The organism is Proteiniphilum propionicum, assembly GCF_022267555.1.
Taxonomy (GTDB): domain Bacteria; phylum Bacteroidota; class Bacteroidia; order Bacteroidales; family Dysgonomonadaceae; genus Proteiniphilum; species Proteiniphilum propionicum.
Genome location: NZ_CP073586.1, coordinates 3062684 through 3120354 on the forward strand (window position 1 = coordinate 3062684; position 57671 = coordinate 3120354).

Below are 57671 nucleotides of genomic sequence, written 5' to 3' on the forward strand. Positions count from 1 at the left end.
AATATTGAACTAAAACCCAAATTATTGGTTATAGATAGTATCGCATTGATTTTTTACAATATGCCGTACATCACTATCCGTGTAGTCTGCAGCAAGGGTACTTATATCAGGGCACTGGCCAGAGATATTGGAGAAGCTTTGAACTCAGGTGCTCACCTTACAGGGCTTGTACGCACGAGGGTAGGAGAGATTACGTTGGATAAATGTTTGAAAATGGACGAATTGGACCATTTTATAGACGAGAATGTCCAGCAATAAGATGATATTTAGATTGACTATAAAATATAATTGATACAGGATTTATTTAACTTATGAAACTTTCGCAATTCAAATTTAATTTGCCGGAAGAACTCATTGCGAAATACCCTTCTTTTCATCGCGATGAAGCCCGGCTGATGGTAGTACACAGAAAATCGGATAAACTGGAGCATGTAGTTTTCAAAGATGTTCTTGACTATTTTAATGAAAAAGATTTTTTTATCTTTAACGACACTAAGGTTTTTCCTGCAAGACTGTTTGGTAACAAAGAAAAAACAGGTGCAAAGATTGAGGTTTTTTTATTGAGAGAACTTAATCCCGATCAGCACTTGTGGGATGTGCTGGTAAATCCGGCACGAAAAATAAGAATCGGAAACAAACTCTATTTTGGAGAAAACGAAGAGCTTGTTGCTGAGGTGATTGATAATACAACATCGCGTGGACGCACACTGCGATTTCTTTATGACGGGCCATACGATGAGTTTAAATGCCAGCTGTTTGCAATTGGGGAAACACCAATACCTGAATATCTGGAGCGAAATGCTGTTCCCGAAGATATGGAAAGGTACCAGAACATATTTGCCAGAAACGAGGGGGCTGTTGTTGCTCCTGCAGCCGGGCTGCATTTCAGTCGCGAGCTGATGAAGAGGATGGAGATAAAGGATATTGAGTTCGGTTTCCTCACTCTACATAACGGTCTGGGGGCATATCGCATGATTGATGTGGAGGACCTCACTAAACATAAGATGGAATCGGAACAGATGATCATTTCAGAAGAGTTGTGCAGTAGAGTAAACAAGGCAAAGGATGAAGAGAGAAGCATTTGTGCAGTAGGCACATCTGTACTACGCGCTGTGGAAACCACTGTAAGCACCGACGGGCATTTGAAGCCAAGGAGCGGTTGGACAAATAAGTTTATTTTTCCTCCTTACGACTTCACACTAACAAACAGCCTTATCACCAACTTTCACCTGCCATACTCCACGCTGCTAATGATGGCTTGCGCATTTGGAGGCTACGAAAAAATAATGGAAGCATATGAGGTGGCAATTGAAGAAAAATATCAATTTGGCGCATATGGTGATGCCATGCTGATAATAGATTAACTATACATATTGCAATAGTTGGAGCAGGTATGGAATACTCTCTTTTTTTAGCCCTAGGCTCAAACCTTGGTGATAAACAAAAAAATATTGAGGATGCTTATCAAAAAATTGAAGAGCGGATTGGAAGAATATGTTCCTTCTCCGCTCTTTATATTACAACACCAGTTGATTTTCAGTCGGAGAACAATTTCATCAACTGTGTATGCGAAGTGGCAACATCTTTAGAGATTGATAGTGTATTCTCAATAACACGGGAGATTGAAATAGAAATAGGTAGAACTGCAAAAAGCAGTAATTGCAGATATGTCGACCGTTTGATTGATATAGACCTGATTCTTGCAGGAGATTTGGTTATTAATACTCCCGGCCTGGTAGTTCCTCACCCAAGGTTTCATACACGCAGCTTCGTTCTCGAACCGCTATGTGAAATAGCCCCAGAAGTAATCCATCCGGTATTGGGAAAAACAATACAACAGCTGAAAAATGATTTGAAACTCCTTTAGTCTGATATTCTCTAGAAAATAGTTTTTTAATGGTTACAGTGTTAATAGATGAGTCTCCTCCGATAAGTCTTTTTTCTTGAAAATTTCACAAGATAAACATTGATTTTCAATAAGTTACAAACAGATAAAATTGGGTTTTGAGGTTTTCGGAGAGGACTCATTGATAAATCAAAAAAAAATTAGCATATTTGTAAAGTATAATAATATAAGAAGATTTGATTATGGCAATCTTCGGAAAAAGCTATGATTATTTTTTAGGCTATGCGCTTAGTGGAGGAGGAGCCAAGGGTTTCGCCCACCTGGGGGCGTTGCAGGTACTTGAAAAATGCGGATTAAAGCCAGATGTAATTTCAGGTACAAGTGCAGGAGCTCTCGCAGGTGTTTTTTATGCCGATGGCTTTCATCCCGAAGAGATATCCGAACTTTTTAAAAAGAAAGAGTTCAGGGAGTTTGTCGAATTCACTTTACCCAAGACTGGTTTTTTTAAAAGTACCGGTTTGCACAACTTCCTTAAAAAAAATCTCAGGGCCAAACGATTTGAAGAGTTACAGATGCCGTTCTATGTTGTAGCTACAGACTGGGACAGGGCCTGTACGGTTACTTTCTCAAACGGAGATAATCTGATAGACGCAGTGGTGGCTTCCTGTTCCATTCCAGTTATCTTTCATCCTCAGATAATTAACGATGTTTCTTATGTAGATGGAGGATTGCTAAAAAATTTCCCTGTCTCTGTCATCCGAAAAAAATGTAAATATGTTATAGGTGTGAATGTGTCATTAATGATTCCTCCGGCCGGAAAAAACAACATCCGCACTATGCTGGAACGAACATTCAATTTGATGTCAAACTCCAATACCGTTTTCGATAAAACCTACTGTGATATACTCATTGAGACAAAAGGACTTGAAAAATTCTCCATGTTCGACCTTCATAATCAGAAAACCATAATTGAGCATGGATATAATTTTGCCGCTATGAAGATGAGCGAAAAAGAGTCGTGGCAGGTTGTTAAAAAGTGCCATAGGCATTATGAACTGACCGAAAAGGTACGGGCCCAGATTAAACGCTTAAGACTGGCAAAGCGTGATAACTCCCCTAATAAACAAGATTTATGAAGCTGACATAAATAATAGAGTTTTGCTCAGTTACAAGATTGCAGACTGTAATTAAACCATAAAGCAAAAACAGAGTATCTGAAAACAAACGCTGAGAAATAAAATCTGTTCCGTTTGATATATCATATCGTAAATATTAACCATTTGTATGCAAAATAATAAACTGTTTATTTATCAATTACTACCAAGGCTTTTCGGAAACAGTTTTTCCGAAAACAAACACAACGGATCAATTGAAGAGAACGGATGCGGAAAATTCAATGATATCACGGACAAGGTGTTAAGGCAGATCGGGGAGAACGGATATACGCATGTGTGGTATATTGGTGTGCTGGCACATGCATCAGTTACCGATTATACAGCTTTCGGCATTCCTGAAGAGTACCCGGGGATCATTAAGGGAAAAGCAGGATCGCCATATGCTGTTCGTGACTACTACGATGTAGATCCAGATCTGGCGGTTGACATTCACAACAGAATGGATGAGTTTGAAAACCTTATTAAACGCACTCACAAAGCAGGACTAAAGGTAATTATCGACAATGTTCCCAATCATGTGGCAAGGAACTACCGGTCTGTCAGCAAACCGGATAATGTAAGAGATTTCGGGCAGGATGACAATACATCCATTGCATTCTCTTCGAAAAACAATTTTTATTATATTCCCGGGCAATTGCTGGAGATACAGCTTTCGCACGTAAAAAAGGCAGAGTGTGAATACCTTGAGTATCCTGCTAAAGCGACTGGCAACGACTGTTTCAACAGTAAACCTACTCATTACGACTGGTACGATACGGTAAAACTAAATTACGGTATAGACTACCCTGGAGGAGGTACTTCTCATTTTAATCCTGTTCCGGATACATGGATTAAGATGAGAGACATATTTATATTTTGGGCAAAAAAGAAGGTTGACGGCTTCCGTTGCGATATGGCAGAGATGGTACCACTGGAGTTTTGGCAGTGGCTTATTCCACAGGTTAAAGCAAAATTCAAAGAAATTATCTTTCTTGCCGAGATTTATAATCCTTCAGCATACCGAGGTTTTCTGGGCAACAACATTTTCGATTACCTGTACGACAAAGTAGGTTTATACGACGTATTGCGTGACGTTGCATGCGGTTACAGGCCCTCATCAGATATAACATTTGCATTAAACAATGTGGGTGATATCCAGCATAAGATGCTTAACTTCATGGAAAATCATGATGAACAACGAATTGCTTCCGATTACTTCCTGAAAAAGGGTGAAAAAGGTAAAGCCGCAATGATTGTTACGTGCACAATAAATACTAACCCGGTTATGATTCATGCAGGGCAAGAATTTGGTGAAAGGGGAATGGATGAAGAGGGTTTCAGCGGGAAAAACGGACGTACTACTATTTTCGATTATTGGTCGGTGGATACAATACGACGGTGGAACAACAACGGAAAGTGGAACGATGAACAACTCTGCAAGGAAGAAAAGGAGCTTCGTGATTTCTACACCGGGCTCATAAGGATATGTAATAAGGAAACGGCCCTTTCCGAAGGCCTATTCTATGATCTGATGCCGTACAATTATGACAATCTGGAATTCGACTCTACCCGGTTATTCGCATTTTTACGAGGTGACGGGAAAGATCTGCTCCTTATTGCAACAAATTTTGATAATGAACCGAAAGAGTGCACTGTAAATATTCCACCACATGCACTGTCGTTTTTTGGGATTGATAACACCGGAAACGGTAAAATCACTCCCCTGTTGAACAAAGCGAGCGAAGTAATAACATTTTCTTCGGTTTTCTCTTTAAAAATGAGACTTGAAAATAACTCTGGAGAAATATACCGAATTTCTTTTGATTAAATTATTCTTTATTGAAGTTAGTTTTTGTAATTTTGTCGAAACTTTCACATTTTTCCGAAGATAAAAGTTGTATAAAACCTATATATTTAGTTCTTAGAAAATTATAAAACATGCAGGAGAGACCATTTAAAATCTTTTCGGGAAGTAAATCACGTTACTTCGCTGAGAAGGTTTGTAACAGTTTGGGTTGCCCGTTGGGTAACATGATAATTGAACATTTTGCCGATGGTGAGTTTGCCGTTTCATACGAAGAATCAATTCGCGGCAAGCAGGTATTTCTTATCCAATCTACCTTTCCGAATTCTGATAACCTCATGGAGTTGCTGCTGATGATTGACGCTGCAAAACGTGCATCAGCTAAATCCATTGTGGCAGTAATTCCTTACTTTGGATGGGCAAGGCAGGACAGAAAAGACAAACCACGTGTAAGCATAGGCGCAAAGCTTATTGCCGATATGCTGGCAGCAGCGGGAATTAACCGTCTGATAACAATGGATCTGCATGCTGACCAGATCCAGGGATTTTTTAATGTGCCTGTAGATCACCTATACGCTTCAGGTGTATTCGTGGAGTATATAAAGCAGCTTGACTTAAGAAATATGGTTATTGCGACACCTGATGTGGGCGGTACCAAACGCGCCAGCGCTTACTCAAAGTTTCTCGGCTGTCCAATGGTGATTTGTTACAAGATCAGGAAGAAAGCCAATGAGATATCTGATATGCAGATTATTGGTGATGTGCGCGGAATGGATGTCCTGCTTATAGATGATATTGTAGATACCGCGGGGACCATTACAAAAGCAGCCGATCTTATTATGGATAACGGTGCCAGTTCCGTGAGGGCTATTGCCAGCCATGCTGTAATGTCAGATCCGGCATCTTCGCGGATTGATAAGTCGAAACTTAAAGAATTAATATTTACAGACAGTATCCCATACCCCCGTAAATCAGATAAAGTAAAGATCCTTTCAGTAGCAGATATGTTTGCAAATTCCATTATTCGCGTATGCAATAACGAGTCCATAAGTTCCCTTTATGTGGTTTAACCAACATTTGTTTCACGAACTGTACCGATATAATAATAAAGTAGGTTACCGGAATTGATTGTAGAGGGGGAGTAAGTTTGAAGCGAAAATGGCCTGTTAAAGAATAGAAAAAGAGAGGTACGGATCAATAAAAAAACAGCTGAATTTCAGCTGTTTTTTTATTGCTTAAAACAATGAACAATCTTTCTTTATGGCTTGGAGCAGCCCTTCACAGGCATCCTCCAGTAAATCCAGCACCAGTTCAAATCCTGAAGACCCACCGTAATATGGATCCGGAATATGATCATAATAACTGTACTGCAAAGAGTAATTGGCCATCATGTGAATTTTGTTGACCTGTTCGCTGGTTGAAGCCATCGACTTCACATTATTGTAGTTGCTATCATCCATTACAATGATATAATCGAAATCATCGAGATCAGATTTTCTGAATTTCCGTGCACGACTGCAGAAATCGTACCCCCTTTTCTCGCCATGTGAACGCATGCGTTCATCGGGGAGCTCTTCTTCATGCCATCCAGATGTACCCGCAGAATCAACCTCTATTATATCCTGAAGATCATTTTTTTCCACAATCCTGCGCATGATGCCTTCGGCGGCAGGTGAGCGGCAGATATTTCCAAGACATACGAAAAGTAGCCGGATTTTTTTCATCTTCTCTATTTTGGGATCCATATGCTCTATGTAGATTTCAATTCTAACCTTAACAATTTACGCAAAGATAGTAGAAATTAAAATGACTGCAAAAAATTATATTCCTGAAAATCATAGAGGTTTGAATAATACAGGCTTGGGCATTATGAATATTTAATTAACTTTGCAAATTCATGATTTTAACACGAAAAAACAAGTTTATTGATGGAAAATGGTTTTAATGAACATAACCGTCCGGTAGCGCGTGATATCTCTATAGCTTTGTCTGAAAAAAAAGTAAATTCGGAGATCAAAAAAAACAGAATTACACGTGGCCTGTATATTGCGGGGGGTACTCTTTCCCTTGTATTGGCTACCCTGGGCATTGTTGTGCCAGGGCTCCCGGTTACTCCGCTGGCATTATTGGCGGCTTTCCTATATGCCAAAAGTTCCGAGAAACTATACAACCGGCTTATAGATAATAAAATATTGGGCCCAAGGATAAAAAATTACCAGCGCAGGAAAGGGATAACCCGCAAAGGAAAGTTAGGTGTAATTGCCTTTATGTCTATTATGGTATCGTTCTCCTCTTTTGTTGTGGTAAGCGGAGGAGCGCTCAGGTGGGTGATTCTGTCCCTTGGAGTAACCGGCAGCATTGTTGTCTGGTTTTTTGTCCCAACAGCAAAAAATGATCGGGCAGTCACAAGCAATGACAATAAATACAAATCAGCATCTTAAGTAGGCAAAATAGTATTTTACAACTTTTTTCGACAGCAGCTCAATATTCAGCATGTCTGATGCCACGGATATATCTTTCACCATACCGTTTTTATAGAGTATATCAATACTATCGTCTTTTTCGCTGTACATATCTGTAGTAACGATGTCTGACGAGATGAAATAAGAAGCTTCGTGAAGAGTGAGGCCATACTTTTTCATGTATGATTTCAGATAATTGCCAACTTTCTCTTCTCCTGCTTTTTCATCAGTTATTTCAATCTTGAAGAGCCTCCGGTTTACCATTCCGTCGCTTAATATCGATAGCACAGTGTCAGGATGTGAAGTCCACACTTTCAGCGCCGACCATATATCATTATCATCGAGGTCGACAAATTGGCGGAGTGCTTCGCCGTTATTTTCAAAATCGGCAATTGTGGTCTCATTTGACAAAAAATAGGAGAGGGCAGGGGAGGCAAAAAGATGTTCGCCGTTCATAGAGAGCTCCTTGGCACGCCTGAGCGTGTTAATCATCATTTTCTCTGCAGCCACGGCCGTTTTATGCAGATATACCTGCCAGTACATGAGCCTGCGTGACATAAGGAAGTTCTCAATGGAATAGATCCCCTTTGATTCAACAACAAGCTCATCATCCTTCACATCAAGCATCTTTATTATACGCGCCGAACCAATATTACCTTCAACCACACCGGTAAAAAAACTGTCGCGGCGAAGATAGTCAAGCCTATCCACATCTAATTGACTGCTAACCAACTGGTAAAGGAAGCGTTTTGGGTAGCTGTCGGTAAAAATATCGATTGCCACCTGCAATTCTCCTCTCCATTGCCTGTTCATCTGATGCATAAGCTGTAAAGAGATGGCCTCATGATGAATAGTGGTGACAAGTGTATTTTCCAGTACATGCGAAAATGGACCATGCCCGATATCATGCATCAGGATTGCAGCCAATGCACCGTTATATTCATCGGGCGATATTTCATGCCCTTTCTCTTTCAGAGTTTTAAGTGCTTCGTCCATAAGGAACATAGCCCCTATTGAATGATGAAAGCGTGTATGTTGTGCTCCCGGATAAACAAATGGTGCAAGTCCCAATTGACGGATACGGTTCAGCCTCTGCAGATAAGGATGTTGAATTATATCATATACAAAATCGTTCGGTATATTTATAAAGCCGAAAACCGGATCGTTAATTATTTTTCGTTTTTTCACTGCCTTACCTTGTCTTCTGATCTTACAAATATTTCTCCAGCATCTTCATCATCTGCTGCCGGAGTTTCATTGCCTCTTCACCTGCTGCACGGGCAAAGTCTTCACCGTTATCAGCATATATTATTCCCCGTGAAGAGTTCACGAGCAAGCCACAGGTTCTGTTCATGCCGTAACTGCACACCTCTTCAAGTGATCCCCCCTGAGCGCCTATGCCGGGAACCAGCAGGAAATGTGTTGGAACAATTTTTCTGACATCTTCAAACAGTTTTCCTTGAGTGGCACCCACCACATACATCATCTGTTCATCAGTAGCCCATCGTTTTGAAATACGCAAAACTTTCTCGAACAAGCGTTCCCCGTTTTCATCTTTTGTTAGCTGAAAATCTAGTGAACCCCTGTTGCTGGTAAGAGCCAGTAGAACGACCCACCGTTCGGGATACAAAAGAAACGGGATTACACTGTCTTCACCCATGTATGGTGCCACTGTTACCGCATCTAATTTTATTTTATCGAAAAATGAGCGGGCATACATCTCGCTTGTATTACCAATGTCTCCACGTTTGGCATCAGCAATAATAAACATTTCCGGGTACCTCTGTTTAATATATTCGACTGTTTTCTCGAAGGAAAGCCATCCACTTACACCTTCGCTCTCATAGAAAGCAAGATTGGGCTTATAAGCAACGCAATATGCCGCTGTGGCATCAATAATTGCTTTATTGAAGTCATATATGGGATCTTCCGAATCGAGCACATGTTCCGGAATCTTTTTGATATCTGTATCCAACCCCACACAAAGGAAAGATTGCTTTTTCTTTATCTGCTCAAAAAGCTGTTGTTTATTCATTTTTTTTTTTTGAAACGTCTATTAATATATTACATTTCAGCCTCTTTCATTCTTTCTGCGTTTTCGCTCACCATCAGCTTATCGATAACATCTTGAATATCACCATCCATAAATGCAGAAAGATTGTACACAGTGTAGTTAATACGGTGATCTGTTATGCGACCCTGGGGATAATTGTAAGTACGTATTTTTGCGGAACGGTCTCCTGTGGAAACCATGGTTTTACGACGCGAAGCTATATCGCCCTGTCGTTTTGTAAGTTCAATATCGTAAAGCTTTGTACGAAGCATTTGCATGGCAATCTCCCGATTTTTAAGCTGTGAACGAGCCTGTTGACATACCACTACAATACCTGTAGGCTTATGGGTAAGTTGCACTTTAGTCTCCACTTTATTCACATTTTGGCCGCCAGCACCGCTGGAGCGGGCGGTATGAAAATCGATATCGGCCGGATTTAGATCCACATCGAACTCTTCAGCTTCAGGTAGCACAGCTACCGTAGCAGCTGAAGTATGAACACGGCCCTGCGTCTCCGTTTGAGGTATACGCTGTACCCTGTGTACGCCCGACTCATATTTTAATGTTCCGTATACGTCAGTACCACTGACAGTAAATATAATCTCTTTAAAACCTCCTGCTGTACCTTCCGTAAAGCTAACCAGCTCAGTGGTCCACCCCTTGCTTTCGCAATATTTGAGGTACATCTTATAGAGATCGCCGGCAAATATAGCTGCTTCGTCGCCGCCCGTACCACCACGAATCTCCATAACTACATTCTTGGCATCTTCGGGGTTTGAAGGAATAAGCAACAGTTTAATTTTCTCTTCCAGCAGAGGCAATTTTTCCGTATTGATTGATAGCTCATCGCTGGCCAATTGCCTCAAATCGCTATCAGATTCATTTTCGAGAATTTTTTTTGCTTCTGCCACGCTGTCCAAAGCTGCTTTATATTCATTTCTAACACCAATAATTTTTTGCAGGTCGCTATACTCTTTGTTCAGCTTAACATAACGATCCATCTCGGCAATGACTGACGGATCGGTAATGAGTGTAGCCACCTCTTCGAAGCGGGTTACAAGATGTTGTAATTTATCGAGTAATGAGTTTTCAGACATAAAAAATCCAATCTTATTTTTATAAAAATCTGACAGGCCCTGTTTTTGATCTGATATTTAGTTATGTTTATGTATCGGCGGTATAAATGTGAAAATGAAATTATGAGTAAATAAAGCGGCCTGATTCGCTTTCTATAATCAGTTCCCTCACATCCGACTTTTCAACATATCCTACAATTTGTGCATCCACATTGAACGAGCGTGAGATGTCGATTACCTGTTGTGCATATGCTTCGGATAAATAAATCTCCATACGATGTCCCATGTTAAATACTTTATACATCTCTTCCCAGCAGGTTCCCGATTGACTCTGAATAAGCCGGAAAAGGGGAGGGACAGTGAAAAGATTATTCTTTACAACTCTAAGCCTGTCACCCAGAAAATGCATGATTTTTGTCTGTGCACCACCTGAACAGTGGATCATTCCATGGATATTAGGGTTTATCTCTTTGATTATCAATGATATAATTGGCGAATAGGTGCGGGTAGGGGATAGGACCAGTTTTCCGGCGTCAATTCCCAGATCTTCAATCTGATCTGTCAGTTTCATCTTGCCAGAATAGATAAGATCTTCAGGGATAGAGGCATCATAGCTCTCAGGATACTTTTGTGCCAGATAGTTGGCAAAAACATCGTGCCGGGCCGATGTTAGCCCGTTGCTTCCCATACCTCCGTTGTATTCCTGTTCATATGAAGCTTTCCCGGATGATGACAGCCCAACAATAACATCACCGGCCTGAATATTATTGTTGTCTATTACATCGGAACGTTTCATGCGGCAGGTAACCGTACTGTCTACAATAATTGTACGCACCAGATCGCCTACATCGGCCGTTTCACCACCTGTGGGATAAATATGAACCCCCATGCCGGAAAGCTCTTCGCATAGCTCATTGGTCCCGTTTATAATGGCTGAAATCACTTCACCGGGAATTAAATTTTTGTTGCGTCCAATGGTCGAAGAGGCCAGGATGTTATCGGTAGCACCTACGCAAAGAAGATCGTCCACATTCATAATCAATGCATCCTGAGCTATTCCTTTCCATACGGAAATATCACCGGTCTCACGCCAGTAAATATATGCAAGTGACGATTTTGTTCCGGCACCATCGGCATGCATGATATTGCAGTATTGCGGGTCGTTGCCCAGGATATCGGGAATAATTTTACAGAATGCTTTTGGGAAAATTCCCTTGTCGATGTTTTTTATGGCGTTGTGCACATCTTCCTTCGATGCAGATACACCTCGCTGATTGTATCGTTGATTGATTGTCATAAATTATATGTTTCATATGCCGGCGTCAAATGATAAGTTATATATAACGGGCAAATTAAATTAAAACTTTTTTTTTTTCTTTTCTAATGGCTGAAATTGCCGATCATTTGATCTCAAGTGCAAAAGTAATAAAAAAGTATGAATTCAGGGTAATGATACATAATTCAGCATTTAACTTCATATTTAATTTTTCCTATAATTACTATTATGTTTAATCGTCTTATGAAACAATAATCATTTTCTCCTTTTTTCTCTCGCGGTTGAAGCCCTTTTTTCATTACTTCCCTTTTAGTTGTTCGTCCTCTTTTTTATTTCCATTCCGGTTGAATATCAAATGTTTCTTTCTCTTCCGGTTTTGTGCTTACTTTATTCGTTTTTTTGGAAAATTAAAATCAGGAAGAAATAAAAACATAAATCAAACAGAATTTTAACATTGTATGCTGTATGCTATTGACAATTATTTTTTTATTTTACGACTATTTTTTTATTTTACGACGATAAAAAGTCTTGTTTCCTTCAAAATTTCTGATTAAACATTTTTTGTGCATTTTAAATTGGCAATTACAAGTAGTGACTAAAACGAGAGCAGGAAGAAAACCAAGTGGTTTTCTTCCTGCTCTTAATAATGTTAAATGTTATTTGAAAGGTACCTCAAAAAAATTGATTATGAATATTTTGAATCAATTTGAACCATTATTGAGATTCAATTGACTTTCTATGACTTTCAATTCTGCTGATTTATCAACACCCATTACGCTTAAATTATAATAGACATTTCTAAGTAACAAAAGAATTCCATTGACTTCACTATCAGTAGCATTCCTTTCTTTTAATAGTCCATCTAATTTTTCCAGCAGAGGAAGTGATTTTTGATACAACTCAACAGTTATTTTATCGTTTTCTACTTGTTGTTGCCTATTTGTCAACATTGCTGTTTTCTCCTTGATGTCCTGTGCCTGGAGAATATAATTTCTGGCAAGATTTTCAAGGGCTCTTTCGCAATTGGGATCCTGAGCAAGAGCTTTGTTGTATTCAACCTCTGCTCCGTCGTAATTACCCTTTTCAGCCAATAAAGCACCTTTCACACTATTCAGGTCGCATGCGTTAGACGGATCGTTTTTGATAGCCTGGTCCAGGTATTGCATAGCTTTTTCAGAGTCACCCTGGCGAATAAATATATTTACCAGGTTTGGAACAAAATATTTACTCTTGGGGAATTTTTCAGCTCCATCATACAGGGCTTTAATGTAACTAACCGAATCTCCAATATTTAAATATTCGCTAGCCATCAATTCATATATGTCACTTTCCTTATAAGCACTGTTTTCAATGAAAGGCTCCTTGGCTGCACGTTCCAGCATAGCCAATGCTCTTTTGTGATCTTCTGCCTGTATAGCCGTGATTATTGCATAGTATTTGATTGTCTGGTAGGTGCTGTCGAGCACAAATGCATCTTTCTGATCTTCATACATTGGTAATGTTGGAATGTCCCAATATATCTGGAAAAAATCGGTTGATTTCTTGTAATCCTTTTGCTCGTTGTAAAATACACCTCCATTGATATAAAACTGATGGTTGGCACGAAGAATTCCGGCAATATCTTTGCGGTATTTATTCTTGACTTTGCCTTTATTATCCGGGAGTTGTCCCAGGGAATCAGCCTTCAAATAAGGCTTATATGACTCCAATAATCCATCGTACATCACCTTATCTTTAGATTTCTGACCCAGCATTGTTTTGGTTCTTTCGTTATCGAAAGCTTTGTTGCCTATGTCGCCCATTATCTTCCACGTCTCTGCATCAAGGGCAGTTTCGTCGTTTGTTGACGCCTGTTTGATCAATGTCCTTGCCTCATTCAGATCGTCGCGGCCTAATGCTCTCTTTGCATCTTTAAGTGCCGATTTCTGAGCAAAAATGCCACCTGCAGAAAAAACGGCTACCACTGTTAGGAATAGGATCTTTCTCATTTCATTCATATTTTTTGTGATTAAACTAAATTCTTTATCAGATTTTGATTGTTTTATCTTTTTTGACTAAAATGTACCAAAAAGTTTAAATTGGATTATATTATTCTACACTGTCCGATTCCTGCAGATCATCATCAGGCTCCGTAGATTTATTGTTTATCTCATCATCTGAATCTTCAGAGTTTACCTTACAAACCGAAGCAATCTGATCATTTCTTTTATCCAAATTAATAAGGCGCACACCCTGTGTAGCTCTTCCCATTGTGCGAATATCGGAAATTTTCAGACGTATCGTTATGCCTGATTTGTTAATTATCATTAAATCATTTTCATCGGTCACACTCTTGATTGCCACCAGTTTACCTGTTTTATCTGTAATGTTCAGTGTTTTAACACCTTTACCTCCTCTGCGTGTGATACGATATACAGGTTCACCATCCTCGTCATTGAGGTAAGTTCTCTTTCCATATCCCTGTTCCGATACCACAAGAATGGTATTTTCGGAATCGGGAGCCATACAGATCATTCCAATCACACAGTCTTCCCCATCTTCATCAAGAGTCATACCTCTGACTCCCGTCGCAGTACGTCCCATCGGCCTTACATCATCTTCACTGAAGCGGATGGCCCGACCATTCCTGTTTGCCAGGATCACGTGTTTGCTGCCGTCGGTCAAACGAACAGATATAACCTGATCGTCATCCCTTATGGTTATAGCGTTTACACCATTCTGTCTGGGACGGGAATAGGCTTCTAACAGAGTCTTTTTAACCACACCCTGCTGGGTGCAGAATATAAGATAATGTGAATTGATGTAATCTTCATCCGAAAGGGTCTCCACACGAACAAATGCGGTAACTGTGTCATCAGAATCGATATTCAGCAAGTTTTGAATTGCCCGTCCCTTAGAAATTTTGGTACCTTCGGGAATTTCAAATACACGCAACCAGTAACATTTCCCTTTCTGTGTAAAAAAGAGCATATAGTTGTGATTGGTAGCCGGATAGATATATTCCACGAAATCCTCTTCCCTGGTATCGGACCCCCTGGCCCCTACTCCACCCCTGTTTTGAGTATGGAAATCTGTAAGAGGAGTACGTTTGATGTATCCCATATGCGAGATAGTAATCACCATCTCTTCGTCTGCATAGAAATCCTCAGGGTTCATCTCTTCCGATGCAAAGATAATCTCTGAACGGCGTTCATCACCATATTTATTTCGGATCTCTATCAGTTCATCCTTGATAACCTGCATACAAAGCTCCTCATTGCTCAGTATCTCATTCAGATAGGTGATCAGTTTCTGTATCTCATTATATTCGGCATGCAGCTTATCCTGTTCCAGCCCGGTTAGCTGTCTTAAACGCATTTCCACGATGGCACGGGACTGAATCTCACTAAGTTCAAATCGCTCCATCAATCGCTGAATGGCTTCCTGCGGAGTGGAAGAACTCCGGATGATGGCAATAACCTCGTCAATATTGTCTGAGGCGATAATCAATCCTTCAAGAATATGAGCCCTCTCCTCAGCTTTGCGCAGATCATACTTGGTACGCCTGATCACCACCTCGTGACGATGTTCCACAAAGAGTTCAATCATCCGTTTAAGTGATAGTAGTTCGGGGCGTCCATTTACCAGCGCTATATTATTTACACTGAAAGAGGACTGGAGTGCAGTCATTTTATATAACTTGTTAAGCACTACATTGGCGTTACCGTCTCTTTTTATATCTACCACTATGCGCATACCGTCCCTGTCGGACTCATCATTGATATTGGAAATGCCATCAATTTTCTTGTCTGACACCAGATCGGCAATATTCCTTATCAGGTCGGCTTTATTCACCAGATAGGGTATTTCGTATATGATGATTCTATCGTGTGTCTTACCCGATTCAATCTCGGCTTTACCACGCATAACGATGCGCCCCCTGCCAGTTTCAAAAGCCTCCTCAACACCTTTGTATCCGTAAATATAGGCTCCGGTAGGAAAATCGGGAGCTTTAATATAATGCATCAATCCTTTGGTATCGATATCATTGTCGTCGATATATGCAATTATACCGTTTATACACTCCGTTAGGTTGTGAGGTGCAATATTGGTTGCCATACCCACGGCAATACCTGATGAACCGTTAATTAGAAGGTTGGGGATTCGTGTGGGGAGAACAGTAGGTTCCAGTAATGTATCGTCAAAGTTAAGTTTAAAATCGACAGTCTCCTTGTCGATATCCCTTAGCATCTCTTCAGCCAGCTTATTAAGCCGTGCCTCGGTGTAACGCATGGCAGCGGGGCTGTCTCCGTCAACACTTCCCATGTTTCCCTGTCCATCCACCAGGGTGTAGCGCATGCTCCAATCCTGAGCCAGGCGCACCATGGCGTTATACACTGATGAGTCGCCATGGGGATGGAATTTACCCAGAACTTCGCCGACAATCCTCGCGGATTTTTTATGTGGCTTATCTGATGTGTTTCCAAGTTCAGACATACCGTAAAGGATACGCCTGTGGACCGGTTTGAATCCGTCACGCACATCGGGAAGAGCACGTGAAACGATCACTGACATCGAATAATCGATGTATGACGATTTCATTTCATCTTCGATATTAATCTTGATGATTCTGTCTTGCTGATCAATCATATTAAAAAGTGATTTTTCTCTTCAAAAAATATTCTCTATGTAGTTTATTTACAGGTAAATAATGTTTTATTATTACTCACATTTTGACTACACTAAGGTACTGCTTTTCTTTGAATTTCACAAAAAAACAGGGAGATAATTTCTCCCTGTCTAAATGTTTTAAAGGCTTTGCATTCAGTCCTCTTATCTGCCGTGGCAGTTTTTGTATTTCTTGCCGCTGCCACATGGACAGAGATCGTTACGGCCGACTTTTTTTTCTACCCTGATAGGTTCGAGTTTCTGCTTGCGCTGCTGTTGCGGTGAACCGTTGCCATTGCCATCTCCATCCCCGCCAGGTATTCCTCTTCCTGATTCATCCTTCTGCGTGCGGTATTTGCTGTAATCGGTTTTCTGTTCGGGAGCAGCCCTTCTTACACTTCCTGGATCCTGTATTGGAATCTGCCCGCGCATTAGAATAGAGACCGCCTTGGAGTTGATATCGTTTACCATTGAATTAAAGAGGTTGAACGATTCCAGTTTGTAGATCAACAGCGGGTCTTTCTGTTCGTAACTTGCATTTTGTACGGAGTGGCGCAGTTCGTCCATCTCGCGGAGGTGCTCCTTCCAGTCTTCATCGATAGTAAGAAGCAATATCGATTTTTCAAACGCTTTTACAAGTGCCTTCGAACCCGATTCATAGGCCTCCTTCAAATTGCATCCGATATTATATACTCTTTTGCCGTCGGTTATAGGAATCAGAATATTCTCATACATTGCACCTTGATTTTCATAAACCTGCTTTATAACAGGCTGAGCAATCTCGGCAAGCCGTTCCGTTTTGCGCTTGAATGTTTCAAAAGCTTTGTCTGTTACCGCTTCCAGAATTTCATCGTCCTTCATCTTTTTCATATCTTCCTCTTTGAAAGGAATTTCGAGTGCCATTACACGAAGAAGGTCGAGCTTCATATTAGTGTAATCATCTTCATTTAGCTCAACAATATTTCTGGCAGTATCAGAAATCATGTTGGCCACGTCATTATCGATACGTTCACCCATAAGAGCGTGACGGCGGCGTTTGTAGATAACCTCGCGCTGCGAATTCATAACATCGTCATATTCGAGCAAACGCTTGCGAATTCCGAAGTTATTCTCTTCAACCTTTTTCTGAGCACGCTCTACCGATTTGCTCAACATACTGTGTTCCAGAACATCCCCCTCTTTGAACCCCATTCGGTCCATCAGTCCTGCAATTTTTTCGGTAGCGAACAAGCGCATCAGGTCATCTTCAAGAGATACGAAGAATACTGATGATCCCGGGTCTCCCTGACGTCCGGCGCGCCCTCGCAACTGCCGGTCTACACGTCGCGACTCATGCCGTTCCGTACCAATTATAGCCAAACCTCCTGCATCTCTTACAGCAGGTGTCAGCTTGATATCGGTACCACGCCCGGCCATGTTGGTAGCAATAGTTACCACTCCACTCTGGCCGGCATTGGCCACAATTTCGGCTTCTCGCTGGTGAAGCTTGGCATTCAGCACATTATGTTTGATCTTACGTAGTGTGAGCATTCGGCTTAGCAGCTCGGAGATCTCCACTGATGTAGTACCCACCAGTACCGGGCGTCCTTTTGAGATAAGGCTTTCTATCTCTTCTATAACAGCGGTATATTTTTCGCGTTTTGTCTTATATATGCGATCGTTCTGATCGTCACGAACAATAGGTTTGTTGGTAGGTATCACCACCACATCAAGTTTGTAGATATCCCAGAACTCGCCTGCTTCGGTCTCAGCTGTTCCAGTCATACCTGCAAGCTTACTATACATCCTGAAAAAATTCTGCAGTGTAATGGTCGCAAAAGTCTGTGTGGCCGCCTCCACCTTCACCCTCTCTTTTGCCTCAATAGCCTGATGCAGGCCGTCGGAGTAACGGCGTCCCTCCATCACGCGTCCGGTCTGCTCATCCACTATCTTAACTTTGTTGTCGATCACCACATACTCATCGTCACGATCGAACAGTGTATAAGCCTTCAATAACTGGTTAACAGTATGTACGCGTTCCGACTTAATGGCGTAGTTCTGGAGAAGTTCGTCCTTTTTGGCTGCTTTCTCTTCATCGTTTAGCGATGCATTTTCCAGATCAGACAGCTGAGACGCAATATCGGGCAGGATAAAGAAATGCGGATCGTCAGATTTCCCGGTCAGCATATCTATACCTTTATCTGTCAGCTCAATACTGTTCATTTTCTCATCAATAACAAAATAAAGCGGATCAGTAACGATATGCATATTACGCATCTGTTCCTGCATGTAGAATGCTTCGGTTTTAAGCATTGCAGCTTTTACTCCCTGTTCACTGAGATACTTGATAAGAGGTTTGTATTTAGGCATCCCTTTATATGAACGGAAAAGCAGAAGAGTCCCTTCCTCCTGTTCCTTCTGATCAGATGATGCCATCAATGTTTTGGCTTCGGCAAGCAGGCGTGTTGTAAGCTCCCGTTGTGCTTTCACAATCAATTCAACACGCGGGCGAAACTGATCAAAAAGCTGATCATCACCTTTGGGGACAGGTCCGGAAATGATTAACGGTGTACGGGCGTCATCAATCAGCACCGAGTCAACCTCGTCCACTATCGCGTAGTTGTGTTTGCGCTGTACAAGGTCCTTCGGAGAGATAGCCATATTGTCGCGAAGATAATCGAACCCGAACTCGTTGTTTGTACCGAATGTGACATCTGCCTCGTAAGCTTTGCGCCGAGCGTCGGAATTGGGTTCATGCTTGTCGATGCAATCAACAGACAACCCGTGGAACATGTACATTGGCCCCATCCATTCAGAGTCACGCTTGGAGAGATAGTCGTTCACGGTAACCACATGTACCCCCTCATGGGTTAATGCGTTAAGAAATACCGGAAGAGTAGCCACTAGCGTTTTACCTTCTCCCGTTGCCATCTCTGCAATTTTCCCCTGGTGAAGTACTACACCTCCAAAAAGCTGCACATCGTAGTGAATCATGTCCCAGGTGATCTCGTTTCCACCGGCAATCCAGTGATTCTGATAAATAGCCTTATCACCTTCAACACGTACAAAGTCGTGTGCAGCAGCCAGGTCACGGTCGAAATCGGTAGCAGTAACCACTATCTCCCCGTTCTGTGTAAAACGGCGGGCTGTATCTTTCATGACAGAGAAGGCCAAAGGCAATACTTCACTTAAGATCTTTTCATATTTCTCAGTGATCTCCTTTTCCAACTTGTCTATCTGGTTCCAGACAGCTTCACGTTCATCCAGCTCTATCTCTTCCATGCCGGCTTTCAGGTTATCTATCTGGGCTTTCTCTTCGGAAACATATTCTTGAATACGTTTCTCCAGCTCTTTGGTCTTTGCACGAAGTTCATCGTTAGAGAGGCTCTCTACTTCTAAATAGGCTTCTTTAATTTTTGTTACAACCGGATTGATTTCGTTCAGGTCGCGTTGTGCTTTATTACCAAATATTTTTGATATAATATCGTTGAATCCCATAGTTTTATTATTGTGAGGCAGGGCCGTTTTATTTTATATGTAATGGTTGTTGGTTTTTGTCTCCTGTATCTTTTCCTTTTACTAAATACTGAAAACCTATATCTGCCCTGGACTCCTGTTATATTTTCATTAACTTTTAAAGCTGTGCTTTCTAAAATAACTCTTCCAAAATTTCACCTTTTGCAGCGTTGGGAGCGCGGATTCGTAACCTGTATGCCACGCTGGGTGCAATCTCAGTCGCTTCTATAGTTCTATTAATCCTTTGTGGTTTGATGTCGCTCCCGAAAAAAATTACCGGAGATATTACGGCATTATTTCGCACTCGCTCTTTAATTGGTTTTTGAGGCTCAATAACCCTCCATCCGGACTGCAATTCAATGAACAGATCCCCGGAAATGCCATTGTAGTATCCATTCCTGTGATACTGCACATTTTGATTATATGCTCCATGCAACATCTGATATGAAGTAATCACATCCTGAACTCCAGCCGATTGCACTAAAAATTCAGCTGCTTTCTGCTGAAACTCCCTCAAGTCGATCTTCTTGTCTTCAATCAGTTTTCTATCGAAGAACAGTTCTCTGTTATAATATTTTTTAATCCACTGTTCCCTTCCATACAACGCCATCAGGTACATATTAAGAAGTGCCACGCTTCTATCGGGATAAAAATCCCCCCCGGATGTAACCACGCCTTCTGGTATTATCTCCTGTTCATTGAAATATCCGGTAGACACCACAAAGACCAGAGTGTTTTTAAGTCCCACGGAGGAATCGATGGCTTCAAGCAGCCTTTCCAGCTCTTGGTCGAGGCGGTGATAGGTATCCTGCAGTTCGATTGAGTAATTTTTATCAAGTGAATTTTCATAGTTACCAGCGTAAAAGGTAACAGCCAGAAAGTCCGGATTCATTCTCTTGCCCAGAGATCCTGACTCAATCACTTTTATTGCCATATCGTTCACTTCCCTGTTTACGTATGGCGACTGCTTAAACAGGCGTATATTATCTTTTTTATCGACTCCGAAATAGTGCTGAAAATTTGTCCTGTTTTTGGTATATGGAAATGCATTGTAATGCGAGATATCGATTGCCGGGCGCCATGTAATGCCTCCTATGGTATTGCTGAGCGACTGAGCACTTCGGTTGTGCTGATCAACGACAGGTTGCCTGTTATTGTAAAACGTGCTTGTAGCCCATTTTCCTGTAATATCCTCAATCCAGTATGCTCCATTGGCTGCATGTCCCCCCGAAGCCATTGCCTGTGAGGCATCAGGAGCAAAGGCAAAAATATCGGACTGTCCTCCTGAAGCTATTTTCAGTTCATCAGCTATTGTTGAGACCTTTATCGGAAGCGGGGACATTTTATCGGTTGTAAAATTCCCCAGATAGTTATTATCAAAAAATGATGATATTTCGCTGTTCGTCGCCGTGGAATATTTTTTTTCACCTGTTATACCGTGATTAGATGGATTGGCACCGGTATAAATTGTGGTAATGGCAGATGCTTTGTCGAGATTAGGGAAATCATAATATATATTGCTGTAAACAAGGCCATTATTCAGCAGCCTTTGAAACCCCTTGTTGCCAAATGTCTTTTTAAAAATTTCCAGGTAATCGCCACGAAGCTGGTCGATAGTTATTCCCACAACCAGTTTAGGAACATCGCCCGAAGGATTTTGTGCAAATAGTGCCGTTATTGAAAAAAAAGCTACTAAAGAAGATAATACTTTGATCATTGATGAATATTGGCCGTTTATCGTTTTTATAGTCCCCACCCCGCTTTAAGTTCCCTGCTTGATGAAAACCGCTTGTCTTTTAATATTTTTTTTCTCCGCATAAACAGATGCGTACCCGATCTGAACCACAAACTCATTGAAAATGGTATTGTTGCTACCGGTAGATGTTGCGGTATAAATAGCCACAACAAAAGAAAAACTGTTAAGAGTGCAAAGTTAATAAAATGATAGATATAAACAGTCCTGTTTGCCGATTTTGCCCAAAATAAAATGGCTGCAGCAAGAGCAAATATATTTAGCCAGACAAAATTCCAGTTAGGACTGGTAGCTGGATGTTCTGAAAAAAAGATTGTAACGCTCAGAACCAATCCACCCAATCCGGCGATACCGAAAATTGCAGTATCATAAATTTTGGGGATCTTGGTTATATTGAGCTTTGTAATCTGTATCAGACTGACTGATATGGTTAGGAAGAGAATTGCGAATGCCACTACAATCGGAGAATATAAGCTCTCTTCGCTTATTTTATTTATCTCATTATTATTATATAACAGAATTTTTGTGTTTTTCACCAAAGGATAGTCAGATGTATCGTTTTTAAGAATCAGCGCCTCCTCAAATGAGTTCTTAAGATAGGCTGGAATAAACATTTTTTCCCTAACGCCTATTGTTACATCTGCATCGCTGCCAATGATCAGGTCTATCCCGAATTTCAACCATGGGTATTTTTCCAGAGATTCATGTACCAGGTCCCTAAACGACTGGTTTTGAGATGCGGGCTGATATTTAATTTTTCCGTCAGTGAATTTTTCTACCATGTCGCGCGGACGTGTAGCACAATTATCGTAAAAATAGTTATATCGGTACCCCCTGTTTTGAGGTAGTGCATTAATGTACAGTGCATCATACAGCTGTCGCTTTTCCTCTGCAGAGAGGTTCAACTCCTGTTCAACCACCTCCTGCCCCCTGTATTCATACTCGAAAAGAAAATCCTCAAAAGTTGTAAACCCAAGTATATAATCTGTCCTGCCAAGTACAAAATTGTAAATAAAATTAGGCTGAGACGAATCAAAAAATCCATAATTGTATACAGCATTAACACCTGTGGAATCGTCACTCACCCGCAAGGCGGTATGTCCAAAAAGAGCATAAACAGCGCCATTCCACTCCGATGCAGTAAGCATGCTTATTTTCGCACTGTCAGATAATTGAACCTGGGCTTTTACAGGTAATGCAAACAAGACTGTAAGGAATGCCAGGATTGAGAATATTTTTCTGTTCATACGTAAAAAACTATTGATTTTCAATTAAGTCAGGTATTCGCCTGTTATGGCATTGCTTAAGCAAAATTAGCTTTGCTCATTCAGCTGAAAGCGAATGGTACGGACATAGTGTATGGAAGTTGTATATTCCTCTTACTTCAACATTGTGAGTCTTTAAAAGGAATAATTGTAAACCTTTAAACAACAAAAATAGTCAAAAATGGGCTTAATCAATGCATTTTCATGAATAATCGTTCTGCATGGAGATTTATTAACCTCTTTTCAGAAGCAATGATCTGGTATTTTTTTAAGAATAGTTGCTTATCTTTCGCCTGTTTCATCTTACTGATACCCCTTAAAAACATCAATATGTCTCAAATTTAGCTGTATGGGACAGTAATGCATGCACAACTTAGATTACTTATATGTTCGTGGTTATGAGTATTTAATATGATTTACAAAGCAATAAGCATAATTATCTGATTATATGACAATTAACTAACAGCCTGGCAAACTGTCACATAAGAATATAAACGAAAAAAGGCGACCTGTAAAGATCGCCTTTCTTTATATCATACCGCTTTACGGTTCTTATTTTTTCTTATTACGGTTTCCGTAACGGTTCATAAACTTATCTACGCGTCCGGCCGTATCTACAAGTTTTTGTTTTCCAGTATAGAATGGATGCGATGAACTGGTAATTTCAAGCTTTACCAATGGATAAGTAACACCATCTATTTCAATAGTTTCCCTTGCATTAACGGTGGAACGTGAAATAAAAACCTCATCGTTCGACATATCTTTGAAAACTACAGGGCGATAATTTCCTGGATGAATATCTTTTTTCATTATATCTTGTTTTATTATTTCAAATTCAGTCCGCAAAGATATAATATTCCATCTATAAAAAAAAATATATAACATTATTTTTTCATTTTCAGAAAGATTGTCGTTTATTTGCAATATATTTCATTGTAGTTTAATATGTACATTACCTCATGGTAAAAACAACTATAAAAACAGATAAATATGAAGGTTGAAATTATTACCATCGGAGATGAAATTCTTATCGGCCAGATCATGGATACCAACGCCGCATGGATGGGCAGGGAGCTTACCAAGCAAGGTTTTGAAATAGCTGCCATCTCTTCCGTAGGCGATCAGTACAAAGATATTACAAGGGCGATAGATATCGGTTTTGAACGTGCAGAGATACTGCTGCTCACAGGTGGTGTAGGACCAACAGCCGACGATATTACCAAGCATACACTGTGCACCTATTTCCATACAGCCCTGGTGTTTAACGATGAGGTAATGCAAAACATAGAATCCATTTTTTTAAAAAGGAATCTCCCGTTAAATCAACTCACCCGAAAACAGGCGTATGTACCTGCAAACAGCAGGGTTATAATGAACAGTGCAGGAACAGCACCAGTACTCTGGTTCGAAAAGGAGTCAAAAGTGCTTGTATCCATGCCTGGTGTTCCTTTTGAGATGAAAACAGCAATGACAGACAGTATCATTCCAATGTTACGTGAACAATTTCAGGTGAAAGAGTATCTGCGCCGTTCATATATTGTTTCGGAAATCACCGAATCGGCACTGGCTACCCGTCTTGCTGAGTTTGAGAACCGACTGTCTAAAGGCATTTCACTGGCATATCTGCCCTATGCAGGATTTATCCGGCTGCGGTTATCTGCCTGGGGCGAGGAGCATAAGCCTGAAATGAAACAGCAAGGCCGAAAACTTAAAAGGCTGCTCGGAAAGAACTTTATAGCAGAAAGCGAAAAGATGCCAGAAGAGTTGCTTGGTGATAAACTACGAAAGAAACACCTGACTGTTTCTACGGCAGAAAGCTGTACCGGTGGTTTTATTGCACACAAGATAACATTATTCCCGGGCGCTTCACTCTGTTATAAAGGAAGTATCGTCTCCTACGACATCCAGATAAAAGAAGAGATACTGAATGTAGGCTCAAAGACGATAGACGAATACGGGGTGGTAAGCCGTGAAGTGGTGGAGCTAATGGCATTGAATGTAGCGGGACTGATGAAAACCAGCTGTAGTATCGCTGTTTCGGGTGTCATGGGTCCCGATGGCGGAACCAAAGATAAACCAGTAGGGACTGTTTGGGTAGGCACCACTTACAACAGTGTGATTAACTCCTGCGAATACCATGTTGGAAACTGCCGGGAAGAAAACATTGAGCGTACGGCCAATCTGGCAATCCTCCAGCTGCTAAAGATGATTGAGAGGAAAAAGTAAATTACCTTATCATATCAAACCCACAGTATGGGACCAATACCTCTGGTATGCATATTCCATCGGGTGTCTGGTTGTTTTCGAGCAATGCAGCCACTATGCGGGGAAGAGCAAGGGCGCTACCGTTGAGGGTATGACAAAGTTGTGTTTTGCGGCCCTCGTCACGATAACGGCACTTAAGACGGTTTGCCTGGTAGCTTTCGAAATTAGATACAGAGCTCACCTCAAGCCATCTTTCCTGTGCGGCAGAAAAGACTTCAAAGTCGAAAGTCAATGCCGATGTAAAGCTTGTATCACCCCCGCACAGACGTAATATACGCCACGGAAGGCCCAGCTTTTCAACTAGAGTCTGTACGTAAGCTACCATTTCGTTGAGCCGCACATAAGAATTCTCAGGTTTTTCAATACATACAATCTCAACCTTGTCGAACTGATGCAAACGGTTCAGTCCGCGTACATCTTTCCCGTAAGAACCTGCCTCACGCCTGAAACAAGCAGAATATGCGGTGTTTTTTACAGGAAGGTCTTTCTCTTCAAGTATTACATCGCGGTAGATATTGGTGACCGGAACTTCGGCAGTGGGAATCAGGTAAAGGTCGTCAAGGCCAACATGATACATCTGCCCCTCTTTATCGGGCAGCTGGCCGGTTCCAAACCCTGAATCGCTGTTTACCACATATGGTGGCTGCACTTCAAGAAATCCGGCATCACGAGCAGAATCAAGAAAAAAATTTATCAGTGAACGTTGTAGTCTCGCACCCTTACCTTTATATACAGGAAATCCGGCACCGGTTATCTTTACACCAAGCTCAAAATCAATAATATCATACTTTTTAGCCAGCTCCCAGTGCGGAAGAGCACCCTGAGGCAATGTGGGCAACTCTCCTCCACTACGCTCAATAACATTATCTTCTGCTCCTTTTCCTTCGGGTACCGAGTCATGTGGCAGGTTTGGTATCGTAACCAGCAAATCAGAAATTTTCGCTTCGGTATCTTTCAACGTTACATCGAGTCCTGCGGAAGATTCTTTCAATAGTCCCACTCTATCGCGGGCAGCATTTGCCTCATCTTTTTTCCCTTCTTTTATTAACATTCCGATAGATTTGGAAATACTTCTAATCTCGCTTAAAACAGAGTCAAGCGATGTCTGGGTATTTCGTCGCAGTTCATCCAGGCTAATAATTTGATCAATAATCTCTTTTGCATCGAAGTGCTTTTTCGACAGGCGCCTTACTACCTCTTCCGGGTTCGAATTGATTGTTTTGAGTGTCAGCATAAAATATTCAGACAGTTTTTTAATATTGCAAAGGTACAAAAAATAGATGCAAGAAAACTGCCGGATTCAAAATTAATTCAGCAAATTAAACAGAATTTAAAAAAGTTGAAAGTGAAGGGTCTCACGTAATTCCCTCTCTCTTTGTTTCTTGTGCTTGTAATAACGTGATATGTAAAAAGCAACTCCTGCAAAAGCCCCCACAATCAAAATGTCTTTAAATGTACTACTTTTCATTTGTTTAATATTTTAATCTATGATTAATTCATAACGGTTTACATGTAACTAAGTTTAATTTACACCATAATTTAATTCCATTTGCATCTGCTATCATTAAGCGCGTCATGTACAACTCACTCTAATCTATCAGATGGAAAATTGTAAAAAACGCTGCGTAAGATCAAAGGAAAATTGATTTTCCACATAAAAAAAGATGTCAGCACCCCCTATATTCCACCATAAAAGCATTTATACTCCTCTCGGTGATCCTGAAACGGTTGTCGGAACGTTCACCCACAATCCATACTATATCATCGCCTGAAAGCAATACCCAAACATCCTCCTTATCCGGCAGGCTAAATTTACGATCGGTAAAATAGTCGCTCAACTTCTTTTTCCCCTTCATTCCAAAGGGAACAAACCAATCACCCTGCCTCCACCGCCTTAGCTTAAGAGGAAACTTCAGTTTGTCGGCATCGGCATAAAGATAATTGCTGCTTTTGTCTATTTCAACAGGCATGGTTTTTCTGTGGAAAGCCAGGCAGACAGGATCGGTTATCTCCTCAGTATCATCAGAGATTAAATAAGATTCCCTTCTTGCCAAACCGTCTTCAAGGGAGCCGATAAGAAAACTGTTGCGATCCTTTACCACACGGTACCCTTCACTATAAAAAACTTTCCCGGGATTACTATCCATACTCTGGAGTATATTTTCAATTACGGTTGTATTGAAACCCAGAGGAGATAATATCTCATATAATACTGATTGCGGTGATGCTGTTTGCCGAAGCTGCCTGATATCTATTTTGTTATTATTGCAGACACTCTTAATTATTTTATGGATGTATTCGGAATACACTTTCTCTGCTTCCGAGATATTCCGGGAGGTACGGTTGATTGCTTCACAAACGGAAGGATTCAACTCTTTCAGTAGCGGAATAATATTTATCCTGATATAATTGCGCAAATAGAAATCTTCATTGTTGGTACTGTCGGTTACATAGGGTATGCCACGATTTGTTATATACTCTTCAATCTCTGCACGTGTAACACACAGCAGAGGGCGTACCACGTTTTTATTCTTTGAAGCAATGCCGGTCAGCCCTCTTATGCCGGAGCCACGGATAAGGTTCAACAGAACCGTCTCTACAGAGTCGTCCTTATGGTGAGCAACGGCAACAGCATAAGCGCCGTACTGTTTTCTGACTTTCTCAAACCAGCTGTAACGCAATTCACGTGCAGCCATTTCAATGGAGATCTTTTTGGCGGCAGCATAATGCGCTGTATCGAAGTCGACAGATGTAAACTGGATATCAGAATCACTGCACCATTTTTTTACAAAAGCGGCATCCCGGTCCGACTCATCACCCCTGAGATGGAAATTGCAATGGGCAGCTACGCAATTATACCCCAAAAGAGTGAGAATATCAAGCAGAGCCATAGAATCCATTCCTCCACTGAGTCCGACAACGACGCGGGCCCATGGAGAGAGTAATTTTTCATTATCTATATATCTGCGAACTGTTATAACCATTTTTCTGTAAACCTCTTTATTTAAACAAAAGTACAAATTTAACCTTTACTCTATGCCCTCTTCGGATAAATCTTTTACATAAAACAGGTATAAATAGCAATAAAAAGTGTATTTTTGTGCTACTAAATGATTTATAAGATTCAACAAGATAATGATAGAGAAAATTAAAACTCTCCTTTCTGAAATTGAGCAATTAAAGGCTTCTGACGCCAACGAGCTGGAAACTGCACGCATAAGGTACCTTAGTAAAAAAGGTATTATCTCAACTCTTATGGACGATTTCCGTTCAGTACCGGCCGATCAGAAGCGTGAAATGGGCATGCGCCTTAACGAATTAAAACAGAAAGCAACCGAAAAAATTCAATCATTAAAAGAGCAGTTCGAAACTGCCGGATCTACCAATGCCTGCATAGATCTTTCACGAACAGCTTATCCTGTTCCCTTGGGAACCCGGCACCCGATATCAATCGTAAAAGAGGAGATAAACGACATCTTCAAAAGGCTCGGATTCTCAATAGCCGAAGGGCCTGAGGTGGAAGACGACTGGCATGTGTTTTCATCTCTGAACTTTGCAGATGATCATCCCGCACGTGATATGCAGGACACATTTTTTGTACAGAATGATCCACAGATAGTGTTGCGTACGCATACATCTTCTGTACAGACACGCGTTATGGAAAAAGCGCAACCGCCAATCCGCATCATCTGTCCAGGACGTGTTTACAGAAACGAAGCTATCTCTTACCGTGCCCACTGCTTTTTCCACCAGGTGGAGGCTCTCTATGTAGATAAAGATGTTTCATTTGCCGATTTAAAACAAGTGCTTCTTTTCTTTTCCAAAGAGATGTTTGGTGAAGATACCAGAATAAGGCTACGCCCTTCATACTTTCCTTTTACCGAGCCCAGTGCCGAGATGGATATATCGTGCAACATATGTGGAGGAAAAGGGTGCCCGTTCTGTAAACATACGGGATGGGTTGAGATTCTCGGATGCGGGATGGTAGATCCCAACGTGCTTGATAATTGTGGTATCGACAGCAAAATCTACTCCGGATATGCTCTTGGAATGGGTATTGAGCGCATAACGAACCTCAAATACCAGGTTAAAGATCTTAGAATGTTCTCTGAGAACGACGTGCGTTTTCTTGAACAGTTTCAGCCAGCTTACTGAAAAGTGAATTTAACTAACAACTGAATTTTTGCGATAAGAGAGCAAAAAAACTTGTTTAAACTTTTCCGATTATAGCAAATTTGTTAATCTAAAAAGTAAATTTGAAAACAACTGACAAATGATGAGAGTAAAATATTTTATCCTTCCTGTTTTGATTCTGGCGTTTTCAAGTGCAAACGCTCAGAAAACGATACGGGTAAACGCTATAAAGGCCAATAACTACGGAGTAATCTATTCACTTCCCAAAACATCGTTCGAGATTACATTGCTGGTGAAGAAGACTACCTCGCAGCGGGGTGAATTCTACCCATACGCTCAGCGTTACCTGGGTGCGGAAAAGCCACTGACCGAAAACAGCGTTACATACACGCTTGAAAATATTTCAGTAACAAACAGAGGTATACCAGACAAAACTAACTCGTTTATGGTGGAGTTCCGGGCAAAAACTTCTGAACCTTTTGTCTATCTGAGGGAAGATGGTGTAATTGTGACCGTTAATTCCGACCCTGAGCCTGTTTCCATACAGGTGATAGAGATTCCGGAAGGTGAAACAGTAATCGTGAACCCACGAAGATTCCTTTCACAGGAGACGTTGATGGCAGGCTCCACTGCAAGGCAGGCAGAGCTTGTGGCAAGACAGATTTTCGATCTGCGCCGAAGCAGGACCGATATACTTACCGGCGAGGCGGAAAATATGCCACCCGACGGTAATGCCTATAAAATGGTGATGGACGAGATAGACATGCAGGAAAAAGCATTGACACAGCTTTTTACAGGAACTGTAAACACCGAATTCTTTACAAAAAGTTACACTATTGTTCCTGAAGAGAAGAATATTGACAGGATGGTGATTACCCGTTTTTCAGAAAAACTGGGACCTATTGATGCCGGCAACCTCGCCGGGGAACCTGTTTTCCTGTCGTTAAAAAACAAAACACCGAAGGTGGATATGCAGCTTTCCGAACGCGAACGTCAACGTCTTGAGAGTAAACTAAGCGAAGGATTAGTCTATAATGTTCCGGGCAAGGCCGATCTAACCATTGAGTTCAGAAACAGAATACTCAAAAACGCTGAGGTAGACGTTGTGCAATACGGATCTCAGGATGTGCTCACAAAAAAGATGTTTGAAAATATGAAACAACCGGTCAAAGTGTTGTTTTATCCCGAATTGGGGGCAATAAAACAAATTATCCAGTAAAAAAAACAAACATCATACCCTATACCGTGGGAACTTCAGCCTTTATTGCAGACAGCTGTTGATTTTCAGGTTTCAGGCTTATTTTAAAAATTATCGTTATGAAACGGGCATGTAAACTATTTGCAAATAAGAATATGATTAAGAGCTTCTTCACGGCCATTTCCATTCTCATTGGACTGGGAACACTGACCTCGTGTTTTGATAAGAGAAGTGGAAAATCGGCTAAGATTGAGTACGACAGTATTGTTGTAAGGCAAAATATTCCTCTTTTAAATGATAACGATACTACCCTTCCATATGCCGATGTAAAGGTCTCTTTTACCTATCCTTCAAAATTCAGAGATGCAGAGAGCCTGACAAGGTTACAGCAAATTTTTCAGGGTACTTTTTTCGGTGGAATAGAATATGACAGCCTCACTCCTAAAGAGGCTATGAAGAGGTATATAGACGATTATACGGCCAGATATAAAGCTCTTTCCAACATCTATTACGAAGATAAGGCTCGCCTTGAAGGAAAAATGCCTGTATGGTACTGGTATATGATGTATAACAGCAACAGGATCCTGTTTCAGAATGATGCGTTGTTGAGCTATGCGGTTGAGTATAGTGATTACGAGGGCGGAGCCCACGGTTCATACCGTATTCTATACACTAATATAGATCTTAACGAACTTGTCACGCTGTCTGAAGAAGATTTGTTTGTCCCCGATTATTACAAATCACTTACAGATAAAATACTTAGTTGTTTAATGATCCAAAACAACGTTGATGTACCTGATTCACTTCTGATGAAAGGGTTCTTCACCATTGAGGATATTGTTCCCAACAACAACTTCTGGCTCGATGAAATAGGGATTCATTACTCTTATAACCAGTATGAGATTGCTCCATATTCAATGGGAGTAATTGATGTAACCGTACCCTATTCTTATATTTCGGATATTTTGTTGCCCGATGGCATTATTTCACGGCATTTCATGAAAAATTAAATTCAGGCTGTTTTTTAAAGTAAAGCTTCATTTATAATACTGACAGTCAATAATTTATGTCAGATCCTCAAAAAGTGCCATACTATATTGATATTCAGTGAATTATAAGAACTATTTGAAAAAATTACCGAAGTATTGTTAAAGAAAAAGAGAAAAACTGCATCTTCCGGAACATTTACTCGCATTTCGGTAGAAGATACATCACTCCCGGCTGCATCAGGATTTACAATCGCTAATTTTAAACCCTTGCTCGTCTTATTTTTTTGCTTTCTTTGCCACAGTTTAAACTTGTGAATGAATAAAATGCCTCATCAAGCCCGAATGCTTTAACAATGATAATCTTCTATAAGATCTCAATGGTACCAAGTGTTTCATTACAAGCATGCCGGAACCTTACTTTGCATTGGAGTAGTATACAAGATAAATAATGGTTTAGCTGCTTGATAGGGCCTCGCAAGTTATTAATTATTTCTCATTTTGGAGAGAAAATGGTTACTTTGCATAAACAAAACAACTAAATTGTTGTTATCAATTATCGGATGTGTTATCCGGTGATTTTAAACCGGCTTAACCGGCCGACAAATAGATATCAGATATGCAAGAATTAGATCAAAATCAAATATTAACAGATTTAACCAATCAGGATTACAAATACGGATTCACTACTGATGTTGAGACTTTTGTAATTGAAAAGGGATTGAACGAAGACGTAGTACGACTGATTTCAATGAAAAAGGATGAGCCTGAGTGGCTTCTGGAGTTCCGGCTGAAAGCCTATAATCAATGGCTCAGCATGAAGATGCCTGAATGGGCACACCTGAAGATACCGAAGATTAATTATCAGGATATCATATATTATGCAGATCCTACCAATAAAAAAAGTCCGAAGAGCCTTGATGAGGTGGATCCTGAATTGTTGAATACCTTTGAACGTCTCGGTATACCGCTGGAAGAACAGAAGCAGCTGACCGGTGTTGCCGTGGATGCGGTTATGGACAGTGTTTCCATCAAAACCACTTTCAAAGAGGTACTTGCCGAAAAGGGGATAATTTTCAGCTCATTCAGCGAGGCAGTGAAACATCACCCCGATCTGGTTAAGAAATATATGGGAACAGTTGTTCCATACAAGGATAATTATTTCGCTGCTTTAAACTCGGCAGTGTTTAGCGATGGGTCTTTCGTTTATATACCCAAGGGAGTACGCTGCCCAATGGAACTTTCCACCTATTTCCGCATTAACACCGCCAACACGGGACAGTTTGAACGTACACTTATTGTTGCCGATGACGACTCATACGTGAGTTACCTTGAGGGTTGTACTGCCCCTATGCGCGACGAGAACCAGCTTCATGCCGCCATCGTGGAGATTATAGCTCTAGAAAATGCCGAAGTTAAATACTCAACCGTACAGAACTGGTATCCGGGTGATAAAAATGGTAAAGGCGGCGTTTATAATTTTGTGACAAAAAGGGGGATCTGCAAAGGGAACAATTCTAAGATCTCCTGGGCACAGGTAGAAACCGGATCGGCTATAACCTGGAAATACCCTTCATGCATTTTAGCCGGCGACAACTCTGTGGGTGAATTCTACTCTGTGGCTGTCACCAATAATTTCCAGCAGGCAGATACGGGAACAAAGATGATTCATCTGGGAAAAAACACACGTAGCCGAATTGTTTCAAAGGGAATCTCCGCGGGAAGCAGCCAGAACAGCTACAGGGGGCTGGTAAAGGTGGCCAAAAAAGCTGATAATGCACGTAACCACTCACAATGTGACAGCCTGTTGCTTACCGACCATTGCGGCGCTCACACTTTTCCTTACACTGATATTCAAAATCCTACAGCCATTCTGGAGCATGAAGCTACAACGTCAAAGATCAGTGAAGACCAGATCTTCTATTGCAACCAGCGAGGGCTGGGTGAAGAAGAAGCTGTAAGCCTGATAGTGAATGGATATGTAAAAGAGGTAGTTAACAAGCTCCCCATGGAATTTGCTGTAGAAGCACAGAAATTACTCGAGATAAGCCTGGAAGGCAGCGTAGGGTAAAGTCGGTGTTTTGTTATCACCAGTCGACAGGTTTTTTTCCGTGAGCTTGGAGGTAATCATTTGCCTTGCTGAAATGTTTATTACCAAAGAATCCCCGGTGAGCAGAAAGCGGCGAAGGATGTGGTGATTTTAAAATTAAATGTCTGTTCGCATCAATTGTAGCACCTTTTCTTTGCGCATAGGCACCCCAGAGAATGAATACCAGGTGATCACGGTCTTCAGCTAAATGCCTGATTACTGCATCGGTGAACTCTTCCCACCCTTTTCCCTGATGCGATCCGGCACGATGTGCCTGAACCGTTAGGGTTGCATTCAGCAGAAGTACCCCCTGCTTTGCCCATCGTTCCAGGTTTCCTGAACGGGGAACAGGTTTTCCCAGGTCGCTCTCTATCTCTTTATATATATTTATAAGTGACGGAGGTATTTGCACCCCATTGTTCACAGAAAAGCATAAACCGTGAGCCTGACCCGGTTCATGATAGGGATCTTGTCCAACAATTACCACTTTCACTTCGTTGAAAGGACAACTGTCAAAAGCGTTGAAAATCAATTTTGCGGGAGGATAAATTGTTTTGTTTGAATATTCATGCTTAACAAAATCTGTAAGTTTCTTGAAATAAGGTTTTTTAAATTCCTTATCGAGCTGATACTTCCAGCTCTGTTCCAATTTCACATCCATACTTTATTCATGATTTAAGTTTCTAAAATTATCCATCGAACAAGAGTTCAGCATAATCATAATCTGATAATTACAACATACTCAAGCATTCCTTGGGTAAATCAGAAAGTTCAGCTAAATAAGAAAAACACCCTTTTGCATCGCTTCTTTCCTCATTTCATGTGGCCATAAGCTAGCCTGTATTTCACCGATATGTGCTTTGCGAAGATAGTACATACACAAGCGAGATTGCCCGATTCCGCCTCCTATAGAGAGTGGGAGCTCATTGTTAATAAGTCTTTTGTGAAAATATAACGAAAGACGATCTTCTTTGCCACACAGCTTCAGCTGCTGCTTCAGCGATCTGGAATCAACACGGATACCCATTGAAGATAATTCAACAGCTTTCTCCAGAACCGGATTCCATACCAGCAGATCGCCATTGAGCCCGGGATAACCTTCTGCATTTAAAGTGCTCCAGTCGTCGTAATCAGGTGCCCGCCCGTCATGAGGCTCACCATTGGACAGCGGTGCTCCTATTCCAATCACAAATACGGCACCATACTCCTGTGTGATAGCGTCCTCTCTTTGCTTAACATCCATTTCGGGATACTTCTGTAGCAACTCTTCGGCGTTGATAAAGGTGATCCGAGCAGGAAGCTGCGGTTTGATTGCAGGAAACAGCTCATAAACAAGGTATTCAGTACGTAGCATTGCAGCATATATACGCCTGACTATCTGTTTCAGAAAATCCACAGTCCGGTCCTTTTCATTTATTACAAGCTCCCAATCCCATTGATCAACATAGAGCGAGTGCAGGTTATCGAGTTCTTCATCGGCACGGATAGCATTCATATCGGTATAGATACCGAACCCCTCTTCAATTTCATATTCGGCAAGGGTTAACCGTTTCCATTTTGCAAGAGAGTGCACTATCTCAGCGCTCTTGTCGCCCATATCCTTTATAGGAAAACGTACAGGCCGCTCCACACCGTTCAGGTCATCGTTTATACCTGTACCGCTTTCCACGAAAAGAGGAGCTGTTACCCGGCGCAAACGCAGTTCTGAAGCCAGATTGACCTGGAAAAAATCTTTAATATTCTTTATTCCCAACTCTGTCTGTTTCAGGTTCAGGAGCGGTTTGTAATCCTTAGGAATTTGCAATTTTGACATATTTAATTTACCGTGAGTTACAATTTTGAAAGTACAAAGATAAAGTTTTTATTCATTTTGTCAAATAAAAACCTTTTAAAAAGTGCATAATGATAGTTTTAAGGCTAAATTAAAAACAAATATTATCAAAATCATCTAATTTACAATCATTTTTCCCACTAACTCTTTTATGGAGGAGATATTGTGCCTGTCGAGATAGTTATTGATACCTTCCACAACTTTCACCGATACTGCAGGATCGATGAAATTGTATGTCCCTATTTGCACCGCAACAGCACCGGCAAGTATGAATTCAATAGCATCCTGCCAGTTACTGATCCCCCCAATGCCGATAATGGGAATTTTTACTGCATTAAAAACCTCCCACACCATACGCAACGCAATTGGTTTGATGCACGGGCCTGATAATCCCCCAGTGACTGTAGAAAGCTTGGGTTTTCTGCTCTCTATATCAATAGCCATTCCAAGAAAAGTGTTAACCAGCGACACTGCATCGGCACCTTCATCTTCTACCGAACGGGCAATCCCGGATATATCGGTAACGTTAGGCGACAACTTAACTATCAGCGTTTTAGGAAATACCTTACGTACCTCCCTGGTTACGTGTGCTGCTGAAACACATGATGTGCCAAACGCCATACCTCCCTCTTTCACGTTGGGGCAGGAGATATTCAGCTCGATGGCAGGCATCTTTTCCAGATCGGCGAGCTTCTCCGCACAAGCCACATAATCTTCAATAGACGAACCCGATACGTTAACGATCATATGGGTATTGTACTCCTTGATAACCGGATAAAGATGTTCAACAAAATAGTCCACACCTTTATTCTGAAGCCCTACCGAATTGAGCATGCCCGATGAAGTTTCGGCCATTCTGGGGTAATCATTACCCTCACGGGGCTCAAGTGTTGTTCCTTTCACGAAGATTCCTCCAAGCCGCCCCAAATCAATAAAATCGGCATATTCCGTACCATAACCAAACGTACCGGAAGCAGTCATTACCGGATTTTTAAGCTTTAAATCTCCTATTTGTACCTCTAATCTAGCCATGTGAGTTCTTTTATGTTAAAAACAGGCCCTTCTGTGCAGGCACATACGTTTCCTTTTATAGTTTTTTCAATGCAGCATAGACAAGCTCCAAATCCGCATGCCATAAGATTCTCAAGTGAAGCTTCGCATCCTATGCCTTTATCGTGCGCATATCGTGCAACTGCCATCATCATTGGCTTGGGACCGCAGGTGTAGATAAAATCATACTGCTTCTCCTGCAACAGTGAGTGACTGGTTACAAATCCTTTCTCTCCCAGTGAACCATCTTCAGTTGTAAAGTAAACTGTGCCATAACGTTCAAAATCTGCTCTCTGCAAAATATCTTTTTCTGTACGACCTCCCAGTAAAAAAGATGGTTTAAATCCATTTTCTTTCATTTTTTTACCTAAAAAAAGCAGTGGTGCCGTACCTACCCCTCCACCTACAAGCAGATATTGCCCTTTCTTCAAGGGCATGGTAAATGAGTTTCCCAAAGGGTATATCATGTTTATGGTTCCGCCTGGTTTCGTTTCACATATCTTCCCTGTTCCCTCACCTGCTTTTTGTATAAGAAGCCAAATCTCGTTCTTTTCAATATCTACCAGGTTGATTGATATCGGCCTCCTTAAAAAGACTCGTGGTGAACTATCGACCAGAATCTGAACGAACTGGCCAGGGAACATTTCCGGTAATATTTCTTCGTTAGCCGGCGAAATCTTGATCAAATGATTTCTGTTGTTTAATGCTATATTGGAGCGAACAGTAAAATCGAGCACTTTCATACTATTTCAGCTATTTAATCTGAGAATACAAAAGTACATCTTAATTTTTATTTTCACAACGTTGAATCCAATAATCGATTTCATTCTGTTTACCCGGACATTCATACCAAGATCACTGGTGTGAAGACATAAATAGGGGTGAAATTAACCAACCTATCAATAGCAGGGCGACTCCCATCAGTGAGCCTGTTCCTGTAAATGAGAGGCTTGAATAAAGCATGTAACCGCAAAAGCATACAAACAGAATTGGTGTTACAGGATATGCCGGCACTTTAAACGGTCGTGTTACAAAAGGCTTTTTTCTCCTCAATACAAACAAACTCAACCCGGTAGACAAAAAGAAAAACCAAAATACAGGAGCAGTAAATTCAACCATAGACTCAAAACCATTGCGGGTAAAAGCTCCAAATGTGATAAGTAAAATAGATATAAAACCCTGTAATAGAAGTGAATTTACAGGCGCAGATTTCTCACTGTTCCATTTTCCCAGAAAAGCAATCGTTTCAAAATCCTTTCCAAACGCGTAGTTTGTTCTCGCACCGGTAAAAATGGTTGTATTCAATGAAGTTAGTGCAGAGAGTGAGACTAATACACCTATCATTACAACACCCTTTTCACCAAGTGTGGCCCTCATCATATCAACCCCTGCAGCTTCTGAAGCAGCCACGCCTTCAAGTCCCAGCACATTCAGAAATGCCAGGTTGATAAGAATATATATCAATGTGATAATAAAAATGCTGATAATCAGTCCCAGTGCAATATTACGACTGCCGGTCTTCAACTCGGAGGTGATATATGCAGCTTCATTCCAGCCACCGAACGTTAATAATACAAATATAAGCGCCAAGCTGATTGATGAGCCTGATAACCTGCTTATTTCCGGGTGGCCTCCCGGAATTTCCATTGTAACGGATGATTCTATAAATAATCCTGCCAGCACAATTATTAAAATGCCAATAAACTGCAAAAGAATCATAATCTTTTGCATTCCCACACCAAACTTAATTCCCAATACATTTATCAATGTAAGTGTAATAACGATTACAGCTGCATAAAAAGCTGATGAGAAAACGCCCAAAGGGAGCAGCTGGGACAAATAATCACCGGCAATAAAGGCTAGAATAGCAATGGAACCAGTTTGTGTTATAGTGATACGTGACCAGGCAAAAAGGAAAGAAAATTTTTCCCCGAAAGCCAATTTTAAAAAATTGTAGTCTCCGCCTGCATTAGGGAAGGTAGAACTCAGTTCAGAGTAACAAAACGCACCTAAAAGCGAAATTATTCCTCCAATAACCCACAATACCAAAAACCAAAAAGTGTCAGGGGTGTTGGCCGCAACCACTGACGGTGTTCTAAAAATCCCGGCACCAATCACTATGCCTATAATAAATACGATAGCATCAATAAGTCGCAACGATGGTCCCGGAGCTGCCATTGACCGGCTCTCCGTTTCGTTTATAAAGTTCACCTCACTTGAAGTTAAACACGATTGTGTACCCGGCCTCTTTACTTTCATCATGCAGCATTATTAACGATATACACATATTTACGGTTATTAAATAATATTTAGTACCGTCAATCCAAAGATATAAACATTCAATATACCTTGCAAGCATGGTTTTCGATTGTTTATCATATTTATAGCCCCATTTGAAAGTCGCGCGTATTTATATTAAAAAAGAATAGCCTGCAATCACACCCGGTCAGGAGTTAAGGTCTCAAAAGTATTATCGCTGTAGTAAATAATTATCCGGGTAACTTTTTTATCAATCATTTTGACCTGTTCAACATGCTTGTTTTCAGATATCTGATGGTAATTTACAGCATGTTTTAACTCAAAATCCTTAGGTTTTTCAACTATCTCAGGTACTTTATCAGGTTTTATTTCAACCTGATTGAATAAATCAGGATCTTTGGAAATTAATTCAGATTTATAACCATCTTTATACATTTTTCCCGTTCCATTAATCAACCATTCGGGATTTATGCAGTTTATCTCGCTCAATATTTTGGTAACCACATCAAGACTTGGATTATTTCTTCCGTTTAATATGTGAGAAATAATTGCCCTGTTGATTTGTAACTTGTCAGCAAATTTCGCCGGAGTCAGGTTCTCTTTTTCCATGATAAGTTTGATTCGATCTTTCATAAACAGGCCTTTTAAATGTTACACGATATATAGCAGCATGATTTTATTACAAAAGTAACGCCACAAATGTATAATAAAATATTTACAAATGAAAATAGGACGTGTTTATATTTGTAAATTACAATTGTTTGCGAACTGATTTACATTTGTATAGATACATTTGTACCCTGATTAAAATCCACCTATAAATATATAAATATTATATTTATATATTTGCCGTATAAAGCTGATATAATGTTCATTAAATATAAATTTAATCAATTATTTAACATCATATCTGCAAACAGTGCTTCCATCTATTATAAAACCTGATCCAAACATTCAATAAATCGCACTAATATATTCATCTATACCTATATATATAAATAAAAGAATGGTATATGGTAGTGTTAAATCGCTGAATATAGAAATGTAACTAAAGTAAAAGTGTAAACCTTCATGACGTGTAACATATGTATTGCATTCCTTTATTTACATTTGTTCCAACTGTCCCGGCTTACTTTTTACACATTTGTAATAAAAATAATGCTGATTGCAGTGTTAACAAATCTGTTTTCTCTGAGAATCCCATAAATCTGACATAGATATACATATGTTGAAAATTCGTTACTCTCAGCGATTTAAAATCGAGCCAAAAATTTGACAAATATTGTAATGTCTAAACAAAAATGTTATGCAAAAGCTAAACATTTGCGCGTCGAGACATAATCCAAATGAGTATATGTTTTCTTCTATTTCAACTAAATGCAAATAGTCACCTGGCGGAGTTATGAGATCTATACACTAATCGCCGCTCTTGGCGCAGCATAAATTGCCCAGTCACCTGGCGGAGTTATACGATCTATACCCGCCAGCTATATAAATAAAGTAGAATTTAAAAATCAGGAATAGTGGTTAAAAAGATGAGGGAAGCAGATCCCCTGAAGTTTTTCAGTTAGTTGTTTTATATATGAGTCTCCTCCAATAAGTCTTTTTTCTTGAAAATTTCACAAGATGGTCATTGATTTTCAATAAGTTGTAAACCGATAAAATTGGGTTTTGAAGTTTACGGAGAGGACTCATATATTGTTTTTACAACTGTCAAGTATCACCCCTGACCCATTTTGGAGAATCTCCGATGTGAGATATCTGTCAATGCATGATTTTATATACTAGTTCTTTCATCAACTCGCTCTGCGATGCCGACACGTTGTCTATCCCTTTGGAACGTGCATCATAGGTTCTTAGAAGAGAGATAATCTCCATTACTTTGTTAGCGTTGTAATTTCGTAATCCGGGAATATAATCGCGACGAACAATATAGAGTGACTTTATATTTAGAGCATTCATGATACTCTGTTCATTTTTCTGTGGAAGCCAAAAGCACTCAAGCAGGTTACTGAAATAATTGAATAGAACAGCCACCGTTGCCATCATTGGGTTATCCTTCTGATTTTTGCCGAAATAATCCATAATCCTGTTGGCAACAAGTTTGTTTTTTTCGATAATGGCATTCAGCAATTCGAAATTATTATAGTCCTTGCTGATACCAACATTCTTTTCTATCAGATCCGCTGTAATACGACTTGATCCTTCTGGCAACGAAACCTCCAGCTTCTGGAGCTGCGGAATAAGTTTGCTAATATCGTTACCTGCATAGCCGGCAAGCATCTGGGCCGATTTTTCATCAATTGTGATATCCTTCTCCCTTAGATAGGAAGTGACAAAAGCCGGTATCTGGTTTTCATATAGCTTCTTCGATTCAAATACAACACCTGCCTTTTCAATGCTCTTGGCCACAGACTTTCGCCTGTCAACCGTACCATGTTTGTAGTTAATCACAAGTACGGTGGTGGGCATAGGGTTTTTTGCATAAACCTCCAGGAGCTCAAACCTTTCCAGGTTCTGTGCCTCCTTCACAATAATGAGCTGATGTTCTGCCATCATAGGAAAACGGCGTGCAGTGGCAATGATATTATTTACATCAGAGTCAACGCCGTAAAAGGTAAGCATATTAAAGTCCTTTTCCGTTTCAGTAAGAACAGTTTCAGACAACAACTCTGTCAGCTCATCTATAAAATAGGACTCCTCACCCATAAACAGATAAACAGGACTGAAATTACGTTTCAGAATATCGTTGCGTATAGAATCATAAGAGGATTTGACAGATATAGCCATAATAATAATAATAATAATAATAAAAATTACCTGATGCAGGTTACCAGTCGAAACGTAAGTGTTTGATAGTGGATCCTTTGTTCATAATAGAAGAAAGCGATTTTATTCCTATCTTAACATGCTCTTCAACGAATTGCTCCGTTATCAGCTGATCGCTTTTTTCTGTCTTCACACCTGTTGAAATAAGAGGTTGATCAGACACAAGCAGAAGTGCTCCTGTGGAAATATGATTGGCGAAACCACATGTAAATAGTGTTGCAGTCTCCATATCTACCGCCATGGCCCGTATTTGCCGCAGATAGTTTTTAAACTCCTCATCATACTCCCATACACGGCGGTTGGTGGTATAAACAGTACCTGTCCAGTAATCGCGGTTAAAATCACGCACATTTGACGAAACTGCCCTAAGCAGGCTAAATGCAGGCAGTGATGGTACTTCCGGAGGAAAATAGTCGTTCGATGTTCCCTCACCACGGATTGCAGCAATGGGCAGGATGTAATCACCCAGGTCGCTCCTCAATTTCAATCCACCGCATTTCCCCAGAAACAAAACAGCCGTAGGTGCTATTGCACTAAGCAGATCCATAACAGTGGCTGCATTAGCACTACCCATACCAAAATTAATGATGGTAATCCCGTTTGCCGACGCGTTAGGCATATTGGCATCTGCTCCCACAATGGGTACATCGAAATAGCGAGCAAAAATCTCCACATATTTCTGAAAATTGGTCAGAAGAATAAATTTCGTGAATTCGTTCAACGGCCGTTTAGTATATCTTGGGAGCCAATTCTCCACAATTTCTTGTTTTGTTCTCATAAAAAAGCGGTAATTTTGTTTTATATGAAACCGTAATGATTAAATCATATGGACCGGTTAGTTAAACAAAGATACAAATGTACGAATTAAATTTACCATCATTTGATGCTAAAATCCGAAAAATCAACAACGGACATCAGATATTCGATCCCCTGCGTAGGAAATATGTGGCACTTACTCCCGAGGAATGGGTACGCCAACACTTTGTACATTATCTGATCACTGAGAAAAACTATCCTGCTTCGCTCATTGCAAACGAAACTGCAATAAAACTTAATTCACTCACGCTACGATGCGATACTGTAATTTATAATAACAATCTTAAGCCGTTGATGATTGTGGAGTATAAAGAGCCTGAAACAACCATCACCCGGGAGGTGTTCGATCAGGCTGCACGATACAGCAGTGTGTTGAGGGTGCCCTATATTGTTGTTTCCAATGGAATGAGACATTACTGTTGCCTGATTGATTATGAAAACCGAGCCTACAGGTACCTTATGGAAATACCTGGCTACAAAGATCTTATAAGTTATAATATTTGAAAAAGAATTATAACGTCTTCATGAATTTATTTTGCAAATTACAACATCACCTCAGCAGTACACCTAAATGGTGTAATACTCTATGAAATTAAAAACAGTTGTTTAGCTGATTCAAGCTTGATATAGATCAACGATAAAAATCAATAACTCTCATCTTCCGAAGGGAAATCTGATGATTTAACGTCGTTTATGTATTTTTGCACAGCTGTGGTTATATCACCAAACAGATTGGCATAACGGCGCAGGAAACGCGGTGAAAAGCCCTTGTTTAGCCCTAGCATATCGTGCATCACCAAAACCTGACCATCAACGTGCTGACCGGCGCCAATACCAATTACAGGGATAGTGAGTTCAGACGCCACCCTTTTTGCCAATTCGGCAGGTATCTTTTCCAGAACAAGCGAGCAACAACCTGCTTCCTGAAGAAGAAGTGCATCCTCTATGAGCTTTCTGGCCTCATCATCATCCTGTGCACGCACTGCATAAGTCCCGTATTTATTTATTGATTGGGGCATAAGTCCCAGGTGTCCCATAATTGGTATTCCAGCATTCAATATGCCCTTTACCGCCTCAATAATCTCCTTGCCTCCTTCCAGTTTAAGGCAATCGGCCTGAGTCTCCTTCATTATTTTAACAGCGTTGGAGACAGCCTCATACGGGTTTCCCTGATAACTTCCGAAAGGCATATCTATTACCACCATGGCACGTTTTACTGCATTCATCACAGATTTACCGTGATATATCATCTGGTCTACCGTAATAGGAAGTGTGGTAGTGTTTCCAACCATAACATTAGATGCTGAGTCGCCTACAAGAATCACATCAATTCCAGCAAAGTCTATTACTGAAGCCATAGAGTAGTCATACGCCGTGAGCATTGATATTTTTTCTCCCCTCTGCTTCATCTCCAGAAGGCGATGTGTAGTTACTTTTCTCTTTCCACTGGCAGAGAGATAACCTTTTTGTTCTTCTGACATCTGATCTGAATTTTAAATATTGATTTCCAATGGTGCAAAGGTACCTTTTTTTACCGAAAAAGGTAAAAAAAAGCCGGGATTTTATCCCGGCCATCAGTTTAAAGAGATTCAATTATTTAAAACTTATACCCTAATGTTACCAACCCTCTGAAAGAGTTATTTTTTAAGGTAAAGGGAGTTGCGTCAATCACAAGTTCCTCCCTATTTTCCGTATAAAGGTTCGGAAACGGGTAGAGGTCGTCATTCTGGGTCTTGTAAACAAGTGCCAGATCGAGGAAGAAGTTTCTGTTGAAACGATATCCGAAACCGCCGGTAAAATAGTTCGCATCGCCCTCCATCCTGTAAATGGTGTTAGAGCCGGCAACAGCAGCATCGCCACTATTCCTGAATTCGGCCTTGTAAGGATTCTGCATCCATGCATATCCCAATCTGCCTGAGAATTGAGGAGTAAAGCGATATTCCATTCCTGCCTTAACAGTTGACGCAGGCCTGAAATCGACCGAGATATATTCATTATCGATATCATACCAGCTTGATGAAACCGAAGAGTTGGATGGAACAATCAACTTCATCTTACTATAATCAACAAGTTCATAATCCATGCTAACTATGAATCTGTTATCCAAAACGGCTGCAATTCCTGCTACCCATTTTCCAGGAGTCTTCATATCATAATTGTTGGAAAAAATAGCTGAATATGTTACATCGGGTTTATAATTCGGATCTGAAATATAAGCTCCCATATCATCATCAATCTGAGCGCTATATGTTTCAGTAAGTGCATACCATGTGGGTGTATGGTATGCAAGCCCAAGTCTCAATGTATTTGAGGGCCTGTAAATTAAACCTAATTTGGCACTTACTCCCGCTCCACTTGTCTTCAGCCAGTTTGTTAAAGTATATCCGCCATCTTTAAAATCTTCCAGATAATCGGAAACAAGCCTGTAGTATACATCTTTAACAGAGAGTGACAAACCGATGTTCAGAACATAATTGATGGTGGTACCAACAGTGAAATCATAATTATCAATATAGCCGCTCTCAGATGTTCTGATCTCGTTGAGGGCCCTCTCACCCTTTGTATTTACGGGATCGTAATAGGCTCCGTCATTCACTGGATCTATGAGGTATGAGTTATATCCCAGAACAGATAACCAGTTTTGTGTTTCAAACGGATCAGGCAGCTCATCACCCATCTTTAATTTGTCGGGATCAATTCCCGCGCTCCTGTCAGCAATATAATCAATTAATGTGCTGTTTGGACTTCCTAAAGCCGTAACTTTCTTATAGAACGATTTCATCTTATTATAAGAAAACCCAAAATTTATGAGAGGTGTCACATCGTTTCTTAAAGGGAAATAACCCACAAACCCAAGATTGTCGAAATTAAAATGGGTTTTGTTTGCATCGTTACTTCCAACGGTCGATTTCTCATTATACAGACTGAGCGTCCCTACTACCTCCGAACTGCGGTAAACTGCAATACCTGCCGGGTTGATGGAAATTGCTGTCTGATCACCTCCCAGTGCACCAAACGCTCCTCCCATAGATATGGCACGTGCGGTTCCGTGCAGGTCTTCGCGCGAGAACCTTTGTGCATCAACCTCTCCCTGTGCAAGCAGGGATGCCGAAAAAATGAGTAGTGAGAAAAATATATATGTGATTTTTTTCATACGATTTATATATTATATATACAAGATATGGAACTATCGGTAATCATGTTTCAGATATGAATGAATGATTTATATGATTCGTTAATTCTTTTAGCACAATTATTTTTTTAGTATATAAAAGGCTCCCTCATAAATATTACCTCTGCAATTTTCTGAGGCAGCCTTATTTTGTATTTACAGATATATTCTATACTGTTTACCTGCGGTTCCCGCTGGAACGCCCGCTGCTTCCACTTGAGCTCCGGCTACTACCTCCGCTGCTACTGCTGCTTCCACCAAAAGAGCCTGATGATGAGCTTCTGCTTGGAGCAGAATAGCTGGATGAGCTCCTCTCGGATGAACTGCTTCTGGAGGGTGCGGAGTAACTTTCTCTTCTGCTGCTTGTTGAAGAGCTTCTGTTATATGAACTCGAAGGAGCTGATGAGCTTCTCTGATATGTTCTTGAAGGAGTAGTGGCGTTCCTCTCGTATGACCTGCCTGAACTTCTTCCGCTATTGTATTCATTCGACCAGGAAGATTCTGCCGATCTGTTGACTGAGCTCGATCGGGATGTGGTTCCGGAACGGTCTATTACGCGCCCTGTCCTGGAATCGTACATCCTGCCTGAATTGTCAATTATTCTGGTTCTCGGAGCAGTAGATGATCCTCTGTTGTTGAGGGAAGTTGCTGTTCTTCCCGATACGTTACTTCGAGTGGATGTTCCTGAAGATCTGCCCGATACTACACCGCGTGTTGACATGCCGGAATATCTGCCTGAGAGGCCTGCCGTTGCAGAAGATGCCCTGTTAGCTGAGCTTGTTCTGTAAACGCCTGTGCTTCTTCCCGATCGATTTCTGGTCAGGCTGCTATAAAATCCGTCATAAAATCCGTGAGTGTAGCCTCCTCCGTAATACCATGGATCGTACCATCCGCCGCCATAATACCAAGGCGAATACCATCTGTTGTACCATGGGCTGTGCCATCCGTACCACCCGCCGAAACCGTAATACCACGGATCGTACCATCCGCCGTAATACCACGGGCTATACCATCCGCCATAATACCATGGATCATACCAAGGGTAATACCAGCTGTTGTACCATGGATAATAAGAACCCCATCCCATACCAAGGTAAATATTGGTACCCAATCCGCGGTTATTATAACTTTCATATATATCATCACCTACATATACAATAACTTCATCGGCACCTGTTATTTTGATGCTTGATTCCGGATCGTGAAAACGAACAATCCTATCTGTATATTCATAAGCTTCATATTCGCCGGAACTATCTGTATCTGCAGGCTCACCGTTATTATAACTGCCTCGGCGATTGTATTCGTCTATATCTCTGCCGTTAGCTGTCACATCCATATTAGATGCCTTACCCTGAACAATCACTACTTTCTTTTTCTGTTGCTCCTTTTTCTCTTTTTGAACCTTTACCGGTTCATTCTGAGCAGGATCGGCATAAATATCATCCCATTCCTGGGCGAAACCAAAGAAGGGTACTGCGACCAGCAAAACCGCGAGCATTATTTTTTTAGCTTTCATAGTTTCCCCTTTTTTATATTTGTTTGTAAATAATTTTTATCTCTCACATTCTGAGACTAAAATTCATCTTAATAGTTTAATAGATAAATAATTTTTTTCGATGTTGTTTTAAAGTCCCGGAATTATCAATTTCATAGTTCAGCAATTTGAAAGAGGCGACTCTTAAGAACTTTTATCAATATATCCCTCACTAATTTTTAAGATGTGAACAGTGATAAAACGTTGCATGGAAACAGGTTAAAAAAACAAAAACACTCACCTGTAAAATTACAGTTTCTGCTCACCTGCATGGTTGTAAGTTGTCATTTTAATAACAAGTTGTACTTTATCAGATCATGACTTCCAACCCATCGTATGCAAAGAAAATGTTGGATGGTAGATCGCGCTCAACTTCCGCATGCAGTCCCATTTCATGACTCATATGTGTAAAAAAAGTGCTCCTTGCACCTGTACTCTTAGCTATCTCCAAAGCCTGCTCCAACGTAAGATGAGAAACGTGTTCCTTCTTCCTAAGTGCACTTATAACAAGCATATCCAATCCCTGAAGTTTTTCATATTCCGGTTCGGGAATTGTTCTCACATCTGTCAGGTAAGCAAAATTGTGAATACGAAACCCCAGAATTGGCAACTTGTGATGCATCACACGGATTGGAGTCACTTTTACATCTCCAATGTAAAAATCCTCATTATAATTAATTCTCCCTATTGTAATATCAGGCACACCGCCATATTTATGTTGTGTGAAGCAGTAGGGCATTCTATCCCTGATGGTATTCTCAAGATGCTCTTCCATATAAAGATTCACAGATCCGAAAACTGAGTATGGCCTAAGGTCGTCAATTCCCCCTACATGATCGTAATGTTCATGAGTGATAAGGAGGCCATCGATTTTCCCAAAAGGGAGGGGTAGCATCTGCTGCCTGAAATCGGGTGTACAGTCAATCACAATTACCTTGCCATCTACCTCAATCCACACGGATGCTCTAAGCCTCTTATCGCGTAAATCGGATGATCTGCAAACCTTGCACTTGCAACCAATTTGTGGAACACCGGTTGAGGTTCCAGTACCTAAAAATATAACTCTCATATAATTATCACACAAAAAGCTACCACATTATAGAAAATAACGGGCAGCTTTTATTTATACATTGTCAGAACAAAGCCGGCAGATAAGCGTAGGTCCTATGGCTTAAGATTAGTACTCTCTTTCCAGAATCCAGAGATCATTGAAAGGGACCCCATAGGTTCTTCTCAGATAATCGGTGCTTCCTTTTGCAGAATAAGTACTGTAAATCTCGTCACGCCTGGCTGCTGCCTGATCCTTATTGTCATAACTGGCAACGATTACACGGTACATTCCCTGTTCATTTTGAGCCAGAATCACGTTATAGCCTTCGTTTTCCATACGTGCCTTCAGTGATTCGGCATTCAGCTTCACGCTTAATGAGGCAATTACCACACTAAATTTTTTCAATCCTGCAGCATCGGTCGGGTAAACAGGTTCTACTTTTTCTTTTCTTACCGAAACCTCCACTGGAGGAAGAGGGCTAGCATCTTTTACAACCACTGCGGGCTGAGATGCAGTCTGCTGCATTTCTCTCTCTTTTGCGGCCTCATAAACTTGCTTATAAGCACTTTGTTTAGGTTTGCAGGATGTTCCTAAAACCAGCAGGGCGGCTAAAACCAATGCGAAATGGAATCTTTTCATTCGTGTTCAGTATTTGTTAATTGTTCACTACTTATAGTCGTTTCTCTTGATGGCATACTGGCAAGTCAACTTGTTTTCTGCACATTGCTTTACGTTATTATTTATACAAAGATAATAAAGATGCCGCTTATTGTACATTTGTGATTGTGAAAATAATTTAAATAGAGCCACCAGGTGGCTCCATTTAATCATTTCAGCATGTATTTAATATTTACACTCCTCATTCCTGTTCTTTTCGTAATGGAATATCTCCTAAGTTAAGCATCTCTGGCAATGAAGTCAGACAGGTTTCAATCGAACTGGTTTAGGCCTTATTTCAGTTATTTGTCCCTGAACAATGGTGTCGGTGAAAACCGTATCACGGTAGTTAGCCAGTGGATTAGCGATCATATGTACCTCCCATGTCCCTTCTGCCAGGCCTGTAAACATAAACATACCATCTGCTTCGGGAAGTGTCATGAAAGTATCTGTATCATGCACCACAGCTATGAATGCAGCAGCTTCAACTGGTTCCACAAATCCACGCAACTTACCTCCGAATGTTTCAGAAAATGCCCTTGCCACTGGATATATAAAATAGTTTCCGTTCAATTCACGTACAGACAGAGAGGCGTTTACATCAATAACAATACTGGATATTATATTTGCATAGAGCTCTGCATTAACATTATCTATAATTATCCCTTCCCTTATTTCGGGTGGCAGCTGCAGCGATATTGACTGTGAAGTATTGGAAATCATCCTGCTATTACTTCCGGGTATAAGTTTTATTTTTTGAAGTACTCCCCCCGCAGGAATGTACTGTTCCGCAAGCAAGACAGTTCTGCCGTTCATCAGTTTAAACAAGTTGTATTCACTTCCCTGAAAGCTGACAGGTATCCATTCGCCTTTACTGTTTTTAGAATCGTTGACAAACACCTCTATCCCATTTATATCAAGATAAAGCTCTTTAATGACAGGAGAAGCAGCATCAGTAAGCTTGATTCGCAGCCATGCGGCATTCTCACCGGGGTCATTATTCTGACAAGCAGTGATAAGCAGCAGTAAAAGAGCAACCAACAAACTATTTTTAATTGCGTTAAACAGCATAAGAAGTTGTTTATTTAAACATTTATAAAACACAAAGGTAAATAAATTCACTATCAGGAAGCAAAAAAAAAAACTATAGTACCCCCAATTAGGCAAATTTAATACATTATACGATATGGAGTCGATGTTTTTGTTTAAAAAACCTATATAAAACTTACCGGGAAAGTTGCACTTCTAAATTGAACTTAGCCTATATATCAGTAAATTAAATGTATTTTCAAATTATCTGGTTAGAAAATGCGGGAATTTCAGATATAAACAAACAAAAGCTTTTCTAATATGTTATATATTCAGTTTTCACATATGTTGGTGTTACCGCAAATCATTTCACTGGCAATGTTTTGGGTCAGATGTAAGAAGGCAATAGATGAAATAGCAGAACGTTTTTCATTTGACAGTAGCATTAAAGCATAGTTAAACACCTTATATTTAGATATATATATCGTATGAGTAAATTAGTACTTTACCTGATTACTGTTTTTTCGATACTTTCCTTTTCAGTTGCATGCAACCGGCAGCAAAAAAGCAAAAGTCATCTTGACTCACCCGGATCAACTGCCGGGGTAATATCTGACAACCCTGCTGTTAAAGAACGTATCGCTATGGAAATGCATGAAAAGCTAATGACCTATTTTAGTCCTGACTGGATGGAAAGAGAGTCGGATCCCGATCTTTATCCCGATTACTACGGTGGCTCATTTATTGACAACAGCGGCACTTTTGTTATTGCCGTAACAGCAAACAGAGAGGAGAGCAGGGAGAGGCTTTCAAAGGTTCTTGGTTCTGACGATTTCAAAATAGAGGTTGTTCAATATTCCTACCGGCAGATGATGCAGGTAATGGACAAAATTGATGAATTTCTTGTAAACAAATCTATTCCCGAAGATCATCCCGTGATGGTGCATTTTGCAGGAGCCTATCCCGATGTTATGATAAACCGCGTAAAAGTAATTCTTACGGAAGTGAATGATCAGGTAATAAATAGATTCAAAAAAGACATTTCCAACTCTCCACTTGTGGTTTTCGAGAAAGGGGAAATGCCTTCTTTAATGTAGTTTGCACTGTTATCACTTAACCTCAGCCCAGACAGAGGCAAGGGACAAGATTTCTGTCGCCGTAGGCATTATCCACACGTGCTACATTTACCCAGAATTTGTTCTCAGCAACAAACGGCAATGGATATGCAGCCTTACTCCTTGAGTAAGCATGCTTCCATTCATCGGCCACCACCTCGTATTCAGGATGTGGAGCATTCACAAGTACATTATCCTCCGGGCTATACTCACCGCGTGATACTTCCAATACTTCAGTGTGGATCTGCAGCATAGCCTCCACAAACCGGTCCAGCTCCGACAGGCTTTCACTTTCTGTAGGCTCCACCATAAGTGTTCCATGCACCGGAAACGAGAGCGTAGGGGCATGATAACCATAGTCGATAAGTCGCTTGGCTATATCAGTCTCGGTTATCCCTGATATCTCTTTCAGGCCCCGACAGTCAAGAATAAGCTCGTGTCCTACCCTTCCCTGTGCTCCGCGATATACAATTCCATATATATCGTTCAACCGTTCGGCCAGGTAATTTGCATTTAAAATTGCAGCTTCTGTGGCCTCCTTCAGACCGTCTGCACCCATCATACGAATATATGCATATGTGATTTCAAGTACGCCTGCACTGCCGTAAGGTGCTGCAGAAACCGTATTTGTATCTGATTGAAACATCACCGGATGGCCAGGAAGGAACTGAACCAGGTGTTCAGCCACGCATATAGGCCCCACCCCTGGTCCGCCTCCACCGTGTGGAATTGCAAAAGTCTTATGCAGATTGAGGTGGCATACATCTGCACCTATAGTACCCGGGTTGGTGAGTCCAACCTGAGCGTTCATATTGGCACCGTCCATATATACCTGTCCACCTGCTTCGTGAATAAGACGGCACATCTCTCTTATCTCAGTCTCAAATATTCCATGGGTAGAAGGATAGGTGATCATATATGCAGCCAGCTCATCTTTATATTGTTCAACCTTTTGGCGCAAGTCGTCCATATCAACGTTCCCTTTCGGATCACTTGCAACCGTAACCGGTATGAAACCGGCCTGTACCGAGCTGGCAGGGTTTGTACCGTGTGCCGAAGCAGGGATAAGCACCACCTTACGGTGCCCCTCGCCAATACTTTCAAGATAAGCAGCAATAGTAATCAGTCCCGTGTATTCTCCGGCAGCTCCGGAATTTGGCTGAAGGCTTGTAGCAGCAAACCCGGTGATCTCTGAGAGCATCCTCTCCAGCTCCTCAATTATCTGTATATATCCACCCGCCTGTTCTACAGGGGCATAGGGATGAATACGCTGAAGTTCGGTAAAGCCCAAGGGCAGCATCTCAGAGGCAGCGTTCAGCTTCATCGTACATGATCCGAGTGAGATCATGGAGTGTGCCAGAGAGATGTCTTTCCTTTCCAGCCTTTTAATGTAGCGCATAAGCTCTGTCTCTGTATGGTAACTGTTAAAGGTAGGATGAGCAAGGAACTCCGAACTTCTGAGCTGCTCAGCTTTCAGGGTTATTTTTTCCGGCAGTTCATCTATCATAAACACTTTTGAGCTTCCTGCAGCCATTGCGAACACAGCCAGCAGTTCATGCACACGGTAACTGTTTGTAGTTTCATCAATACTGATACCTATCTCCCCGCCTTTGAAGTAACGCAGGTTGATTGCTCTCATTTCGGCGTTATCACGAATATCCTGTGACGTGATGCCTTCGGGCAGGCCAACCTTTAGTGTATCAAAATATGTTTCATTGAGTTGTGTATATCCCATTGACACGAGCTCATCACTCACATGTGAAGTTGTTGAATGAATGCGGCGGGCAATCTTTTTTAACCCCTCCGGCCCATGATAAACGGCATAAAACGACGACATTGTAGCCAGAAGAGCCTGGGCCGTGCATATGTTCGAGGTTGCCTTTTCCCTTTTTATATGCTGCTCACGCGTCTGGAGCGCCAAGCGCAGGGCCTCTTTCCCATAGACATCTTTTGATATTCCGATAATACGTCCCGGGATGGAGCGTTTATATTCATTTCTGGTAGCAAAAAAGGCAGCTGAAGGCCCCCCGTAGAACATTGGAATACCAAAACGCTGACTGCTGCCAAAGGCAATATCAGCACCCCATTCTCCCGGAGGAGTAATCATCACAAGTGCCATCAGGTCGGTAGCCACAGCAACCATGCAATCGGCAGCGTGTGCCTTTTCCACAAACGTACGGTAATCATCCACGTTCCCATTGCTGTTTGGGTACTGAATTATAGCGCCAAAGAAAGATTTTTCTAAAGAGACAGTTCTGAAATCGCCAGTAACTATCTCAATACCTCTATATTTCATTCGCGTTTTTAGCACGGCAAGAGTTTGCGGGAAGATATTTTCATCGACGAAGAGTGTATCTGCATTATTCCTGACCTGGCCGCGGCTTCGTAATGAATGCATCATAGTAGCTGCTTCTGCGGCTGCAGTAGCCTCATCAAGCAACGAACAGTTTGAGAGCGGTAATGCCGTTAGTTCACTTACCATTGTCTGAAAGTTGAGCAGTGCTTCCAGGCGGCCCTGTGATATCTCAGCCTGATAAGGTGTGTATGAGGTGTACCAAACGGGGTTTTCAAACACATTGCGGTATATAGCCGCAGGAGTAACAGTATCATACCATCCCATACCGATGTAAGATGTGAAAATACGGTTTTGAGATGCTATCTGAGCAATCTCTTCGGCATACTCCGCTTCCGATAGAGCCTTGGGCAGCGACAGAGGCTCCGCCAAACGTATATCCGAGGGAATTGCCTGATTTATAAGTTCTTCCATAGACGACAATCCTATTACTCCCAACATCTTTTTTTTATCGGCCTCATTGATACCGATATGGCGGTTTTTAAATTGTTCCATTTCCATCATAATGAAATATACAGGTAAAATCTGTTTTTATATTATTGTTTATTATTAATAATTCTCGCTTCATGCAATAAATTAATTTTCACTTAAGGTGTCAGGTTGCAATTCCTGCAAAAGAGTTGTTCTTTTTTTCGAACCCTATTGTAGTAGCAGGCCCGTGACCGCAATAGACGACTGTTTCGTCAGGCAGCGAGAATAGTTTTGAATGAATACTATCAAGAAGCTCGTCATAACTGCCCCCGGGGAGATCGGTACGTCCAATGCTTGTGTAAAAGAGAGCATCTCCGCTGAAGACGCATCCTGCATCTTCACTGTAGAACACTACACTACCGGGTGAATGGCCTGGTGTATGTATCACCTTCAGTGATTGATTTCCAAAAGCGATAATATCCTGGTCATTAAGGTAATTTCCAATTTCAGGTTTATAATTTGAGTTTGAGTTAGGAATTCCAAACAGTCGTAATTGTCCTGGTATATCATTAAGCAAAAATTCATCAGCTTTGTGACACTCAAGAGTGAGTTCAAACTGTGAAGCAAGTGTGTTTACACCGAAAATATGATCGAAATGTAGATGTGTGTTCAGCAGGTGTTTTACCACAAAGTCATGGTCGAAAAGATAATTAAGCAATATCTCCTTCTCATCAGCATAAAAACAGGCTGCATCAATTACTACGCACTCTTTTGTTTCGTCTGACAAAACGTATGTATTCACTCCCAGTGGATTAAATTCGAATGTTTTTATCTTCATACAAATAAGATCAATATCCGTTCAATTCTCAAAGCGAAATTCTTACCACAAATATAAAGCTTTCTTTTGAATTTACCGGTTTTAAGCTAAAGATAAAATATTCAACATGTAGGGAAGGGCGCTTTTGCTTTTTGTACAGTATTTCAACCTGTGATGATTAAAGAAAGATAAAACATTCATCAGATAGGGACATATACCAATTTCTTCGTTTCAAAAAAAGGCTCTGAAAAATAGTCAGAAAGAGAGACTACTTCTGCAATCCTTTTAAAAGGGTGCAGTTCGGCTGTCAGGTCGCCACCTTTCAGGGAAAAGGCCCCGTTAGGAAGTGCATTTATATGTTCTTTGGAGATATTTTTGCGTGTAAGCCTTATAAGTTCCGGCAACGGCATCACTGCGCGGCTCACGATATAATGGAACTTCCGTTTCTCATCTTCAACCCGCGAATGTATGACATCTACATTTGCTAATCCCAACGACTTTGATACTTCGGCCGCCACCCTGATCTTTTTTCCTATACTGTCGAGAAGTAAAAATTGCACATCCGGGAAAAGAATGGCCAGTGGTATTCCCGGGAAACCTCCTCCAGTGCCCACATCCATAATGAACGTACCAGGTGCGAAGGATGTGTATCTGGCAATGGCCAGTGAATGCAACACATGATGCAGATAGAGATTATCAATATCTTTGCGGGATATCACATTAATCTTGGCGTTCCAGTCAGAATAGAGCCCGAAAAGAGCATCAAACTGTTTTTTCTGATTATCTGCAAGATACGGGAAATAGGCCTCAATAATCTTCACTGTAATCCGGCTAATTTATAAGCTATGCTGTTTTCTCTCAACAGTGACCGTATCAAACTGTAGGGAATAAATACCTGAGGTGCATCAAGCTGGTAAGCTGAATACTCCCCCTTGTTGTATGTATAAATAATCCCTTTGTCATTCAACAGGAAATTTTTGTTAGGAACAATTTCAAGGACACCAAAATAGCCCAGATCTTCCAGTTCCTCCACCGTTTTAACGTTGTTCTTATCCAGTAACGAAGCAATGATAAGGCTTTGCAATGCAATATCGTACCCGGCATTGAATATTTCGTTTTCGGTCACCTGTTGTCCCGTATTAAGATTAATCACGTAATTGCGATACGAATCGTACGATGTTGATCCCCCCTTGTTGTTTGACTGTCTTACCTGAAAGGCAAGCACTCCTGATCGATTAAATACGATTGAATCGGAAAGGCTTTCATAGTATGAGTAAAAAACATCTTCCGGGAAGTGTTCACTTTCTAAGAGGTCAATGCCTGGAATCAGGGTATTCATCTCCAACATATCAATCGCAGACTCCCGGTAGGTAGTTGCATCGTAGTTATAATTTTCGATATAATTATTCACATAGGCTTTAACCGCTTCTGCAGGTGCCAGCGAGTCATACGGTTGACCCAGCATGCTTTTGACAAAAAAACGCTGCAGGGTATCAAGACTTGCCTTACCGCTATTCACAGGGTAAACAAACTCCACCCTTATGTCGCAGTATGGTTTGGTTGTGTCTTCTTCCAGATAGCTGCGTTCAGCCACCATGATTGTGTCAAATCCGACACTGTTTTCAGTTTTGAACATGCTCCTTCCATTGTTGTTGCAAGAGAAAAACAATAACACTGCCATAACAGGCAGCAGGAAAACCTGCATGATATTTCGTTCCTCCATTGAGAAATATTTTATTATAATTGATACAAAATTACACTTTTTATCCGGATTATTAATTTATCATCCGATGAAAAATTGTTTTATTATTAATAACTGTGCAGGCAGGGGGCATACCTCCCCTATCATTTCTCCTTACGTACTGTTCTGCATAAAGCAGTTAAACTTGTTTTCATCCTCTACTCGTCCGGTTTACTTTAAAAACAGGTCCAGAATCAAGGAGAATTGCAGTAGTACGCTACCGTTTACAATGTCTGTATCAAATATATATCCAAATGCATTCACCAATACACCTATCATTATCCTTTCCGGGAAACGGGTATTTTTAATAATGCAATGGTCGAAACCGGCGTTCACCTTTACAAGCATACATCAGGTGCATTCACAATTCTGTCTATTAAGCCGCTCAATCTCTTGCGTTGTTAAATTCCTTAGTACCTGGATGATTCTAATTTTTGCACCAAAAATACAAAAAGAAATCAACAACTAAGTATCCGCCTGCAGACCATCTCGGCGCTGATTACCGCCATGGGGAGTCCCGCCCCGGGTGTGGTGGAAGCGCCCACGTAAAAGAGGTTTCCATACTCCTCATCGAAGTTCTTCGGACGGAGGCCGCCGATCTGACTTAGGCGGTGCGACAGCCCCAGTCCGCTCCCCATGTAGAGGTTGAACTGCTTCTCCCACTCCTGCGGGGTGTAGATGGTGCGGGTGACTATGTGGGGCATGATGTCTATGCCGATTCTTTTGGAGAAGTCGGCCAGAATACTGTCGGCAATCTCGTCACGGTCGCTCCAGTCGGGCTTGTACTGCAGGTTGGGCACGGGACATATAAAGAAGAGGCTCTCGCATCCCTCCGGTGCGCATCCGGGGTTATGCTTTGAGATGGCGTTCACGTAGAAGTAAGGTTTCTGCAGCGAGTCGGGGTCCTTTAGTACGTTATGGGCATATGTCTCGAAGTTGGAGCCAAGGAAGTAGTTGTGCAGGTCGAGGCCCGGCAGCTTACGGTCGATACCGACATAGGCAGTAAGGTAGCCCATGGTCCACTCCATCTTTTGCAGCTTCGTCTCGGAGTACTTCTTCCTATGCAGCACGCGTCCCCGGAAGAGCGCCGCATCGGCGTTGACCAGGAAGATATCGGCTTCGTAGTGATTGCCCTCGCTGTCGGTAAGGCGTGTTATGCGGTCACACTCCACCTCTGCCGCGGTGACCTCGGTTTTAAAGAGGAAGGTGGCGCCTCGCTGTTTCAGCACATCTACTATCCCCTCCACTATCCGATACATGCCGCCCTCCACGTTGTGGTAGCCATCGTGCCGGAACTCGGTGTATGAGAGCAGGCTGTAGATAGCCATAGTGTCGAAAGGGGTGCGTCCCAGGAAAAATGCCACCAGCGAGACGATCTGCCGTGCCTCCTGTGAGTCGAAGTACTCCTTAACATGTTGCCAGAACATCTTCATCAGTACGGGGATATGCACCGGGTTGACCTTCATCAGGGCGACGAAGTAGTCGAGGTAATTGTCGAAA

At 41.2% G+C, this 57671-nt stretch carries 46 protein-coding genes (2 of these 46 running past the window's edge); 14 read left to right on the forward strand and 32 right to left on the reverse strand.

What is annotated here, in order from left to right; all coding sequences use genetic code 11:
- The 6 genes from truB to KDN43_RS12765 form a co-directional block, all read left to right on the forward strand.
- Positions 1-258, forward strand: partial view of a tRNA pseudouridine(55) synthase TruB gene (gene truB / locus KDN43_RS12740; RefSeq protein ID WP_238866658.1) — the final stretch only. 435 nt of this gene lie to the left of the window's left edge; only the last 258 of its 693 coding nucleotides appear in the window; its start codon lies off the left edge, out of view; it ends in the stop codon at positions 256-258.
- A gap of 53 nt (positions 259-311) precedes the next feature.
- Entirely contained in the window at positions 312-1364 is a 1053-nt protein-coding gene (queA, locus tag KDN43_RS12745) for a tRNA preQ1(34) S-adenosylmethionine ribosyltransferase-isomerase QueA (protein ID WP_238866660.1), read from the forward strand.
- Positions 1365-1393: 29 nt separating this feature from the next.
- A complete protein-coding gene (folK, locus tag KDN43_RS12750; RefSeq protein ID WP_238866662.1) occupies positions 1394-1867 on the forward strand; it encodes a 2-amino-4-hydroxy-6-hydroxymethyldihydropteridine diphosphokinase in 474 nt (157 codons plus the stop codon).
- Between the two features lie 221 nt (positions 1868-2088).
- Positions 2089-2982, forward strand: coding sequence for a patatin-like phospholipase family protein (locus KDN43_RS12755; RefSeq protein WP_238866664.1), 894 nt, complete (start codon positions 2089-2091; stop codon positions 2980-2982).
- Positions 2983-3130: 148 nt separating this feature from the next.
- Positions 3131-4828 (forward strand): alpha-amylase family protein, encoded by a 1698-nt coding sequence (locus KDN43_RS12760; RefSeq protein WP_238866665.1) that lies wholly within the window; start codon positions 3131-3133, stop codon positions 4826-4828.
- Positions 4829-4938: 110 nt separating this feature from the next.
- Positions 4939-5874: a ribose-phosphate pyrophosphokinase gene (locus tag KDN43_RS12765; protein ID WP_238866667.1), complete on the forward strand. Its 936-nt coding sequence runs from the start codon at positions 4939-4941 to the stop codon at positions 5872-5874.
- A 165-nt stretch (positions 5875-6039) separates the two neighbouring features.
- Here KDN43_RS12765 and KDN43_RS12770 read toward each other — a convergent pair whose 3' ends face one another.
- Positions 6040-6549: a low molecular weight protein-tyrosine-phosphatase gene (locus tag KDN43_RS12770; RefSeq protein WP_238866670.1), complete on the reverse strand. Its 510-nt coding sequence runs from the start codon at positions 6547-6549 to the stop codon at positions 6040-6042.
- Between the two features lie 183 nt (positions 6550-6732).
- Between KDN43_RS12770 and KDN43_RS12775 the strand changes: the two genes are divergently transcribed.
- Positions 6733-7245: a YbaN family protein gene (locus KDN43_RS12775; RefSeq protein WP_238866672.1), complete on the forward strand. Its 513-nt coding sequence runs from the start codon at positions 6733-6735 to the stop codon at positions 7243-7245.
- Here KDN43_RS12775 and KDN43_RS12780 read toward each other — a convergent pair.
- From KDN43_RS12780 to KDN43_RS12825, 10 genes are all read right to left on the reverse strand, one after another.
- Positions 7234-8454, reverse strand: a complete 1221-nt coding sequence (locus tag KDN43_RS12780; RefSeq protein WP_238866673.1) for an HD domain-containing protein — start codon at positions 8452-8454, stop codon at positions 7234-7236. The two genes, KDN43_RS12775 and KDN43_RS12780, sit on opposite strands and share 12 nt — an antisense overlap.
- Before the next feature lie 22 nt (positions 8455-8476).
- Complete coding sequence (gene pyrF / locus KDN43_RS12785; RefSeq protein WP_238866675.1) at positions 8477-9301, reverse strand: orotidine-5'-phosphate decarboxylase; 825 nt, start codon at positions 9299-9301, stop codon at positions 8477-8479.
- 29 nt (positions 9302-9330) lie between these two features.
- Positions 9331-10416: a peptide chain release factor 1 gene (gene prfA / locus KDN43_RS12790; protein ID WP_238866677.1), complete on the reverse strand. Its 1086-nt coding sequence runs from the start codon at positions 10414-10416 to the stop codon at positions 9331-9333.
- Between the two features lie 100 nt (positions 10417-10516).
- Positions 10517-11692, reverse strand: coding sequence for an AIR synthase related protein (locus tag KDN43_RS12795; protein WP_238866679.1), 1176 nt, complete (start codon positions 11690-11692; stop codon positions 10517-10519).
- A gap of 680 nt (positions 11693-12372) precedes the next feature.
- Entirely contained in the window at positions 12373-13659 is a 1287-nt protein-coding gene (locus tag KDN43_RS12800; protein ID WP_238866680.1) for a tetratricopeptide repeat protein, read from the reverse strand.
- Positions 13660-13759: 100 nt separating this feature from the next.
- Complete coding sequence (gyrA, locus tag KDN43_RS12805; protein WP_238866682.1) at positions 13760-16300, reverse strand: DNA gyrase subunit A; 2541 nt, start codon at positions 16298-16300, stop codon at positions 13760-13762.
- A 183-nt stretch (positions 16301-16483) separates the two neighbouring features.
- The gene (gene secA / locus KDN43_RS12810; RefSeq protein ID WP_238866684.1) at positions 16484-19795 is read right to left on the reverse strand and encodes a preprotein translocase subunit SecA; all 3312 of its coding nucleotides are present in this window, start codon (positions 19793-19795) and stop codon (positions 16484-16486) included.
- A 151-nt stretch (positions 19796-19946) separates the two neighbouring features.
- Positions 19947-21530 carry an alkaline phosphatase family protein gene (locus tag KDN43_RS12815; protein WP_238866686.1) on the reverse strand — a complete coding sequence of 528 codons (1584 nt, stop codon included), beginning with the start codon at positions 21528-21530 and terminating at the stop codon, positions 19947-19949.
- A 26-nt stretch (positions 21531-21556) separates the two neighbouring features.
- Entirely contained in the window at positions 21557-22813 is a 1257-nt protein-coding gene (locus tag KDN43_RS12820) for an Lnb N-terminal periplasmic domain-containing protein (RefSeq protein WP_238866687.1), read from the reverse strand.
- A gap of 570 nt (positions 22814-23383) precedes the next feature.
- On the reverse strand, positions 23384-23641 hold the full coding sequence (locus KDN43_RS12825; protein ID WP_238866690.1) for a type B 50S ribosomal protein L31: 258 nt from the start codon (positions 23639-23641) through the stop codon (positions 23384-23386).
- A gap of 180 nt (positions 23642-23821) precedes the next feature.
- On the opposite strand from KDN43_RS12825, the gene KDN43_RS12830 reads away from it, so the two are divergent.
- A complete protein-coding gene (locus KDN43_RS12830) occupies positions 23822-25057 on the forward strand; it encodes a CinA family nicotinamide mononucleotide deamidase-related protein (RefSeq protein ID WP_238866692.1) in 1236 nt (411 codons plus the stop codon).
- 1 nt (position 25058) lies between these two features.
- On the opposite strand, the gene serS is transcribed toward KDN43_RS12830, so the two are convergent.
- Positions 25059-26330, reverse strand: coding sequence for a serine--tRNA ligase (serS, locus tag KDN43_RS12835; protein WP_238866694.1), 1272 nt, complete (start codon positions 26328-26330; stop codon positions 25059-25061).
- A 433-nt stretch (positions 26331-26763) separates the two neighbouring features.
- Positions 26764-28080 carry a tRNA lysidine(34) synthetase TilS gene (gene tilS, locus KDN43_RS12840; RefSeq protein WP_238866695.1) on the reverse strand — a complete coding sequence of 439 codons (1317 nt, stop codon included), beginning with the start codon at positions 28078-28080 and terminating at the stop codon, positions 26764-26766.
- A 151-nt stretch (positions 28081-28231) separates the two neighbouring features.
- On the opposite strand from tilS, the gene pheS reads away from it, so the two are divergent.
- The 4 genes from pheS to sufB all read left to right on the forward strand — a co-directional run bounded on the left by pheS (position 28232) and on the right by sufB (position 33485).
- Positions 28232-29251 carry a phenylalanine--tRNA ligase subunit alpha gene (gene pheS, locus KDN43_RS12845; RefSeq protein WP_238866697.1) on the forward strand — a complete coding sequence of 340 codons (1020 nt, stop codon included), beginning with the start codon at positions 28232-28234 and terminating at the stop codon, positions 29249-29251.
- Positions 29252-29369: 118 nt separating this feature from the next.
- Positions 29370-30449, forward strand: coding sequence for a DUF4831 family protein (locus KDN43_RS12850; RefSeq protein WP_238866699.1), 1080 nt, complete (start codon positions 29370-29372; stop codon positions 30447-30449).
- A gap of 98 nt (positions 30450-30547) precedes the next feature.
- Complete coding sequence (locus tag KDN43_RS12855; RefSeq protein WP_238866701.1) at positions 30548-31438, forward strand: DUF3298 and DUF4163 domain-containing protein; 891 nt, start codon at positions 30548-30550, stop codon at positions 31436-31438.
- A 595-nt stretch (positions 31439-32033) separates the two neighbouring features.
- The gene (gene sufB, locus KDN43_RS12860; protein WP_238866704.1) at positions 32034-33485 is read left to right on the forward strand and encodes a Fe-S cluster assembly protein SufB; all 1452 of its coding nucleotides are present in this window, start codon (positions 32034-32036) and stop codon (positions 33483-33485) included.
- Between the two features lie 16 nt (positions 33486-33501).
- On the opposite strand, the gene ung is transcribed toward sufB, so the two are convergent.
- From ung to KDN43_RS12900, 8 genes are all read right to left on the reverse strand, one after another.
- The gene (gene ung / locus KDN43_RS12865; RefSeq protein WP_238866705.1) at positions 33502-34164 is read right to left on the reverse strand and encodes a uracil-DNA glycosylase; all 663 of its coding nucleotides are present in this window, start codon (positions 34162-34164) and stop codon (positions 33502-33504) included.
- 114 nt (positions 34165-34278) lie between these two features.
- The gene (gene asnA, locus KDN43_RS12870; RefSeq protein ID WP_238866707.1) at positions 34279-35316 is read right to left on the reverse strand and encodes an aspartate--ammonia ligase; all 1038 of its coding nucleotides are present in this window, start codon (positions 35314-35316) and stop codon (positions 34279-34281) included.
- Between the two features lie 135 nt (positions 35317-35451).
- Complete coding sequence (locus tag KDN43_RS12875; protein ID WP_238866709.1) at positions 35452-36366, reverse strand: dihydroorotate dehydrogenase; 915 nt, start codon at positions 36364-36366, stop codon at positions 35452-35454.
- Positions 36354-37127, reverse strand: coding sequence for a dihydroorotate dehydrogenase electron transfer subunit (locus tag KDN43_RS12880; protein WP_238866711.1), 774 nt, complete (start codon positions 37125-37127; stop codon positions 36354-36356). The genes KDN43_RS12875 and KDN43_RS12880 overlap by 13 nt, the downstream gene beginning before the upstream one ends.
- 112 nt (positions 37128-37239) lie before the next feature.
- Complete coding sequence (locus tag KDN43_RS12885; RefSeq protein ID WP_238866712.1) at positions 37240-38646, reverse strand: APC family permease; 1407 nt, start codon at positions 38644-38646, stop codon at positions 37240-37242.
- 174 nt (positions 38647-38820) lie between these two features.
- On the reverse strand, positions 38821-39276 hold the full coding sequence (locus KDN43_RS12890; protein WP_238866713.1) for a helix-turn-helix domain-containing protein: 456 nt from the start codon (positions 39274-39276) through the stop codon (positions 38821-38823).
- Between the two features lie 1131 nt (positions 39277-40407).
- On the reverse strand, positions 40408-41433 hold the full coding sequence (holA, locus tag KDN43_RS12895) for a DNA polymerase III subunit delta (RefSeq protein WP_238866715.1): 1026 nt from the start codon (positions 41431-41433) through the stop codon (positions 40408-40410).
- A gap of 40 nt (positions 41434-41473) precedes the next feature.
- Positions 41474-42250, reverse strand: a complete 777-nt coding sequence (locus KDN43_RS12900; protein WP_238866718.1) for an AMP nucleosidase — start codon at positions 42248-42250, stop codon at positions 41474-41476.
- 77 nt (positions 42251-42327) lie between these two features.
- On the opposite strand from KDN43_RS12900, the gene KDN43_RS12905 reads away from it, so the two are divergent.
- Positions 42328-42792 (forward strand): type I restriction enzyme HsdR N-terminal domain-containing protein, encoded by a 465-nt coding sequence (locus KDN43_RS12905; RefSeq protein ID WP_238866720.1) that lies wholly within the window; start codon positions 42328-42330, stop codon positions 42790-42792.
- Positions 42793-42932: 140 nt separating this feature from the next.
- Here the strand turns inward: KDN43_RS12905 and panB are convergent, their stop codons facing one another.
- The 6 genes from panB to KDN43_RS12935 form a co-directional block, all read right to left on the reverse strand.
- On the reverse strand, positions 42933-43769 hold the full coding sequence (panB, locus tag KDN43_RS12910) for a 3-methyl-2-oxobutanoate hydroxymethyltransferase (RefSeq protein ID WP_238866722.1): 837 nt from the start codon (positions 43767-43769) through the stop codon (positions 42933-42935).
- Positions 43770-43885: 116 nt separating this feature from the next.
- Complete coding sequence (locus KDN43_RS12915) at positions 43886-45442, reverse strand: OmpP1/FadL family transporter (RefSeq protein WP_238866724.1); 1557 nt, start codon at positions 45440-45442, stop codon at positions 43886-43888.
- A 196-nt stretch (positions 45443-45638) separates the two neighbouring features.
- Complete coding sequence (locus KDN43_RS12920; protein ID WP_238866726.1) at positions 45639-46979, reverse strand: hypothetical protein; 1341 nt, start codon at positions 46977-46979, stop codon at positions 45639-45641.
- Positions 46980-47307: 328 nt separating this feature from the next.
- On the reverse strand, positions 47308-48066 hold the full coding sequence (locus KDN43_RS12925; RefSeq protein ID WP_238866728.1) for an MBL fold metallo-hydrolase: 759 nt from the start codon (positions 48064-48066) through the stop codon (positions 47308-47310).
- Between the two features lie 108 nt (positions 48067-48174).
- Positions 48175-48687: an SPOR domain-containing protein gene (locus KDN43_RS12930; RefSeq protein ID WP_238866730.1), complete on the reverse strand. Its 513-nt coding sequence runs from the start codon at positions 48685-48687 to the stop codon at positions 48175-48177.
- Positions 48688-48966: 279 nt separating this feature from the next.
- Positions 48967-49776 (reverse strand): DUF4382 domain-containing protein, encoded by an 810-nt coding sequence (locus KDN43_RS12935; protein WP_238866732.1) that lies wholly within the window; start codon positions 49774-49776, stop codon positions 48967-48969.
- Positions 49777-50222: 446 nt separating this feature from the next.
- Here KDN43_RS12935 and KDN43_RS12940 point away from each other — a divergent pair, with 446 nt between their 5' ends.
- Positions 50223-50831 (forward strand): hypothetical protein, encoded by a 609-nt coding sequence (locus KDN43_RS12940; RefSeq protein WP_238866734.1) that lies wholly within the window; start codon positions 50223-50225, stop codon positions 50829-50831.
- 22 nt (positions 50832-50853) lie between these two features.
- On the opposite strand, the gene gcvP is transcribed toward KDN43_RS12940, so the two are convergent.
- The 5 genes from gcvP to KDN43_RS12965 form a co-directional block, all read right to left on the reverse strand.
- On the reverse strand, positions 50854-53703 hold the full coding sequence (gcvP, locus tag KDN43_RS12945) for an aminomethyl-transferring glycine dehydrogenase (protein ID WP_238869476.1): 2850 nt from the start codon (positions 53701-53703) through the stop codon (positions 50854-50856).
- A 94-nt stretch (positions 53704-53797) separates the two neighbouring features.
- Positions 53798-54451, reverse strand: coding sequence for an MBL fold metallo-hydrolase (locus KDN43_RS12950; RefSeq protein ID WP_238866736.1), 654 nt, complete (start codon positions 54449-54451; stop codon positions 53798-53800).
- A gap of 179 nt (positions 54452-54630) precedes the next feature.
- On the reverse strand, positions 54631-55251 hold the full coding sequence (rsmG, locus tag KDN43_RS12955; protein ID WP_238866738.1) for a 16S rRNA (guanine(527)-N(7))-methyltransferase RsmG: 621 nt from the start codon (positions 55249-55251) through the stop codon (positions 54631-54633).
- On the reverse strand, positions 55248-56153 hold the full coding sequence (locus KDN43_RS12960; RefSeq protein ID WP_238866740.1) for an RsiV family protein: 906 nt from the start codon (positions 56151-56153) through the stop codon (positions 55248-55250). Before KDN43_RS12960 ends, rsmG begins: the two co-directional genes overlap by 4 nt.
- Positions 56154-56629: 476 nt before the next feature.
- Positions 56630-57671: the 3' portion of a phytoene desaturase family protein gene (locus tag KDN43_RS12965; RefSeq protein ID WP_238866742.1), read on the reverse strand. The gene runs 425 nt beyond the window's last position; 1042 of the gene's 1467 nt are visible here — the last part of the coding sequence; its start codon lies off the right edge, out of view; the stop codon is at positions 56630-56632.

Excerpts from the sequence above, each read along its gene's own strand:
- queA (WP_238866660.1), top strand. The coding sequence starts at position 312 with ATGAAACTTTCGCAATTCAAATTTAATTTGCCGGAAGAACTCATTGCG.
- folK (WP_238866662.1), top strand. The coding sequence starts at position 1,394 with ATGGAATACTCTCTTTTTTTAGCCCTAGGCTCAAACCTTGGTGATAAA.
- KDN43_RS12755 (WP_238866664.1), top strand. The coding sequence starts at position 2,089 with ATGGCAATCTTCGGAAAAAGCTATGATTATTTTTTAGGCTATGCGCTT.
- KDN43_RS12760 (WP_238866665.1), top strand. The coding sequence starts at position 3,131 with ATGCAAAATAATAAACTGTTTATTTATCAATTACTACCAAGGCTTTTC.
- KDN43_RS12765 (WP_238866667.1), top strand. The coding sequence starts at position 4,939 with ATGCAGGAGAGACCATTTAAAATCTTTTCGGGAAGTAAATCACGTTAC.
- KDN43_RS12770 (WP_238866670.1), bottom strand. The coding sequence starts at position 6,549 with ATGGATCCCAAAATAGAGAAGATGAAAAAAATCCGGCTACTTTTCGTA.
- KDN43_RS12775 (WP_238866672.1), top strand. The coding sequence starts at position 6,733 with ATGGAAAATGGTTTTAATGAACATAACCGTCCGGTAGCGCGTGATATC.
- pyrF (WP_238866675.1), bottom strand. The coding sequence starts at position 9,301 with ATGAATAAACAACAGCTTTTTGAGCAGATAAAGAAAAAGCAATCTTTC.
- prfA (WP_238866677.1), bottom strand. The coding sequence starts at position 10,416 with ATGTCTGAAAACTCATTACTCGATAAATTACAACATCTTGTAACCCGC.
- KDN43_RS12795 (WP_238866679.1), bottom strand. The coding sequence starts at position 11,692 with ATGACAATCAATCAACGATACAATCAGCGAGGTGTATCTGCATCGAAG.
- KDN43_RS12800 (WP_238866680.1), bottom strand. The coding sequence starts at position 13,659 with ATGAGAAAGATCCTATTCCTAACAGTGGTAGCCGTTTTTTCTGCAGGT.
- gyrA (WP_238866682.1), bottom strand. The coding sequence starts at position 16,300 with ATGATTGATCAGCAAGACAGAATCATCAAGATTAATATCGAAGATGAA.
- secA (WP_238866684.1), bottom strand. The coding sequence starts at position 19,795 with ATGGGATTCAACGATATTATATCAAAAATATTTGGTAATAAAGCACAA.
- KDN43_RS12815 (WP_238866686.1), bottom strand. The coding sequence starts at position 21,530 with ATGATCAAAGTATTATCTTCTTTAGTAGCTTTTTTTTCAATAACGGCA.
- KDN43_RS12820 (WP_238866687.1), bottom strand. The coding sequence starts at position 22,813 with ATGAACAGAAAAATATTCTCAATCCTGGCATTCCTTACAGTCTTGTTT.
- KDN43_RS12825 (WP_238866690.1), bottom strand. The coding sequence starts at position 23,641 with ATGAAAAAAGATATTCATCCAGGAAATTATCGCCCTGTAGTTTTCAAA.
- KDN43_RS12830 (WP_238866692.1), top strand. The coding sequence starts at position 23,822 with ATGAAGGTTGAAATTATTACCATCGGAGATGAAATTCTTATCGGCCAG.
- serS (WP_238866694.1), bottom strand. The coding sequence starts at position 26,330 with ATGCTGACACTCAAAACAATCAATTCGAACCCGGAAGAGGTAGTAAGG.
- tilS (WP_238866695.1), bottom strand. The coding sequence starts at position 28,080 with ATGGTTATAACAGTTCGCAGATATATAGATAATGAAAAATTACTCTCT.
- pheS (WP_238866697.1), top strand. The coding sequence starts at position 28,232 with ATGATAGAGAAAATTAAAACTCTCCTTTCTGAAATTGAGCAATTAAAG.
- KDN43_RS12850 (WP_238866699.1), top strand. The coding sequence starts at position 29,370 with ATGATGAGAGTAAAATATTTTATCCTTCCTGTTTTGATTCTGGCGTTT.
- KDN43_RS12855 (WP_238866701.1), top strand. The coding sequence starts at position 30,548 with ATGAAACGGGCATGTAAACTATTTGCAAATAAGAATATGATTAAGAGC.
- sufB (WP_238866704.1), top strand. The coding sequence starts at position 32,034 with ATGCAAGAATTAGATCAAAATCAAATATTAACAGATTTAACCAATCAG.
- ung (WP_238866705.1), bottom strand. The coding sequence starts at position 34,164 with ATGGATGTGAAATTGGAACAGAGCTGGAAGTATCAGCTCGATAAGGAA.
- asnA (WP_238866707.1), bottom strand. The coding sequence starts at position 35,316 with ATGTCAAAATTGCAAATTCCTAAGGATTACAAACCGCTCCTGAACCTG.
- KDN43_RS12875 (WP_238866709.1), bottom strand. The coding sequence starts at position 36,366 with ATGGCTAGATTAGAGGTACAAATAGGAGATTTAAAGCTTAAAAATCCG.
- KDN43_RS12880 (WP_238866711.1), bottom strand. The coding sequence starts at position 37,127 with ATGAAAGTGCTCGATTTTACTGTTCGCTCCAATATAGCATTAAACAAC.
- KDN43_RS12885 (WP_238866712.1), bottom strand. The coding sequence starts at position 38,646 with ATGATGAAAGTAAAGAGGCCGGGTACACAATCGTGTTTAACTTCAAGT.
- KDN43_RS12890 (WP_238866713.1), bottom strand. The coding sequence starts at position 39,276 with ATGAAAGATCGAATCAAACTTATCATGGAAAAAGAGAACCTGACTCCG.
- holA (WP_238866715.1), bottom strand. The coding sequence starts at position 41,433 with ATGGCTATATCTGTCAAATCCTCTTATGATTCTATACGCAACGATATT.
- KDN43_RS12900 (WP_238866718.1), bottom strand. The coding sequence starts at position 42,250 with ATGAGAACAAAACAAGAAATTGTGGAGAATTGGCTCCCAAGATATACT.
- KDN43_RS12905 (WP_238866720.1), top strand. The coding sequence starts at position 42,328 with ATGTACGAATTAAATTTACCATCATTTGATGCTAAAATCCGAAAAATC.
- panB (WP_238866722.1), bottom strand. The coding sequence starts at position 43,769 with ATGTCAGAAGAACAAAAAGGTTATCTCTCTGCCAGTGGAAAGAGAAAA.
- KDN43_RS12915 (WP_238866724.1), bottom strand. The coding sequence starts at position 45,442 with ATGAAAAAAATCACATATATATTTTTCTCACTACTCATTTTTTCGGCA.
- KDN43_RS12920 (WP_238866726.1), bottom strand. The coding sequence starts at position 46,979 with ATGAAAGCTAAAAAAATAATGCTCGCGGTTTTGCTGGTCGCAGTACCC.
- KDN43_RS12925 (WP_238866728.1), bottom strand. The coding sequence starts at position 48,066 with ATGAGAGTTATATTTTTAGGTACTGGAACCTCAACCGGTGTTCCACAA.
- KDN43_RS12930 (WP_238866730.1), bottom strand. The coding sequence starts at position 48,687 with ATGAAAAGATTCCATTTCGCATTGGTTTTAGCCGCCCTGCTGGTTTTA.
- KDN43_RS12935 (WP_238866732.1), bottom strand. The coding sequence starts at position 49,776 with ATGCTGTTTAACGCAATTAAAAATAGTTTGTTGGTTGCTCTTTTACTG.
- KDN43_RS12940 (WP_238866734.1), top strand. The coding sequence starts at position 50,223 with ATGAGTAAATTAGTACTTTACCTGATTACTGTTTTTTCGATACTTTCC.
- gcvP (WP_238869476.1), bottom strand. The coding sequence starts at position 53,703 with ATGGAAATGGAACAATTTAAAAACCGCCATATCGGTATCAATGAGGCC.
- KDN43_RS12950 (WP_238866736.1), bottom strand. The coding sequence starts at position 54,451 with ATGAAGATAAAAACATTCGAATTTAATCCACTGGGAGTGAATACATAC.
- KDN43_RS12960 (WP_238866740.1), bottom strand. The coding sequence starts at position 56,153 with ATGGAGGAACGAAATATCATGCAGGTTTTCCTGCTGCCTGTTATGGCA.